The organism is Streptomyces sp. NPDC031497, assembly GCF_055580905.1.
In genome coordinates this window covers 453,417-510,431 of record NZ_JBVIKO010000003.1, presented here as the reverse complement: position 1 = coordinate 510,431, position 57,015 = coordinate 453,417, and the positions used below count along the sequence as shown (strand labels likewise).

The 57,015-nt window shown below is 71.4% G+C and carries 50 protein-coding genes and 1 pseudogene (1 of these 51 cut by a window edge); 37 read left to right on the top strand and 14 right to left on the bottom strand.

Going from position 1 to position 57,015, the window contains the following annotated elements; all coding sequences use genetic code 11:
- From ACZ5K7_RS08290 to ACZ5K7_RS08255, 8 genes are all read left to right on the top strand, one after another.
- A protein-coding gene (locus ACZ5K7_RS08290; protein WP_468912013.1) for a dipeptide/oligopeptide/nickel ABC transporter permease/ATP-binding protein crosses the window boundary here: on the top strand, positions 1–284 show its 3' end. 1,735 nt of this gene lie to the left of the window's left edge; only the last 284 of its 2,019 coding nucleotides appear in the window; its start codon lies off the left edge, out of view; the stop codon is at positions 282–284.
- Positions 281–1,279, top strand: a complete 999-nt coding sequence (locus ACZ5K7_RS08285; protein WP_468911833.1) for an oligopeptide/dipeptide ABC transporter ATP-binding protein — start codon at positions 281–283, stop codon at positions 1,277–1,279. Before ACZ5K7_RS08290 ends, ACZ5K7_RS08285 begins: the two co-directional genes overlap by 4 nt.
- A gap of 80 nt (positions 1,280–1,359) precedes the next feature.
- A complete protein-coding gene (locus ACZ5K7_RS08280) occupies positions 1,360–2,271 on the top strand; it encodes a dihydrodipicolinate synthase family protein (protein WP_468912010.1) in 912 nt (303 codons plus the stop codon).
- A 105-nt stretch (positions 2,272–2,376) separates the two neighbouring features.
- Positions 2,377–2,601, top strand: a complete 225-nt coding sequence (locus ACZ5K7_RS08275) for a hypothetical protein (RefSeq protein ID WP_351692899.1) — start codon at positions 2,377–2,379, stop codon at positions 2,599–2,601.
- 49 nt (positions 2,602–2,650) lie between these two features.
- Complete coding sequence (locus ACZ5K7_RS08270) at positions 2,651–2,803, top strand: hypothetical protein (protein WP_468911830.1); 153 nt, start codon at positions 2,651–2,653, stop codon at positions 2,801–2,803.
- Positions 2,800–3,549 (top strand): DNA repair protein RecO, encoded by a 750-nt coding sequence (gene recO / locus ACZ5K7_RS08265; RefSeq protein ID WP_351691460.1) that lies wholly within the window; start codon positions 2,800–2,802, stop codon positions 3,547–3,549. The genes ACZ5K7_RS08270 and recO overlap by 4 nt, the downstream gene beginning before the upstream one ends.
- Positions 3,550–3,566: 17 nt before the next feature.
- Positions 3,567–4,406, top strand: a complete 840-nt coding sequence (locus ACZ5K7_RS08260; RefSeq protein WP_351691463.1) for an isoprenyl transferase — start codon at positions 3,567–3,569, stop codon at positions 4,404–4,406.
- A gap of 88 nt (positions 4,407–4,494) precedes the next feature.
- The gene (locus tag ACZ5K7_RS08255) at positions 4,495–5,847 is read left to right on the top strand and encodes a histidine-type phosphatase (RefSeq protein WP_468911826.1); all 1,353 of its coding nucleotides are present in this window, start codon (positions 4,495–4,497) and stop codon (positions 5,845–5,847) included.
- Between the two features lie 132 nt (positions 5,848–5,979).
- Here ACZ5K7_RS08255 and ACZ5K7_RS08250 read toward each other — a convergent pair whose 3' ends face one another.
- The 4 genes from ACZ5K7_RS08250 to ACZ5K7_RS08235 form a co-directional block, all read right to left on the bottom strand.
- Positions 5,980–6,399 (bottom strand): Fur family transcriptional regulator, encoded by a 420-nt coding sequence (locus ACZ5K7_RS08250; protein ID WP_351691469.1) that lies wholly within the window; start codon positions 6,397–6,399, stop codon positions 5,980–5,982.
- A 62-nt stretch (positions 6,400–6,461) separates the two neighbouring features.
- Positions 6,462–7,364 (bottom strand): metal ABC transporter permease, encoded by a 903-nt coding sequence (locus ACZ5K7_RS08245; RefSeq protein ID WP_351691472.1) that lies wholly within the window; start codon positions 7,362–7,364, stop codon positions 6,462–6,464.
- Positions 7,364–8,128, bottom strand: coding sequence for a metal ABC transporter ATP-binding protein (locus ACZ5K7_RS08240; protein WP_468911822.1), 765 nt, complete (start codon positions 8,126–8,128; stop codon positions 7,364–7,366). Before ACZ5K7_RS08240 ends, ACZ5K7_RS08245 begins: the two co-directional genes overlap by 1 nt.
- An 11-nt stretch (positions 8,129–8,139) precedes the next feature.
- Complete coding sequence (locus tag ACZ5K7_RS08235; RefSeq protein ID WP_468911820.1) at positions 8,140–9,096, bottom strand: metal ABC transporter substrate-binding protein; 957 nt, start codon at positions 9,094–9,096, stop codon at positions 8,140–8,142.
- Positions 9,097–9,281: 185 nt separating this feature from the next.
- On the opposite strand from ACZ5K7_RS08235, the gene ACZ5K7_RS08230 reads away from it, so the two are divergent.
- Positions 9,282–10,664 carry a glycine--tRNA ligase gene (locus ACZ5K7_RS08230; protein WP_351691481.1) on the top strand — a complete coding sequence of 461 codons (1,383 nt, stop codon included), beginning with the start codon at positions 9,282–9,284 and terminating at the stop codon, positions 10,662–10,664.
- 82 nt (positions 10,665–10,746) lie between these two features.
- Here ACZ5K7_RS08230 and ACZ5K7_RS08225 read toward each other — a convergent pair whose 3' ends face one another.
- Entirely contained in the window at positions 10,747–11,793 is a 1,047-nt protein-coding gene (locus ACZ5K7_RS08225) for a chitinase (RefSeq protein WP_351691484.1), read from the bottom strand.
- 169 nt (positions 11,794–11,962) lie between these two features.
- Between ACZ5K7_RS08225 and ACZ5K7_RS08220 the strand changes: the two genes are divergently transcribed.
- Positions 11,963–12,973 (top strand): aldo/keto reductase, encoded by a 1,011-nt coding sequence (locus ACZ5K7_RS08220; RefSeq protein ID WP_468911816.1) that lies wholly within the window; start codon positions 11,963–11,965, stop codon positions 12,971–12,973.
- Positions 12,974–12,999: 26 nt separating this feature from the next.
- Positions 13,000–13,608: a TetR/AcrR family transcriptional regulator gene (locus ACZ5K7_RS08215; protein WP_468911813.1), complete on the top strand. Its 609-nt coding sequence runs from the start codon at positions 13,000–13,002 to the stop codon at positions 13,606–13,608.
- On the opposite strand, the gene ACZ5K7_RS08210 is transcribed toward ACZ5K7_RS08215, so the two are convergent.
- The 3 genes from ACZ5K7_RS08210 to ACZ5K7_RS08200 form a co-directional block, all read right to left on the bottom strand.
- Positions 13,595–14,035, bottom strand: coding sequence for a hypothetical protein (locus ACZ5K7_RS08210; RefSeq protein WP_351691493.1), 441 nt, complete (start codon positions 14,033–14,035; stop codon positions 13,595–13,597). The genes ACZ5K7_RS08215 and ACZ5K7_RS08210 overlap by 14 nt on opposite strands.
- Before the next feature lie 187 nt (positions 14,036–14,222).
- Positions 14,223–15,371 carry a serine hydrolase domain-containing protein gene (locus tag ACZ5K7_RS08205; protein WP_468911810.1) on the bottom strand — a complete coding sequence of 383 codons (1,149 nt, stop codon included), beginning with the start codon at positions 15,369–15,371 and terminating at the stop codon, positions 14,223–14,225.
- Between the two features lie 55 nt (positions 15,372–15,426).
- Positions 15,427–15,645 carry a hypothetical protein gene (locus ACZ5K7_RS08200; protein ID WP_351731121.1) on the bottom strand — a complete coding sequence of 73 codons (219 nt, stop codon included), beginning with the start codon at positions 15,643–15,645 and terminating at the stop codon, positions 15,427–15,429.
- A gap of 290 nt (positions 15,646–15,935) precedes the next feature.
- Here ACZ5K7_RS08200 and ACZ5K7_RS08195 point away from each other — a divergent pair, with 290 nt between their 5' ends.
- Positions 15,936–18,197, top strand: a complete 2,262-nt coding sequence (locus ACZ5K7_RS08195; RefSeq protein WP_351691502.1) for a SpoIIE family protein phosphatase — start codon at positions 15,936–15,938, stop codon at positions 18,195–18,197.
- A gap of 7 nt (positions 18,198–18,204) precedes the next feature.
- On the opposite strand, the gene ACZ5K7_RS08190 is transcribed toward ACZ5K7_RS08195, so the two are convergent.
- A complete protein-coding gene (locus ACZ5K7_RS08190) occupies positions 18,205–19,632 on the bottom strand; it encodes an MFS transporter (protein ID WP_351691505.1) in 1,428 nt (475 codons plus the stop codon).
- Between the two features lie 101 nt (positions 19,633–19,733).
- Here ACZ5K7_RS08190 and ACZ5K7_RS08185 point away from each other — a divergent pair, with 101 nt between their 5' ends.
- Together ACZ5K7_RS08185 and ACZ5K7_RS08180 are read left to right on the top strand one after the other, a co-directional pair.
- Positions 19,734–20,639 carry a helix-turn-helix transcriptional regulator gene (locus ACZ5K7_RS08185; protein WP_468911802.1) on the top strand — a complete coding sequence of 302 codons (906 nt, stop codon included), beginning with the start codon at positions 19,734–19,736 and terminating at the stop codon, positions 20,637–20,639.
- A gap of 118 nt (positions 20,640–20,757) precedes the next feature.
- Entirely contained in the window at positions 20,758–21,108 is a 351-nt protein-coding gene (locus ACZ5K7_RS08180; protein WP_468911799.1) for an SCO4225 family membrane protein, read from the top strand.
- Here ACZ5K7_RS08180 and ACZ5K7_RS08175 read toward each other — a convergent pair.
- A complete protein-coding gene (locus tag ACZ5K7_RS08175) occupies positions 21,092–21,976 on the bottom strand; it encodes a LysR family transcriptional regulator (RefSeq protein WP_468911796.1) in 885 nt (294 codons plus the stop codon). The two genes, ACZ5K7_RS08180 and ACZ5K7_RS08175, sit on opposite strands and share 17 nt — an antisense overlap.
- A gap of 363 nt (positions 21,977–22,339) precedes the next feature.
- On the opposite strand from ACZ5K7_RS08175, the gene ACZ5K7_RS08170 reads away from it, so the two are divergent.
- The 20 genes and pseudogenes from ACZ5K7_RS08170 to ACZ5K7_RS08075 form a co-directional block, all read left to right on the top strand.
- Complete coding sequence (locus tag ACZ5K7_RS08170; protein WP_468911793.1) at positions 22,340–23,035, top strand: alpha/beta hydrolase; 696 nt, start codon at positions 22,340–22,342, stop codon at positions 23,033–23,035.
- 8 nt (positions 23,036–23,043) lie between these two features.
- Positions 23,044–23,985, top strand: a complete 942-nt coding sequence (locus tag ACZ5K7_RS08165; protein ID WP_468911790.1) for a sulfurtransferase — start codon at positions 23,044–23,046, stop codon at positions 23,983–23,985.
- Complete coding sequence (locus tag ACZ5K7_RS08160; protein WP_351691523.1) at positions 23,982–24,848, top strand: ABC transporter permease; 867 nt, start codon at positions 23,982–23,984, stop codon at positions 24,846–24,848. The genes ACZ5K7_RS08165 and ACZ5K7_RS08160 overlap by 4 nt, the downstream gene beginning before the upstream one ends.
- 5 nt (positions 24,849–24,853) lie before the next feature.
- Positions 24,854–25,570, top strand: a complete 717-nt coding sequence (locus ACZ5K7_RS08155) for an ABC transporter ATP-binding protein (RefSeq protein ID WP_468911788.1) — start codon at positions 24,854–24,856, stop codon at positions 25,568–25,570.
- Entirely contained in the window at positions 25,567–26,535 is a 969-nt protein-coding gene (locus ACZ5K7_RS08150) for an ABC transporter substrate-binding protein (protein ID WP_468911785.1), read from the top strand. Before ACZ5K7_RS08155 ends, ACZ5K7_RS08150 begins: the two co-directional genes overlap by 4 nt.
- 23 nt (positions 26,536–26,558) lie before the next feature.
- Positions 26,559–27,659, top strand: a complete 1,101-nt coding sequence (locus tag ACZ5K7_RS08145) for an LLM class flavin-dependent oxidoreductase (protein ID WP_468911782.1) — start codon at positions 26,559–26,561, stop codon at positions 27,657–27,659.
- 31 nt (positions 27,660–27,690) lie between these two features.
- Entirely contained in the window at positions 27,691–28,692 is a 1,002-nt protein-coding gene (locus ACZ5K7_RS08140; protein WP_468911779.1) for an ABC transporter substrate-binding protein, read from the top strand.
- On the top strand, positions 28,689–29,798 hold the full coding sequence (locus ACZ5K7_RS08135; RefSeq protein WP_468911776.1) for an acyl-CoA dehydrogenase family protein: 1,110 nt from the start codon (positions 28,689–28,691) through the stop codon (positions 29,796–29,798). Before ACZ5K7_RS08140 ends, ACZ5K7_RS08135 begins: the two co-directional genes overlap by 4 nt.
- Positions 29,795–31,183 (top strand): FAD-binding oxidoreductase, encoded by a 1,389-nt coding sequence (locus ACZ5K7_RS08130; protein ID WP_468911773.1) that lies wholly within the window; start codon positions 29,795–29,797, stop codon positions 31,181–31,183. The genes ACZ5K7_RS08135 and ACZ5K7_RS08130 overlap by 4 nt, the downstream gene beginning before the upstream one ends.
- 361 nt (positions 31,184–31,544) lie before the next feature.
- Positions 31,545–33,770: an MMPL family transporter gene (locus ACZ5K7_RS08125; RefSeq protein ID WP_468911770.1), complete on the top strand. Its 2,226-nt coding sequence runs from the start codon at positions 31,545–31,547 to the stop codon at positions 33,768–33,770.
- Positions 33,767–34,468, top strand: coding sequence for a response regulator transcription factor (locus ACZ5K7_RS08120; protein WP_468911767.1), 702 nt, complete (start codon positions 33,767–33,769; stop codon positions 34,466–34,468). The genes ACZ5K7_RS08125 and ACZ5K7_RS08120 overlap by 4 nt, the downstream gene beginning before the upstream one ends.
- On the top strand, positions 34,465–35,892 hold the full coding sequence (locus tag ACZ5K7_RS08115; protein ID WP_468911764.1) for a sensor histidine kinase: 1,428 nt from the start codon (positions 34,465–34,467) through the stop codon (positions 35,890–35,892). The genes ACZ5K7_RS08120 and ACZ5K7_RS08115 overlap by 4 nt, the downstream gene beginning before the upstream one ends.
- A 106-nt stretch (positions 35,893–35,998) precedes the next feature.
- A complete protein-coding gene (locus tag ACZ5K7_RS08110) occupies positions 35,999–36,715 on the top strand; it encodes a GntR family transcriptional regulator (protein ID WP_351691555.1) in 717 nt (238 codons plus the stop codon).
- A 93-nt stretch (positions 36,716–36,808) separates the two neighbouring features.
- Positions 36,809–38,125, top strand: coding sequence for an MFS transporter (locus tag ACZ5K7_RS08105; protein WP_468911760.1), 1,317 nt, complete (start codon positions 36,809–36,811; stop codon positions 38,123–38,125).
- Between the two features lie 26 nt (positions 38,126–38,151).
- The gene (locus tag ACZ5K7_RS08100; protein WP_468911757.1) at positions 38,152–39,513 is read left to right on the top strand and encodes an acyclic terpene utilization AtuA family protein; all 1,362 of its coding nucleotides are present in this window, start codon (positions 38,152–38,154) and stop codon (positions 39,511–39,513) included.
- Positions 39,514–39,515: 2 nt separating this feature from the next.
- The gene (locus tag ACZ5K7_RS08095; RefSeq protein WP_351691564.1) at positions 39,516–39,833 is read left to right on the top strand and encodes a DUF4387 domain-containing protein; all 318 of its coding nucleotides are present in this window, start codon (positions 39,516–39,518) and stop codon (positions 39,831–39,833) included.
- 307 nt (positions 39,834–40,140) lie between these two features.
- A complete protein-coding gene (locus tag ACZ5K7_RS08090) occupies positions 40,141–40,656 on the top strand; it encodes a MarR family winged helix-turn-helix transcriptional regulator (protein ID WP_468911753.1) in 516 nt (171 codons plus the stop codon).
- Positions 40,657–40,724: 68 nt separating this feature from the next.
- A complete protein-coding gene (locus ACZ5K7_RS08085; protein ID WP_468911750.1) occupies positions 40,725–41,390 on the top strand; it encodes an SDR family NAD(P)-dependent oxidoreductase in 666 nt (221 codons plus the stop codon).
- A gap of 87 nt (positions 41,391–41,477) precedes the next feature.
- Positions 41,478–42,299 (top strand): SDR family NAD(P)-dependent oxidoreductase, encoded by an 822-nt coding sequence (locus ACZ5K7_RS08080; RefSeq protein ID WP_468911747.1) that lies wholly within the window; start codon positions 41,478–41,480, stop codon positions 42,297–42,299.
- A 189-nt stretch (positions 42,300–42,488) separates the two neighbouring features.
- Positions 42,489–42,722: pseudogene (locus ACZ5K7_RS08075) on the top strand (integrase core domain-containing protein); the annotation flags it as partial.
- On the opposite strand, the gene ACZ5K7_RS08070 reads toward ACZ5K7_RS08075, so the two are convergent.
- Positions 42,719–44,170: an MFS transporter gene (locus ACZ5K7_RS08070; protein WP_351691576.1), complete on the bottom strand. Its 1,452-nt coding sequence runs from the start codon at positions 44,168–44,170 to the stop codon at positions 42,719–42,721. The pseudogene ACZ5K7_RS08075 and the gene ACZ5K7_RS08070 overlap by 4 nt on opposite strands.
- Positions 44,171–44,301: 131 nt before the next feature.
- On the opposite strand from ACZ5K7_RS08070, the gene dusB reads away from it, so the two are divergent.
- A complete protein-coding gene (gene dusB, locus ACZ5K7_RS08065; protein WP_468911743.1) occupies positions 44,302–45,444 on the top strand; it encodes a tRNA dihydrouridine synthase DusB in 1,143 nt (380 codons plus the stop codon).
- Between the two features lie 106 nt (positions 45,445–45,550).
- Here the strand turns inward: dusB and ACZ5K7_RS08060 are convergent, their stop codons facing one another.
- The 3 genes from ACZ5K7_RS08060 to ACZ5K7_RS08050 all read right to left on the bottom strand — a co-directional run bounded on the left by ACZ5K7_RS08060 (position 45,551) and on the right by ACZ5K7_RS08050 (position 51,620).
- Entirely contained in the window at positions 45,551–47,122 is a 1,572-nt protein-coding gene (locus ACZ5K7_RS08060; protein ID WP_351692845.1) for a sulfatase-like hydrolase/transferase, read from the bottom strand.
- 1,041 nt (positions 47,123–48,163) lie between these two features.
- On the bottom strand, positions 48,164–50,101 hold the full coding sequence (locus ACZ5K7_RS08055) for an amylo-alpha-1,6-glucosidase (protein ID WP_351691582.1): 1,938 nt from the start codon (positions 50,099–50,101) through the stop codon (positions 48,164–48,166).
- A 64-nt stretch (positions 50,102–50,165) separates the two neighbouring features.
- The gene (locus ACZ5K7_RS08050) at positions 50,166–51,620 is read right to left on the bottom strand and encodes an amylo-alpha-1,6-glucosidase (protein ID WP_468911739.1); all 1,455 of its coding nucleotides are present in this window, start codon (positions 51,618–51,620) and stop codon (positions 50,166–50,168) included.
- A 120-nt stretch (positions 51,621–51,740) separates the two neighbouring features.
- On the opposite strand from ACZ5K7_RS08050, the gene ACZ5K7_RS08045 reads away from it, so the two are divergent.
- Positions 51,741–52,964: an ROK family transcriptional regulator gene (locus ACZ5K7_RS08045; protein WP_351691588.1), complete on the top strand. Its 1,224-nt coding sequence runs from the start codon at positions 51,741–51,743 to the stop codon at positions 52,962–52,964.
- Between the two features lie 627 nt (positions 52,965–53,591).
- Positions 53,592–56,312 carry a pyruvate, phosphate dikinase gene (gene ppdK / locus ACZ5K7_RS08040; protein WP_468911735.1) on the top strand — a complete coding sequence of 907 codons (2,721 nt, stop codon included), beginning with the start codon at positions 53,592–53,594 and terminating at the stop codon, positions 56,310–56,312.
- Positions 56,313–57,015 lie beyond the last annotated feature (703 nt).

The following is a 57,015-nucleotide window of genomic DNA, read 5'->3' as shown; positions in this document are numbered from 1 at the left end:
CCGGCGTCACCGCGGAACTGGTCGCCGCCCCCACCCACCACTACACCCGCGGCCTGCTCGGCAGCGTGCTGTCACTGGAGTCCGGGGCCGAGCGGCTGACCCAGATCAGGGGCGTGGTGCCGTCCCCCGCCGACTTCCCGGCCGGCTGCCGCTTCGCGGACCGCTGCCCGGTGGCGAGCGAGGTCTGCCGTACGACGGCACCGGACCTCGTCGGCTCCCGCGTCCACACCGCGGCCTGCCACCACCCCGCCGTCGACCTGGCGAGCACCGAGGCGGTGACATGAGCGCGGTGGAGCTGTCCGGCGTCCACGTGGTCCACCGGGCTCGCGGCGGGGGCGTGTTCGGCCGGGACCGGGTGTACGCGCTGACCGGCGCCGACCTCACCGTGGCGCCCGGCGAGACGGTCGGCGTGGTCGGCGAGTCGGGGTGCGGGAAGTCGACGCTGGCGAAGGTGCTGGTCGGCATCCAGCGGCCGACCGCCGGCACGGTCTCCTTCCACGGCCGCGACCTGTGGGCGATGCCGGGCGCCGAACGCCGGTCGACCGTCGGCGCCGGCACCGGAATGATCTTCCAGGACCCGTCGACGGCCCTCAACCGCCGGCTGCCGGTACGCCGTATCCTCCGCGACCCGCTGGACGTCCACGAGCGCGGTACCCGGGCCGAACGGGAGGAGCGGGTACGGGAGCTGATGGGCCTGGTCGGTCTGCCACGGGCCCTTGCCGAGGCCCTGCCCGGCCAGCTCTCCGGCGGCCAGCGGCAGCGGGTGGCGATCGCCCGGGCGCTGGCCCTGGACCCCGACCTGGTGGTGGCCGACGAACCGACCAGCGCCCTGGACGTCTCGGTCCGCGCCCAGATCCTCAACCTCCTCCTCGACCTGCGGGAGCGGCTCGGCCTCGCCATGGTCTTCGTCTCCCACGACATCCAGACGGTACGGCGGATGAGCGACCGGGTGATCACCATGTACCTGGGCCGGATCGTCGAGGAGACCCCGGCCGCCGAGGTCACCGGGCACGCCCGGCACCCGTACACCAGGGCCCTGTTCTCGGCCACCCCCGGCCTGCTCCGCCCGATCGACCCCATCCCGCTCACCGGTCCGGTGCCCTCGGCCACCCGCCCGCCGTCCGGGTGCCCGTTCCGCACCCGCTGCTGGAAGGCGGACGACGAGTGTGCCGTCCGCATGCCTGACTTCACGGCCGCGTCACGCACCGCTCACCGCTACCGCTGTCACCATCCACTGGAGGAGGACCAGCCGAGCCACCGCCTGCCCAGGGAGACCTGATGACCCTGCCCACCCCCCACACCCGTGAGCCGAAGGGACGCGCTCCGGCTTCCAGCGCCCCGGAGGGGAACGGTCAGAAGATGGTGTCCGGTGTCGTACCGCCCGTCTGCACCCCCCTGACACCGGACCGCGAGGTGGACGTCCCGTCCCTGCGCAGGCTCGTCGACCATCTGGTGGCGGCCGGGGTGGACGGCCTGTTCGTCCTCGGTTCGACGTCGGAGGTGGCGTATCTGACGGACCGGCAGCGCAGGCTGGTCACCGAGACCGTGGTGACGCACGCGGCCGGGCGGCTCCCGGTGCTGGCGGGCGTGATCGACATGACGACACCCCGGGTCCTGGACCACGTCGAGTCCGTCACCTCCGCCGGCGCGGACGCGGTCGTCGTCACCGCGCCCTTCTACACCCGCACCCACCCCGCGGAGATCGCCCGCCACTTCCGTCTGGTCGCCGGCCGCTCGCCCGTCCCGGTGATCGCCTACGACATCCCGGTCGCCGTCCACACCAAGCTCCCCGCCGGCCTGGTCCTGGAGCTGGCTGCGGACGGGGTGCTGGCCGGGCTGAAGGACTCCAGCGGCGACCTGGCGGGCTTCCGCGAGGTCGTCACCGGCAGCCGGAACCTGCCCCGCTTCAGCGCGCTGACGGGCTCCGAGCTGACCGTCGACTCGGCCCTCGCGCTGGGTGCCGACGGGGCGGTACCGGGTCTCGCCAACGTCGACCCGGACGGCTATGTCCGTCTCCACCGGCTCTGCCGGGCCGGTGACTGGGAGCGGGCGCGGGCGGAACAGGAGCGGCTGTGCGGGCTCTTCCGGATGACCGGCGTCGGGGACCCGGCCCGGATGGGCGGCAGTTCGGCGGCGCTGGGAGCGTTCAAGACGGCGCTGCACCTGCGGGGGGTGATCGGCTGCCCGGCCACGGCCGAACCGCAGGTACCGCTGTCGGAGGCGGAGACCGAGTGCGTGGGGAAGTTCCTGGCGGGAGCGGGGCTGCTGTAGCCGCCCGCGCCGGCGTCCGGGACAGACTCCGGCCGAGTCTAGGCACGCAGCGCCACCTCAGTGATGCGAAGCGTGAAATTCCCGGTGGCGGGGGAGCCAGGTGAGGTGAACGCGAAGAACCTCCCCGTCGGCTCCTGCGCCGTCGACACCCGTACCGGACGGCTGGGCATCGTCATGGGGCACGAGGGCCCCTATGTGCAGCTGAGGCCGTACGGGGGAGGGCGCGAGTGGGACGCCCACCCGGACGCCGTACGGACCGCGACCCAGGCCGAACGGCTCAGCGCGGCCACCGCCCACGCCAACGCCCGCAGCCGCGGCGAGGTGCCTTGAAGGTTCCGGTCCGGACCGGTCCCGTGCCACGGCAGGGCAGAATGGGCGCATGAGCCTGTTCCGCGACGACGGCATCGTGCTGCGCACCCAGAAGCCGGGTGAGGCGGACCGGATCACGCTGCGGCCGTGCGGGGGCCACGGCATCCGACCGCGGCCGCGCCGCGGGCCGCGCCCCCAGCCGGCCGGGGCAGGTGCGCGATGAGTCTCTTCCGCGACGACGGCATCGTCCTTCGGACCCAGAAGCTCGGCGAGGCGGACCGCATCATCACCTTGCTCACCCGCGGCCACGGCCGGGTGCGGGCCGTCGCTCGCGGGGTGCGGCGGACCAAGTCGAAGTTCGGGGCGCGGCTGGAGCCGTTCTCCCATGTCGACGTGCAGTTCTTCGCGCGGGGGAGTGAGCTGATCGGGCGCGGGCTGCCGCTGTGCACCCAGAGCGAGACCATCGCGCCGTACGGCGGCGGGATCGTCACCGACTACGCCCGGTACACCGCCGGGACGGCCATGCTGGAGACCGCCGAGCGGTTCACGGACCACGAGGGCGAACCGGCCGTGCAGCAGTACCTGCTGCTGGTGGGGGCGCTCAGGACCCTCGCCCGCGGCGAGCACGCACCTCACCTCGTCCTCGACGCCTTCCTGCTGCGCTCCCTCGCCGTCAACGGTTACGCGCCCAGCTTCGACTCCTGCGCCAAGTGCGGGATGCCCGGCCCGAACCGTTTCTTCTCGGTCGCCTCCGGCGGCAGCGTCTGCGTCGACTGCCGGGTGCCCGGCAGCGTCGTACCCTCGCCCCAGACCCTGGTTCTCCTCGGCGCCCTGCTTACGGGAGACTGGGAGACCGCGGACGCGGCCGAGGCGCGGCACGTCCGGGAGGGCGGCGGGCTGGTGTCCGCCTATCTGCACTGGCACCTGGAGCGGGGGCTGCGCTCGCTCAGGTACGTAGAGAAGAGCTAGAGGGAGACGAGAAGCACATGGTCGTACGCGGGATCCTGGGGAGCCGGCGCCGCGAGTACAGGACGCCCGAGCCGCATCCGTCCGGTGCCCGCCCGCCGAAGCTCCCGGGCGAACTGGTCCCGAACCATGTCGCCATCGTCATGGACGGCAACGGCCGCTGGGCGAAGGAGCGCGGGCTGCCGCGCACCGAGGGGCACAAGGTCGGCGCCGAGCGCGTCCTCGACGTGCTCCAGGGGTCCATCGAGATCGGCGTCCGGAACATCTCCCTCTACGCCTTCTCCACCGAGAACTGGAAGCGCTCGCCCGAAGAGGTCCGCTTCCTGATGAACTTCAACCGCGACTTCATCCGCAAGACCCGCGACCAGCTCGACGAACTCGGCATCCGGGTGCGCTGGGCGGGCCGGATGCCCCGGCTGTGGAAGTCGGTCGCCAAGGAGCTCCAGGTCGCCCAGGAGCAGACCAAGGGCAACGACCTGCTCACCCTGTACTTCTGCATGAACTACGGCGGCCGCGCCGAGATCGCCGACGCCGTGCAGGCCATCGCCGAGGAGGTCAAGGCGGGTCGCCTCGACCCGTCGAAGGTCTCCGAGAAGACCATCCAGAAACACATGTACTACGGGGACATGCCGGACGTGGACGTGTTCCTGCGCCCCAGTGGCGAGCAGCGCACCTCCAACTTCCTGCTCTGGCAGAGCGCCTACGCCGAGATGGTCTTCCAGGACGTCCTGTGGCCTGACTTCGACCGCCGTGACCTGTGGCGCGCCTGCCTCGAATTCGCCTCCCGGGACCGCCGGTTCGGCGGCGCCATCCCCAACGAGGAACTGCTGGCCATGGAGGGCAACCACCCCGGCGACTGACGGCCACCCGCCGTTCACGCGAGCCGTCCAGGATGCGGGAGATCATGCCTGGCCACCTCCCGGTCTCCCGCCTCTGGAACGGTCCCTCATGAAGCGTGTCACCCCTGTCCTCGCCCTGGGCGCCCTGCTCCTCACCGCACTGCCCGCGCACGCCGCGGACAACGGGCTCACCCACCGCGACAGTTACGGCACCAAGGCCGTGTACTCCCCGGGCCAGAACCCGCGCACCTATCAGCAGGCGCCCGCCGGGTACACCGCCGTGTTCACCGAGAACGTCTCCCGGCACGGGTCCCGCTCCGCCACCGACGGCGAGGACGGCGACATCATCCTCGCGCTCTGGAACCAGGCCGAGGCGGACGGCCAACTCACCAAGCTCGGCAGGGAGTTCGGCCCGGACGTGCAGGCCCTCGAAGCGGCCATGAGCGCCGTCGGGTACGGCAACCTCAGCGGCCGCGGCAAGGACGAACTCCGCGCCACCGCCGTCCGCCTGGAGAAGCGCCTGCCCTCCCTCTTCTCGTCCATCGCCAGGAACGGCGAGAAGATCGACGTCGTCAGCTCGGGCCAGGGCCGCGCGGTCGACAGCGGTACGGTCTTCTCCACCGCCCTCACCGACGCCGACCCGGCGCTCAAGGCCTCGCTCGGCACCGCCCGGGTCGACAAGGACCTGCTCTACTTCCACAAGTCCGCCGGCGGCGCCGACTACCAGAAGTGGCTGGCGAACGACGAGCGGCTGGCCTCGACCCTGGAGACGGTCACCGACCAGCCGGCCTCGCACAAGGCGGCCGCCCGGGTGCTGGGCAGGATCTTCAAGCCGGCGTTCGTGCGGCGCGTCGTCGACGGCGAGTTCTCGACCACCGCCTCCGACATCACCGCCGCCCAGGCCGTCTACAACCTCTACGCCATCGCGCCCGCCATGAGCGAGGAGAGCCCGGAGGGCAAGGGCTGGGACTTCGACCGCTACATCGCCCCGCGCGACGCGGCCTGGTTCGGCTACCTCGGTGACGCCGAGGACTTCTACGAGAAGGGCCCGAGCTTCTCGGACAGCGACATCACCTACAAGATGGCGGGCGTCCTCCTCGACGACCTCTTCAAGCAGGTCGAGGCGAAGCGGGACGGCACCAGCACGCTGGGCGCCGAGCTCCGCTTCACCCACGCCGAGGAGATCATCCCGCTGGCCGCGCTGATGGGGCTGCCGGGCAGCGAGAAGGCCGCGACGCCGGGCCGGACGTACACCTACGCCGACAACCCCTGGCGCGGTGCCGAGGTGGCCTCCCTGGCCTCCAACATCCAGTGGGACGTCTTCCGGAAGGGCGACGACTACCTGGTGCGGATGCTCTACAACGAGAAGGAGATCGCCTTCAAGGCGGGCTGCCACCCGATCAAGAAGAACAGCAAGTTCTACGACCTGAACGAACTGGAGCGCTGCTTCGGGAGGGGCTGACCGGCACGCCTGCCCGCAGCTGTGTGGCTGACGCGACCGCAGCGCCCCGGAAGGGGCGCGGGGCTGTATCGATGTGCGGCTCCGCCGCGTGGGCGCGAGCAACCCCCATCGGGCCGCGCCCGGGCAACCGGCTCACCCCGCGGCGCACCCCGCGCAGTCCGCACACGTACCGAAGATCTCCACGGTGTGCGCCACGTTCACGTACCCGTGCTCCGCCGCGATCGCCTCCGCCCACTTCTCCACCGCAGGGCCCTCCACCTCCACCGCCTTGCCGCACACGCGGCAGACCAGGTGGTGGTGGTGCTCGCCGGTGGAGCAGCGGCGGTACACCGACTCGCCGTCGGACGTGCGCAGGACGTCCACCTCGCCGGCGTCGGCGAGGTTCTGGAGCGTGCGGTAGACCGTGGTGAGGCCCACCGAGTCGCCCTTGTGCTTGAGCATGTCGTGCAGTTCCTGCGCGCTGCGGAACTCCTCGACCTCGTCCAGGGCCGCCGCCACGGCTGCCCGCTGACGGGTCGAGCGGCCCTTCACGGGCGGTCCAGCGGTCGTCACCGGTTGCCTCCTCACAAACACTGCTTCTGCCGGGCCATTGTGCCAGCCCGGACTGTGCGCGGTCAGACGCCGACCTCGTCGGCGGCCTGCCGGCCGGCCGGAATCGCGCACTCCGCCGGATCCCCGGCGGGCCGTCGCGCGGCGGCCGCGCGGGCGCGTCGCCGGGCCAGCGGTGCGGCCAGCAGGCTCAGCACGATGAACGCGGCGATCGTCAGCAGCACGATCGTCGCGCCCGGCGGAACGTACTGGTAATACGACGTGATCGTGCCCCCGATCGTCACCGTCACACCGATCGCGACGGCGATCGCGAACGTGGCCGCGAAGCTCCGGCTGAGCTGCTGGGCGGCGGCCACCGGGACCACCATCAGCGCTGACACCAGCAGCAGGCCCACCACCCGCATCGCGACCGTCACCGTGACCGCGGCCGTGACCGCCGTCAGCAGGTTCAGCGCCCGCACCGGCAGGCCCGTCACCCGGGCGAACTCCTCGTCCTGGCTCACCGCGAACAGCTGCCGGCGCAGACCGAGGGTGACCAGCAGGACGAACGCGGCCAGCACGCAGATCGCGGTCACGTCCGACTCCGACACCGTCGACAGCGAGCCGAAGAGGTACGACATCAGGTTGGCGTTGGAGCCGCCCGGCGCGAGGTTGATCAGCATGACGCCGCCGGCCATCCCGCCGTAGAAGAGCATCGCGAGGGCGATGTCGCCGCGGGTCCTGCCGTACCAGCGGATCAGCTCCATCAGGATCGCGCCGAGGACGGAGACGGCCGTGGCCATCCACACCGGGGAGGTCGAGAGCAGGAAGCCGAGGCCGACGCCGGTCATGGCCACGTGGCCGATGCCGTCGCCCATCAGGGCCTGGCGGCGCTGGACCAGGTAGATGCCGATGGCGGGGGCGGTGAGGCCGACCAGGACGGCGGCGAGCAGGGCCCGCTGCATGAAGGCGTAGTTCAGGAAGTCCATCAGCTCAGCAGTCCCGTGCGGATCGGCGCGTGCTCGTGGGGGTGTACGTGGTCGTGACCGGGGAGGGCGTGCTGGCCGACCGCGCGCGGCGGCGGGCCGTCGTGCAGGACACAGCCGTCGCGGAGCACGACCGCGCGGTCGATCAGCGGCTCCAGCGGGCCCAGTTCGTGCAGGACCAGCAGGACCGTGGTGCCCTGCTCGACCTGCTCGCGCAGGGTCCGCGCGAGGATCTCCTGGCTGGCCAGGTCGACGCCCGCCATCGGCTCGTCCATGATCAGCAGTTCGGGCCGGGCGACCAGGGCGCGGGCGATCAGCACCCGCTGGTGCTGGCCGCCGGAGAGCGCCTCGACGTTGTCCTTGGCCCGGTCCGCCATCCCGACCAGGCCGAGCGCGTCCCGTACCGCCTGGTGGTCGGCCTTGCGGAAGAGGCCGAAGCGGGTGCGGGAGAGGAGGCCGGCGGAGACGACCTCGGTGACGGTGGCGGGGACACCGCCCGCGGCGGTGGTGCGCTGCGGCACGTAGCCGACCCGGGACCAGTCGCGGAAGGTGCGGCGCGGGGTGCCGAACAGGGTGATCTCGCCGCCGTCGGCCGGTACCTGGCCGATGATCGTGCGGATCGCGGTCGACTTGCCGGAGCCGTTCGCGCCGAGCAGCGCGACGACCTCACCGCGGTGCACGGTGAGGTCGATGCCCCGCAGCACGGGGCGTGAGCCCAGCTCGGCGGTGACACCGCGCAGGGATATGACGGGCTCGCCGGTGGTCATCTCGTCTCCGCTCACTTGGTGCCCAGGGCCGTCTGGAGGGCCTTGAGGTTGGCTTCCTGGACGGCGAAGTAGTCCTTGCCGCGGGACTTGCCGGTGATGCCCTCGATCGGGTCGAGGACGTCCGTCCTCAGTCCGGCGTCGGCGGCGATGGTCTTGGCGGTCTTGTCGCTGACGAGCGTCTCGTAGAACACGGTGCTGACGCCGTCGGCCTTGGCCATGGTCTCCAGGTCCTTCACGCGTGCCGCGCTCGGCTCCGACTCCGGGTCGAGGCCGTTGATGGCCTCCTCGGTCAGGCCGTAGCGCTCGGCGAGGTAGCCGAAGGCCGCGTGGGTGGTGATGAAGACCTTGGACTTGGTGTTCGCCAGACCGTTCTTGAACCGGGTGTCGAGCGCGTCCAGCTTCTTGACCAGGGCCGCGGTGTTCTTCCGGTAGTCGGCCGCGTGGTCCGGGTCGGCCTTCTCGAAGGCCTTGCCCACCCCCTCGGCGACCTGGGCGTAGCGCACCGGGTCCAGCCAGATGTGCGGGTCGAGGCCGGACAGCTCCTCGTTCTTCGAGGTGTCGTGGGAGGCCGCGTGGCCGCCGGCCTCGTTACCGTGCTGCTCCAGCGTGGTCAGGGAGGCCGCGTCGATCTTCGTCTTCACCGAGGACTGGGCGACGGCGTCGTCGACGGAGGGCTGGAGGTTCTTCAGGTAGAGGACCGCGTCGGACTTCTCGATCCCGATGATCTGCTTGGGGCTGATCTCCAGGTCGTGCGGTTCCTGGCCGGGTGATGTGAGACTGGTGACGTGGACGTGGTTCCCGCCGATCCGGTCGGCGAGGAAGGCCATCGGGTAGAAGGACGCGACGACGTCGAACCTGCCGGTCTGGGCCGCCGTGGCGTCGCCGCCGCACGCGGAGAGGGTCGCTATGCCGAGTGCGGTGACGGTGGTCGCGGCGGCCGTGGGTATGAGGCGTCGTCGTACGTTCATGAGACTCATTTTCAACAAATATGGAAACCGTTGTCAACAAGCAGCGGTAAGGCCTCGGTAAGCCCTGGGTGGTCTGTCCGTCATGGGGGACCGATTTGGTCGAGGGGGATCCCCCGCCGGTAACCTGAAGCATTCGCTCTGAAGCATCTCGCTTCGTCGCCCGTCGTCGTAATGAAGAGAGCACCGTGGCCGCCGACAAGATCGACACCATCGTCAGCCTGAGCAAGCGCCGTGGCTTCGTATTCCCCTGCAGTGAGATCTACGGCGGCCAGAAGGCCGCCTGGGACTACGGGCCGCTCGGTGTCGAGCTCAAGGAGAACCTGAAGCGCCAGTGGTGGCGCTACATGGTGACGTCGCGCGAGGACGTGGTCGGTCTCGACTCGTCCGTCATCCTGGCCCCCGAGGTCTGGGTGGCCTCCGGTCACGTCGCCACCTTCACGGACCCGCTGACCGAGTGCACCGCCTGCCACAAGCGGTTCCGCGCCGACCACCTGGAGGAGGCCTACGAGGCCAAGCACAACCGCCTCCCGGAGAACGGTCTGGCGGACGTGAACTGCCCGAACTGCGGCAACAAGGGCCAGTTCACCGAGCCCAAGCAGTTCTCGGGTCTGCTCTCCACGCACCTCGGCCCGACCCAGGACAGCGGCTCGGTCGCCTACCTGCGCCCGGAGACCGCGCAGGGCATCTTCACCAACTTCGCCCAGGTGCAGACCACCTCGCGCCGCAAGCCGCCGTTCGGCATCGCGCAGATGGGCAAGTCCTTCCGCAACGAGATCACGCCCGGCAACTTCATCTTCCGCACCCGCGAGTTCGAGCAGATGGAGATGGAGTTCTTCGTCAAGCCGGGCGAGGACGAGAAGTGGCAGGAGTACTGGATGGAGCAGCGCTGGAACTGGTACACCGGCCTGGGCCTGCGCGAGGAGAACATGCGGTGGTACGAGCACCCGAAGGAGAAGCTCTCCCACTACTCCAAGCGCACCGCTGACATCGAGTACCGCTTCCAGTTCGGCGGCAACGAGTGGGGCGAGCTGGAAGGTGTCGCCAACCGCACCGACTACGACCTGAACGCCCACTCCAAGGCCTCCGGCCAGGACCTCTCCTACTTCGACCAGGAGGCCGGGGAGCGCTGGACGCCGTACGTCATCGAGCCGGCGGCCGGTGTCGGCCGCGCGATGCTCGCGTTCCTCCTGGACGCGTACGTCGAGGACGAGGCGCCGAACGCCAAGGGCAAGCTGGAGAAGCGCACGGTGCTGCGCCTGGACCACCGCCTGGCGCCGGTGAAGGTCGCGGTGCTGCCGCTGTCCCGCAACCCCGAGCTGTCCCCGAAGGCCAAGGGGCTGGCCGCCGCCCTGCGGCAGAACTGGAACATCGAGTTCGACGACGCCGGTGCGATCGGCCGCCGCTACCGTCGCCAGGACGAGATCGGTACGCCGTACTGCGTGACCGTCGACTTCGACACGCTCGAGGACAACGCGGTCACGGTCCGCGAGCGTGACTCGATGAAGCAGGAGCGGATCTCGCTGGACCAGATCGAGGGGTACCTCGCCGGGCGCCTGCTGGGCTGCTAGGTCCGGGGTCCCGCCGCTTTTCGCCCACCCTCCAGCCGACTCGTCGGCTGGAGGGTGGGCGTTTTGGGTTCGGTGGCTCTGCTCAGCGGTGCTGCAGCGCCTTGACGTTGTCGCCGAAGGTCCAGTTCTTCGAGCCGTCCCAGTTGAGCGACCAGGTCATCAGGCCCTTGAGGGACGTGCCGTAGTGGTTCCAGGCCTGTGCGACCAGGGTCGGTGACATGTAGCCGCCGCCCGCGCCGGACTGTGCGGGCAGCCCCGGCACCTGCTTGTCGTACGGCACCTTGATCGTCGTTCCCTGCACGACCAGGCCCTTGTTGAGGCAGTCGGTCTGGGCGGTGAAGCCGGCCACCGTGCCCGCCGAGTAGGAGTCGCCGGAGCAGCCGTACATGCTGCCGTTGTAGTACTGCATGTTGAGCCACCACAGCCGGCCGTTGTCGGCGTACTTCTTGACGATCGGCAGGTAGGCGCCCCAGATCGAGCCGTAGGTGATGCTGCCGCCGGTGACGTACGCCGTCTCCGGGGCCATCGTCAGGCCGAAGCCCGCCGGCATCTGGGCGAGGACGCCGTCGATGATGCGGACCAGGTTCGCCTGCGAGGTGGAGAGCTGGGTGATCGACCCGCTGCCCACCAGGCCGGTCTCGATGTCGATGTCGATGCCGTCGAAGTTGTACTTCTTCAGGATCGGCACGATCGTCGCGACGAACCTGTCGGCCACGGTGGACGAGCTGAGATCGATGCCGGCCGCCGCGCCGCCGATCGACAGCAGGATGGTCTGGCCGGCGGCCTTCGCCGCGCACATTTCGGCGGGCGTCGCCACCTTCACGCCCGCGTCCATGCCGTCCTCCCACAGGGCCGTTCCGTCGGAACGGATCACCGGGAAGGCCGCGTTGACGACGTTGTAGCCGTGGGCGGCGATCCGGGAGTCGGTGATCGGGGTCCAGCCGAACGGCGGGTGGACGCCGTTGGCGGAGCCGTCCCAGTTCTCCCAGTAACCCTGTAGGACCTTCCCGGCGGGCCGCGACTTCACCGCGCAGGTGTCGGCGGCGGAGGCGGGCGCGGCGGCGGGGAGCTGGGTGAGTGCGGCGGTCGCCAGCGCGGCGGCGAGCAGGCTGAGGGCGCGGCGGAGCATACGGATCCTCCCGGTGGGGGTGCGGCGAGGTGTCGTAGCCATGACAGTGCTCGTGGTCCAGACCTCTCGTCAATAGGTCTGGACCAGAAACGGGGGCGTCGCGGCGTCCGGTGGCGGGTATGGAATGACAGATATTGAAATCTGTCAGCTGTCATGTCAGGGTGGAGTCATGACGATGCACACGCGCTCCCTCGGAACCACCGGCCCCTGCACCTCGGCCCTCGGCCTCGGCTGCATGGGCATGTCCGCCCTCTACGGCGAGGCCGACCGCGCCGAGTCGATCGCCACCGTCCACGCGGCCCTCGACGCCGGCGTGACGCTCCTCGACACCGGCGACTTCTACGCCATGGGCCACAACGAGATGCTGGTCGGCGAGGCCCTGCGCACCGCCCCCGCCGCCCTCCGTGAAAATGCCCTGACCAGCGTCAAGTTCGGCGCCCTGCGCGACCCGGCGGGCGGCTGGAACGCCTACGACGGCCGCCCGCAGGCCGTGAAGAACTTCGCGGCCTACTCCCTCCAGCGCCTCGGCGTCGAGCACATCGACGTCTACCGGATCGCCCGCGTCGACCCGGACGTGCCGATCGAGGAGACGGTCGGCGCGATCGCCGAACTGGTCGAGCAGGGATACGTCCGGCACATCGGCCTCAGCGAGGCCTCCGTGGCCAACATCCGCCGGGCCGCCGCCACCGCGCCCATCTCCGACCTGCAGATCGAGTACGCGATCATCACCCGCGACATCGAGCGGGAGATCCTGCCCACCACCCGTGAGCTGGGCATCGGCATCACCGCGTACGGCGTGCTCTCCCGGGGCCTGATCTCCGGCCACTTCACCCCCGACCGGCAGCTGGGCGCGGGCGATTTCCGGGCCTACTCGCCCCGCTTCCAGGGCGAGAACCTCCGGCACAACCTCGACCTCGTCGAGGCGCTGCGTAAGATCGCCGACGAGAAGGGCGTGACCGTCGCGCAGATCGCCATCGCCTGGGTGCTCTCCCGGGGCGAGGACATCGTGCCGCTCGTCGGCGCCCGCACCCGCGAGCGGCTCGCCGAGTCGCTGGGCGCGCTGGACGTCACGCTGGACGCGGCCGACCTGGCGGCGATCGAGGAGGCGGTACCGGCGGACGCGGCGGCCGGCACCCGCTACCCGGCCGCGCAGATGAGCCATCTCGGCACCGAGCACTGATCGCGGCGCCGGGTACCGTCTAGGCCATGGCAGCGACGTCCCCGACCCCGACCCCGACCCCGGCCCTGACCGCCGAGCGCATCCTTCAGGCGACCGAGGAGGTGCTGCGCCGGCACGGCCCGGCCAAGGCCACCGTGGTGGACGTGGCCCGCGCGCTCGGCGTCAGCCACGGCAGTGTCTACCGGCACTTCCGGACCAAGGCGGCGCTGCGCGAGGCGGTGACCAAGCGGTGGCTGGACCGCACCTCGGAACAGCTGTCCGGCATCGCGGCCGCGGACCGCGCTCCGCGGGAGCGGCTGCGCGACTGGCTGTGGGCGCTCTTCGACGCCAAGCGCCGCAAGGCGGGCGACGACCCGGAGCTGTTCGCGACCTACATGGTGCTGGTCGACGAGAACGGCCCGGCGGTCACCGAGCACCTCGACGACCTGACCGGACAGCTCGCCGGGATCCTCCGGGACGGGGCCGGCACGGGAGTCTTCACCGTGTCCGACCCCGCCGCGGCGGCCCGGGTCGTCTTCCAGGCCACCGGCCGCTTCCACGACCCGGGCTACGCCCGCGAGTGGGTGCGGCCGGAGGCCGAGGCGGACTTCGCCTCGATGGTGGACCTGCTGCTGCGCGGCCTCAGCTCACCTTGACCGTCACGGTCGGGGAGTAGACCTTCTTGCCGACCGCGGAGACCCGCAGGTGCTCGGTGCCCGGGTTGCTGAGCTTCGCGGTCAGCGAGTAGGAGCTGCCGTTCTTGACCTTCGCGGTCGCCTTGAGCGGGATCCACTTGCCGCCCTTCTGGTGCTGGAGCACCAGCGGCCAGCCGACCTTCAGGCCGGAGGTGCGGCCGCTGAGGGTCACGGAGTCACCGGGCTTGACCGAGGTCGTGTTCGCCTTGACCGAGATCGAGGCCATGGTGGTCGGGCTCGGCTTCGGCTTCGGACTGGCGCTCATGGTGGGCGACGGGGTCGGCTTGGCCTCGGTGGCGAAAGCCCCGGCGGAACCGGCCGACAGCAGGGCCACGGAGAGCGCACCGGCGGCGAGGGCTCGGGAGATCTGGCGCTGGGTGGTGTGCATGGAAGTACTCCTGTCGAGGGACGGGGGGACCTCTCAAGGCTTGGCCGGGTCGCGCCGGGCGGCGACCCGGGCGCTCTCGGAAGCGGTGCGCACCACCCTCGGATTCGGTAAAGACCGCAGGTGGCAACGGGTGCTCTGACCTTGTGATTCCTGTCCGGAAGCTCACCCGAACGGCGTAACGCGCGAGCTAGGCGGTGACCCGCCAGAAGTCCCGCATCAACGGGGTCGGCGTCGGACCCGTCATGGCCGTCTGTGTCAACAGGACCGTGACCGTGCCGGTGGCCGGGACGAGGTGCGCGGTGGTGCCGGTGCCGCCCACCCAGCCGTAGCGGCCGGGAACGTTCCAGGGGTCGGCCGGGGTGACGTCGACCTGGCCGCCGTAGCCCCAGCCCTGGCCCTCCAGGAAGAGGGTGGCGCGCTCCCGCTGGGCCGCCGTCAGATGGTTGGTGGTCATCCGGCTGACCGAGGTGGCGGACAGGAGCCGGCGGCCGTCCGGGGCGACGCCCGCGTTCAGCAGCAGCCGGGCGAACGCCAGCCAGTCGTCGGCCGTGGAGACCAGGCCCCCGCCGCCCGAGGGGAAGCGCGGCACGCGGTTGAAGTCGCCGTCCGGGGTGTCCGTCAGGCGCAGCGTGCCGTCCTCGGCGGGGGCGTAGGACGAGGTGAAGCGGTCCCGCTTCGACGCCGGCACCTCGAACGCCGTGTCCCGCATGCCCAGCGGCTCGAAGATCCGCTCCGCCAGGAAGTCCGGGAAGGTACGGCCCGACACCCGGGCGACCAGGATGCCCTGCAGGGCGGACGAGGTGCCGTACAGCCAGGCCTCGCCCGGCTGGTGCAGCATCGGCACCTGGGCGAGCAGGCCCAGCCAGGTGTCCGGGTCCGGCCAGTCCTGGAAGGGGCGGCTGTGATCCTGCACCGCGAACAGGGCCTGCGCGGCGGGCAGCGCGAAGTCGTCGGGAAGGCCCCAGCCGGCGCGGAAGCTGAGCAGGTCCTCCACGGTGACCGGGCGGTCGGCCGGCACGACGTCGTCGACGGGGCTCGCGGGCGTCCGGACCACCACCGGCTTGGCCAGCTCGGGGAGCCACTCGGCCACCGGGTCGCCGAGCCCGATCAGCCCCTCGTCGACCAGCATCAGCACCGCCGCCGCGGTGACCGGCTTGGTGATCGACGCGATCCGGAAGATCGACTCCCGGGTCATCGGCGCGGACCCCTCGGCATCCACGTCCCCGACGGTCACGACCTCCACGTCGGCACCCCGGGCGACCAGCCCGACGGCCCCGGGAATCGTTCCGCCGTCGACATGGCGGCGCAGGGCGGCATGGAGCGGGGACTCGGTCATCGGTCGTCCTTCCGTCGGGTGCGGTCGGGTGTACGACTCCCGCACCGGCGGAAACTCATCGGGAGGGCTGGGCTCCCGCGGGGTCCACGGTGGCCTGGTGGGCCTCGGCCAGATGCTCCTCCGCCTTCAGCCAGGGCAGGAACTGCGCGCTCTGCCGCCAGCCGCAGGTGTCACACCTGATCGTGCGCTGGATGCCGGTGCGCTCCACCCGCACCGTGTGTTCCCGCCCGTGCTGGTCCCACCGGCTGACCTTGCTCGAGTCGATCTGTGACATGACGCCTCCGAGTCGGTGCCCGATCTGCCGTTCGGCACGTGTCGACGCAAGGAGTGTGCAGCACGATCAACATCAACGGGGATTTCTTCACAGCTAGTTGGCCAAGCCGTGTCCGGCCGGCCGGGTTCCCGCCGCTGGACAGGACGTTCCCGGTGTACATCCGGGCTGCCGGACCAACCCTCCGACCACGAGCCCGACTTGGTGTACCGGCGGAAACCCTGGACACGGCATTGACCAAGGCTCAAGATGAGAGCGACCTTAGCTGAAGCGGCCACCGGCACGGAGAGGCGATGCTGCCGGATCCTCAACGTTTCCTGGCCGTCTCCGGCCGCCGGATCGCTCGCGCCGAGGGCGCGGCCCAGGTCGTCAGGGAGCTGTGCCTGTCGACCGTCCCGGACCTGGCGGACGGGGTGTTCGTCTACCTCGCCGAGCAACGGCGGGACCCGGACGGCCCGTTGCGCCTGCGCCTGGACGGACTGCCGGCCGAACTCGGCGGCCTGATGGGCGGCACACCGCCGGCCGTCGCCCCGGTGCCGTCCGACGGCGTGCTGGCCGGATTCCTGCGGTGCGGCAGAGCACACGGCAGGGGTCCGGACGACGTCGAGGAGGCCCTCCGCGAGCTGCTGGGGACCGCTTCCCGTCTCCCGCAGGGGAACAGGGTCCTGCTCGCCCCGCTGCGCGCGCCCGACGCCGTCGTGGGCGTGGCGGTGTTCCTGCGGCGCATGGACCGGGAGGACTTCGTGGTGGACGACATCGCCCTGGCCGACGCGCTGGCGGCACAGGCCGCGCTCGGCGTGAACGAGGACACCGGCGCCCCGCAGGCCCGGCCCGCCGCCCTGCCCAAGGCCCCGGACGAGGACCGGCTGCGCTACGTCGGCGCCGCCACCCGCCGGATCGCCCGCGGCTTCGACACCGACGAGATCGTGCTCGGCCTGTGCCGGGCCGCCGTACCGACGTACTCGGACGCGGCCCTCGTCTATCTGCGCGACCCGCTGCCGGTCGGCGACGAACGCCCCAACGGCCCCGCCGTGCTGCGGCTGCGCCGCACCGACCGGATCAAGGGCCCCGGCGCGGAAGGCCTGGTCTGGCCGGCGGAGACCGTGGACGACGAGCAGGACGACCTGGACGCGGCCGACTGGAGCGAGGTGGTGCCCGGCGGCGCGCTCGCCGAGGTGCTGCGCGGGGTCCGGCCGGTGTTCGCCGACGACCCGGCCACCCGGGCCGCGCTGAGTGAACTCGTCGGCGAGGACAGCGCGTTGAACGGCTGGGCCGGTACGCACGCGATCCTCGCCCCGCTGCGCGGCCGCCGCCGGGTCACCGGCGCGGTGGTCTTCCTGCGCCGCCCGGAACGCCCGGCGTTCGAGCCCGCCGACCTCCTGGTCGCCGCCCAGCTGGCCACCCACACCGCGCTCGGCGTCGACAAGGCGGTGCTGTACAGCCGCGAGGCCTTCATCGCCGACCGGCTGCAGCGCGCGATGCTGCCGCACTCCCTGCCCCGGCCCACCGGCGTCCGGCTGGCCGTCCGCTACCTCCCCGCCGCCGAGACCGCGCGCGTCGGCGGCGACTGGTACGACGCGATCCCGCTGCCCGGCAGCCGGGTGGCCCTCGTCGTCGGCGACGTCATGGGGCACTCCATGACCTCGGCCGCCGTCATGGGCCAGCTGCGCACCACCGCGCTCACCCTGGCCGGCCTCGACCTGCCCCCGCAGGAGGTGCTCCACCACCTCGACGAGCAGGCCCAACGGCTCGGCACCGACCGCATGGCGACCTGCCTGTACGTCGTCTACGACCCGGTCTCGCACCGCATCACCGTCGCCAACGCCGGGCATCCGCCGCCGATCCTGCTGCACCCCGGCGGCAAGACGGAGGTCCTCGCGGTGCCGCCCGGCGCCCCGATCGGCGTCGGCGGCATCGACTTCGAGGCGGTCGAGCTGGACGCGCCCGCCGGGGCGACCCTGCTCCTGTACACCGACGGCCTGGTCGAGTCCCGGCTGCGTGACGTGTGGACCGGCATCGAGCAGCTGCGCGAACGGCTCGCCGCCACCGCCCAGTTGACCGGCCCCGACCGGCCGCCCCCGCTGGAGGCGCTGTGCGACGAGGTCCTCGACATGCTCGGGCCGGGCGACCGGGACGACGACATCGCGCTGCTCGCCGCCCGCTTCGACGGCATCGCGCCGAGCGACGTGGCCTACTGGACCTTCGAACCGGAGGTCGGCAGCCCCGGCCGGGCCCGCCGGCTGACCCGGCAGGCCCTGGCCGGCTGGGGCCTGGAGGAACTCACCGACACCGCCGAGCTGCTGGTCAGCGAGATCGTCACCAACGCCGTACGGCACGCCTCCCGCCCGATCAGCCTGCGGCTGCTGCGCACCGACGTGCTGCGCTGCGAGGTCGGCGACGACGTGCCGCAACTGCCCAGGCTGCGCCGGGCGTCGCCCGAGGAGGAGCACGGCCGGGGCCTGTTCCTGGTGAACCGGCTGGCCCGGCGCTGGGGCACCACCCGGCTGGGGACCGGCAAGAACGTGTGGTTCGAACTGGGCGGTCCCGCGGGCTGAGGTCCGCTCAGCCCACCGTCCGCGGCAGCCGCAGACTGAGCAGTCCGGTCAGCACCACCAGGCCCAGCTGCACCAGCAGCGTGATGACCAGGGCGTCCCGGGTGCCGTGGTGCGGGACCAGGGAGAGGAACAGGGTGCCCAGCGTGGCCACGCCCAGGGCCAGGGCGGACTGCTGGGTGGTGACCATCACCCCGCTGCCGACGCCGGCCCGCGCGGCCGGCACCTCCGACATCACCAGCCGCAGCACGTTGGGGAGCTGGAGCGCCTGACCGGCACCGGCGACCGCGACCCCGGGGAGCAGCCCGGTGAAGTCCAGGTGCGGCCAGTCCCGCCAGGCGGCCAGCGTGATGAGGACGATGCCGATCCCCTGGAGCACCGAGCCGGCCGTCACCACCCGGCTGCCGTACCGGGCGATCAGCCGCGGCCCGGCCAGCGACACGAACAGGAAGGCGACGGCCATCGGCGCGAGCGCCAGCCCCGCCGGGACCGGGTCCATCCGCTCCCCGCTCTGCAGGCCCACGGCGATCACGAACATGAACCCGCTGAAGCCGATGGAGAACGGCACCATCATCACCAGACCGCGGCGCAGCGAGGCGAGTTCGAACAGGCTCGGCGGGACCAGCGGGGTACGGCCGGCCCGGTCGGCGCGGCGCTCCACGGCGTAGAAGGCGGACGCCACCCCCGGGAACGCGGCCAGCGACAGCCAGGTCCACAGCGGCCAGCCCGCCGCCCGGCCCTCGGTGAGCGGGGCGAGCAGGGTCAGCAGGGAGAGGGCGAGCAGTACGGTGCCGGGTCCGTCGACGGGCTCGGGCTTCTGCGAGCGCGTCTCCGGCACGAACCGGGCGCCGAGGACCAGCCCGACGACCACGACCGGCACGTTGACGAGGAACACGGCGCGCCAGCCGGTGCCCGCGATGTCGGCGGCGACCAGCACCCCGCCGAGTATCTGCCCGGCGACCATCGAGAGACCGGCGGTGGCGCCGTACAGGCTCATGGCCTTGGCGCGGCGGCCGCCGCTGGTGGCGGCCTGGATGGTGGCGAGGACCTGCGGGAGCATCGCGGCGGCCGCGGCGCCCTGGGCGACCCGGGCGGCCACCAGCGACCAGGCGCCGGGCGCGAGTCCGCAGGCCAGCGAGGTCAGCCCGAAGGCGGCCATGCCGGCGAGGAAGAGCCGGCGGCGCCCGAACAGGTCGCCCAGCCGGCCGCCGAGCACGAGCAGCACGGCGTAGGCGACGCCGTACCCGGCGACGACGAGTTCCAGGACCGCCTCGCCGGCGTGCAGATCGGTTCCGATGGTGGGCAGGGCGACATTGACGATGAAGAAGTCGACGAGGGGCAGCGCCGCGGCCAGCAGGACGGTGAACAGTCCGGGGCCGCCGAGCGCGGGTGCCGCGGACGGGGACCGCACGGCCGGAGTGGTGACGGTTTCGGTCATGGCCATGAGCCTGCTGCGTCGCGCAGACTGGTACCAGAGTCTTCTTATCCTGGTAGAAGAAGTACCTGGAAACAGGATGCGGTCCGAGGCAGGCTGGAGGCATGACGACCATGGCGCACGAGACGGCGGCCCCTGCGGTCCCGGTGGCCCCGGTGGTACGGAGCGCGGGCATCCGGCGCAGCGAACTGGCCGCGTTCCTGCGCAGCCGCCGCGACCGGATCACCCCGGAGCAGGTGGGCCTGCCGCACGGCACCCGCCGCCGCACGCCCGGCCTGCGCCGCGAGGAGGTCGCACAGCTCTCCGCGGTCGGCGTCACCTGGTACACCTGGCTCGAACAGGCCCGGGACATCCAGGTCTCCGTGCAGGTCCTGGACGCCCTGGCCCGCGCCCTCCTGCTCGACGCGAGCGAGCGCAGCCACCTCTTCCAGCTGGCCGGCGCCGTCGACCCGACCCCGGCCGCGAGCTGCACGGGCGTCACCCCGGCCATGCGGGAGATGCTGCGCGCCCTGGAGCCCTTCCCGGCCTGCATCCAGAACAGCCGGTACGACATCCTCGCCTACAACCGCACCTACGCCCGTCTGATGGGCGACCTGGAAGCGGTCCCGCCCGAGGACCGCAACTGCATGATCCTCGTCTACACCCACCCCGAGTGGCGCCGCTCGATCGTGCACCTGGAGGAGACCCGCCGTCTGATGGCCGCGAAACTCCGTGCCTCGATGGCCGGTCATCTCGGCGAGCCCGCCTGGAAGATGCTGGTCAAGCGACTGACGGCGGAGTCCGCGGAGTTCCGCGCGAACTGGGAGCGCTACGAGGTGGTGGACCCGCGCACCCGGACCAAGCAGTTCCTCAACCCGTACGTCGGCTTTCTCTCCCTGGACCACACGGATCTGTGGCTGACCCGCGAGACCGGGGCGCGCATGGTGACCTACACGCCGACGGACGAGGAGTCCCGGGAACGGCTGGAGAAGCTGTACGCGCTGGCGTCGGCCGTGACGGCGAACTCCTGACCGGATTACGGGAATTCGTTCGGTCAACTGAGTACGGATACTCAGGACCGGGGGACCGTCCTGCCCCGACCATGCAGGAGGGGAGAGGAAACGACGACTGGCCCCGGGGGAGACGACGATGGAATCCGGCCCTGCCCGCACCCTTGTCCGACTGGTCCGTCTGATGTGTGCCAACCGCCTTTCGGCGGCCTACCTCTGCCTGGTCGCCGTGGTCATCGCCAAGGCCGCCGTCGGCTCCCTCCCGGGGGCGGACCCCGGTACGGACTACGCCTGGCTGTGGGCGCCCGTGGTCACCTTTCCCGCGTTCCCGCTCGTCTCGGCGATCGGCGGGACGGCCTGGGACGCGGACGCGCCGAACCGGTTCTTCGTCGGCATGATCGTCGTGTCGGCGCTGCTCCAGGCCCTGGCCCTGGGCGCCCTGCGCGAGGCCGTCCTCGCCCGCCACCGCCGCGCTATCCACTCCCCGTGACGCCCGGGGCCGCGTCCGGCCCGCCGAGCAGTTCCCGCGCGGCGGCGAACGCGGCCCGTACGGTCGTGGGGTCGGCGCCGGGGCGGGCGAGGGCGCTCATCGGGATGGGGGTGACGGCGGGCAGTCCGCCGTACCGGGTCAGGCCGTCCGGGGCCGCGCCGACCGCGGCGATGAGAGCGACGCCCTGGCCGGTGCGGGCGATGTCGAGGACGCCCGCGAGATAGCCGGCGTCGCCGACGACCGTGGCGGGGACACCGTGTGCGGCGAGGGTGGCGATGGCCCGGTGGCGGATGGCGCAGGGCTCCTCGATGGCGACCAGCGGGACGGGGGAGGGGGCGTCGGGCCGCTGCCAGCCGGGGGTGGCGTGCCAGGAGAGCGGGAGTCCGCCGACGGGCGTGCCCTCGGTGGCGGCGGCCTCGGTGACGTACACCGCCACGTCGACACTGCCCCGCTCGACCGCCTCCACCAGCCGCGCGGAGCGGTCGATGCGGTAGCGGACCCGGCAGCCGGGCCGCACCTCCTGGACGGCGGCGGTCAGGCGCGGCAGGAACTGGTCGGCCGCGTGCTCGGTGGAGCCGATGGTGACCGTGTCGCCGTCCGTGTCCAGCAGCACGCGCACGGCCTCGTCGTGGACGGCGAGGATCCGCCGGGCCTGTTCGAGCAGCAGGCGCCCCTCGGGCGTGAAACGGGTGCCGCGCCCCTCGCGTTCGACCACGGGGTGCCCCAGCGTCTTCTCCAGCCTGCGCACATGCTGGCTCACCGCCGACTGGCTGAGGGCGAGCGCGCGGGCGGCGCGGTGGAAGCCGCCGCAGTCGGCCACCGCGGTCAGGCTGCGCAGGGCCACGATGTCAAGGACGGGGCGGGACATACCGGTGACGGTAGCTGTTCAGCCAACCGATCGCGATCCCTGATCGGTTTCGATGCGGAATCATCGTTGGACGCGTTCGGTCACCGCCGGTCATGATGGACGCATGTACGCGACCGCCACGGCTGCCCTTCTGACGCAGCGCCGAGTCATCGACTTCGGCGTGGCGTGCAGCGCCCGCTGTCGCTGAATCACCCGCGCGTACGCGCGTCCTCCCGCCGCCCCCACCAGGCCTGCCGCGTGGCTGACACGTGCCGGTGACGGCCGCCCCTCCTCCCCCTCTTCCCCTCTCCTCCCCTTCTTTTCCCTTCTCTTGCCTTCTCTTGCCTGCTCTTCCCCCTGCTCCGGAACGGGAGTTGCCCCCTCATGCCCTTCTCCTGGGACGAACCCGAAGGCCTCGCCGCACGCGGCACGCTGATCGTGCTGGCCGGCCGAGGCGAACACGGCGGTGTGTACGAGCGGTTCGGCCGCCGGCTCGCCTTCGACGCCTACCGCGTCCGCGCCCTCGGCGACCCGGTCGCTGATCCGACGGTCCTCGACCAGGCCGCCAAACTCCTCGCGGACGAGTCACTGCCCGGCCCCAAGGTGCTGGTCGGCTCGGACACCGGCGCCCGGTACGCCGTACAGCTGGCCGCCGAACCGGCCCCCGGCGTCGACGCCCTGATCCTGGCCGGACTGCCCACCGGGCCCTGGGCGGCGGGCGGTTGGGAGACGGAGGCCGAGGCGCGCACCGGCTGCCCCACCCACCAGGGCCGGCTGACCGGCGATCCCGCCTTCCGGCGCGGCGCCCTCGACGAGACCCCCGACCTCCCCGACCTGCCGTGGGACCGGGTACGGGTGCCGGTGCTGGCCCTGCACGGCAAGGACGACGTGGTCAGCCCCCTGACGGCGGCCCGCGCGGCCTACGCCGGTTCCCCGGCGCACCTGGTGGAGTTCACGGACGGCCGCCACGACATCCTCAACGACGCCCTGCACCGCACGGCCGCCGCCACCGTCGTGCTGTTCCTGGAACGGCTGCGGCTCTCACCCGAGCTGCCCCTGATCGCGCAGGGCCTCGCGTGAGCCGCCGGGTGACGACCACCGTCGCCGAACTGCGCGAGCTGCTCGACTCCGGCCCGGCGCCCACCGTCCTCGACGTCCGCTGGGCGCTGGGCGACCCGCACGGCCGCGACCACTACGCCGACGGCCACATCCCGGGCGCGGTGTACGTCGACCTCGACACCGAGCTGGCCGCGCCGCCTTCGCCGCAGGGCGGCCGGCATCCGCTGCCCGACCTCGCCGGGTTGCAGGCGGCGGCACGGCGCTGGGGTGTCCGGCGGGGCCGGCCCGTCGTGGTCCACGACGACCTGGGCAACACGGCGGCCGCACGGGCCTGGTGGCTGCTGCGGTACGCGGGGATCACCGACGTCACGCTCCTCGACGGGGCCCTGGGCGCCTGGCGGGCGGCCGGACTGCCGCTGGAGACCGGGATCCCCGCCGCTCCGGCGCCCGGCGACATCGTGCTCCGGGCCGGTGCGCTGCCCGTGACGGACGCCGACGGCGCCGCCGAACTCGCCGCCACCGGGCTGCTGCTGGACGCGCGTGCCGGTGAGCGGTACCGGGGCGAGGTGGAACCGGTGGACCCCAGGGCGGGCCACATCCCGGGGGCGGTGTCCGCGCCGACCGGCGAGAACCTCGCGGCCGACGGCACCTTCCGGCCGGCCGGCGCGCTGCGCGAGCGGTTCGAGAAGGCGGGCGCGGGGGCGGCCACGCGGATCGGCGTGTACTGCGGCTCCGGGGTCACCGCCGCCCACCAGATCGCCGCACTGGAGATCGCCGGGTTCGAGGCGGTCCTGTTCCCCGGCTCCTGGTCGGCATGGTCCACGGATCCCGACCGCCCGACCGCGACGGGACCACTACCGGCCGGATCCCTGCCGGCCGGATCTCTGCCGGTCGAGTCTCTGGCGTCCGGATCTCTGCCGGTCGAACCGCTGCCGGCCGGATCGCCCGCCGCTGTGAGGGGTTCCTCATGACGACCGAGTCGCTGGAGGCCGCCGTGCCCGCGCCGCAGGTCGCGCCCACGGCCGGGCGGGTCACGATCCGCGGCACCGTCCGGCAGGGCCGTCGGCCGACCGTGCCCCGGTCCGTGCGGCGCGCCGCCGGACCGGTCGGCCTGGTCCTGCTCTGGTTCCTGGCCTCGGCCACCGGCATCCTCCCGGAGTCCGTGCTCGCCTCACCGGTCGACGTGATCAAGCAGGCCGTCGACCTGACCAAGGACGGCGAACTGCCCCGCGCCATCGCTGCCTCGGGCCGCCGGGCCGCCATCGGCTTCCTCATCGGCGCCACGGTCGCCCTCGTCCTCTCCCTCCTGGCCGGGCTGTTCCGGCTCGGCGAGGACGTCATCGACTCCTCGATGGGGATGTTCCGGGCGATCCCCTGGGTGGGTCTGATCCCGCTGTTCATCGTCTGGTTCGGCATCGAGGAGACCCCGAAGATCGCCCTGGTCGCACTCGGCGTCACCTACCCCCTGTACTTCAACATCTACGGCGGCATCCGCTCCACCGACGCCCAACTCGTCGAGGCCGCCCGCATGATGGGCCTCGGCCGGCTCGGCCTCATCACGTACGTGATCCTGCCGAGCGCGCTGCCCGGCGCCCTCGTGGGGCTCCGGTACGCCCTGTCGACGGCCTGGCTGGCGCTGGTCTTCGCCGAGCAGATCAACGCGGACGCGGGCCTCGGCTATCTGATGAGCAACGCCCAGCAGTACTTCCGCACGGACGTGATCGTGCTGTGCCTCGTCGTCTACGCCCTGCTCGGGCTGGTCTGCGACTTCGCCGTACGGATCCTGTCGCGCCGGCTGCTGACCTGGCGGGCCAACTTCGAGGGCGAGGCGTGAGCGTCATGGCCAACAGCGTGGAGATACGCGGACTTTCCCGGTCCTTCGACGGCAACACCGTCCTGCACGATCTCGATCTCGACCTCCGGGAGGGCGAGTTCGTGGCCCTGCTCGGGCACAGCGGGTGCGGCAAGTCGACGCTGCTGCGGATCCTCGCCGGGCTCGACGACGAGATCGGCGGCGAGGTGACCGTGCCCGCGCGGCGCAGTGCCGCGTTCCAGTCGCCACGGCTGCTGCCCTGGCTGAAGGTGTGGCGCAACGTCGTCCTCGGCCTGCCGGGCCGCCCCGACCGGGCGCTCGCCGCGAAGGCGCTGGACGAGGTGGGCATCGCCGACCGCGCCGGGGTGTGGCCGAAGACCCTCTCCGGCGGCCAGGCCCAGCGCGTCTCGCTGGCCCGCGCCCTGGTCAGGGAGCCCGAACTGCTGCTGCTGGACGAGCCGTTCGGCGCCCTGGACGCCCTCACCCGGGGCAAGGTCCAGCAGCTCGTCGCCGAACTCTGGCAGTCGCACGGCTGCGCGGTCCTGCTGGTCACCCACGACGTGGAGGAGGCCCTGCTGCTCGCCGACCGGGTGCTGGTCATGGACGACGGCCGTATCGCCCACGAACTCACCGTCGACCTGCCCCGCCCCCGCGACCTGACCACCCCCGAGTTCGTGACCCTGCGCGCCCGCCTGCTGACCTGGCTCGGCGTGACCCGCACCCTGGAAGGAACCCCGTCGTGATCCGCAGAATCGCCGCCGCCGCCCTGAGCATGACCGCCCTGCTGGCGCTGAGCGCCTGCGGCGCCGACTCCTCGGCGGACACCTTCGCCGGCCGGCAGGTCACCCTCACCATCGGCGACCAGGCCAAGACCCTCCAGACGATCATCGCCGCCTCCGACGCCCTCAAGGGTGCCAAGTACAAGGTGAAGTGGGCCGAGTTCGAGGGCGCGGCCCCGCTCTACCAGGCCGTGCAGGCGAACGCCGCCGACACCGGCTACTCCGCCGACCTGCCCGCCCTGCAGGCGCTCAGCGGCGGGGTGAAGATCAAGAACATCGCCGCCCTCAAGAACGACGGCACGCACGTCGGCATCGTCGTCCGCAAGGACTCCGGCATCGACAGCGTCAAGGATCTCAAGGGCCAGAAGGTGGTCGTCTCCTCGGCCAGGGGCAGCGTCTCGGAGTACCTGCTGGCCAACGTGCTGAAGCAGAACGGGCTCAGCTACAAGGACGTCCAGGTGCAGTACCTGCTGCCGACCGACGCGCAGGCCGCCTTCGCCTCCGGGAAGGTGAAGATCTGGGCGACCTTCGGCGTCTACCAGGCCGTCGGCCTGGAACAGGGCGGCAGGCTGCTCGTCGACGGCGCGGACGGCCGGGTCAGCGGCATCGGCTTCGTCAACGCCTCCGAGAAGGCCCTCGCGGACCCGTCCAAGAAGGCCGCGCTGTCGGACTTCCTCAAGCGGCTCGGCACGGCCCTGAAGTGGACCAGCACCCACCAGGACGCGTACGCGAAGGCCATCGAGCAGCGCAACGGCGCCGACGCGACCGTCGCCAGGACCCTCGCCTCCGCCGCGTACAGCCAGGTGCTGCCGGTCACCTCCGACGTGAACACGACCGTGCAGGGCGTCGCCGACCTCATGAACGGCATCGGCGTCCTCGACCCGAACGTCGACGTGGCGAAGTCCGCCGACACCTCTCTCCTCAAGTGACTTTTACGACACAGGAGTCCACCATGCCCGTCGAGTTCATCAGCGCCGTCCACACCGACGCCGGAGCCTCCGGCCCCGCCGCCGCCGGCCGTACCGGCCTCGACGTCGACCACCTGCGCAGGTACGCCCGCGCCCTGGACGACGGAGGCTTCGACCACACCCTGGTCGCCTACCACTCGGCCTCCCCGGACGCCTTCCAGGTCGCCCAGTTCGTCGCCACCCACACCGAACGCGTCCGCCCGATCCTCGCCCACCGCCCCGGCGTGATCTTCCCGACCCACGCGGCCCGCGCCCTGGCCACCCTCGACCGGATCAGCGACGGCCGCCTCACGCTCCACATCATCTCCGGCGGCAGTGACGAGGAGCAGCACCGCGAGGGCGACTACCTCGACAAGGCGCAGCGGTACGAGCGTTCGGACGAGTACATCCAGATCCTCCGGAAGGTCTGGCAGGCCGACGGCCCGGTCTCGCACCACGGCAAGTACTTCACCTTCGAGGGCTACCACTCGGACGTGAAGCCGGTGCACGGCCTGGTCCCGATCTCCGTCGGCGGCTCCTCCCAGGACGCCTACCGGGTCGGCGGACAGCAGGGCGACATCTTCGGCCTGTGGGGCGAGCCGCTGAAGGAGACGGCCGAGCAGATCGCCGCCGTCAACGCGGTCGCCGACGCGGCCGGCCGCCCGCACCCCCGGATCTGGGTGTCGTTCCGCCCGATCATCGCGCCCACCGAGGAACTCGCCTGGGAGAAGGCCCACCGCACCCTCGGCGTCCTCAAGGACCAGGCCCGCACCACCGAACAGCTCCGCCACTACCGCACCACAGGCCGTCCGGCGAACGTCGGCTCCCAGCGGCTGCTGGACATCGCCGAGCGCGGCGAGGTCCACGACCGCTGCCTGTGGACCGCCCCCGCGGTCGCCACCAACGCGGCCGGCGCCTCCACCGCCCTCGTCGGCACCCCCGAGACGGTCGCCCAGGCCCTCCTCGACTACGTCGACATCGGCTGCGACCTGCTGTCGATCCGCGGCTACGACCCGCTCAACGACGCCATCGACTACGCCCGGTACATCCTCCCCCTGGTCCGCCAGGAACTGGCCCACCGCGCCGCGACCGCCCACGCCGCCTGACACCCCACCTGCGAGCACCCATGGAGACCCCGTGTTGTTGCACCGCGCCCTGCGCGCGCCCGCCGCCCTGCTCACCGCCCTCCTGCTGCCCTTCGCCGCGGCCTGCGGCGGCAACGCGCAGGCCGACTCCGAGAACGACGTCACCCTCCGCGTCGGCGCCACCGGCTGGAAGGTCGAGGAGGCGGTACTGAAGTTCGCCCACCTCGACGACACCCCCTACAAGGTGAAGTGGAGCGTGTTCCAAGGCGGTGACCAGCAACTCCAGGCCGTCCGCGCCGGAGCCCTGGACCTCGCCGCCTCCAGCGAGATCCCGCCGGTCTTCTCGGCCGCCGACGGCAGACCGAACTTCAAGGTCGTGGCCGTCCAGCGCGGCTCGACCCTCAACCAGGAGGTCGTCGTCCCCAAGGACTCTAAGGTGACCGACATCGCAGGCCTGAAGGGCAGGAAGGTCGGCTACGTCAAGAACACCACCGCGCACTACTTCCTCTACGAGCTGCTGAAGCAGGCGGGCCTGAAATGGTCCGACATCGACGCCAAGCCCCTCCTCCCCAACGACGGCCTGGCCGCCCTCAACGGCGGCAGCATCGACGCCTTCGCCTCCTACGGCACCTCGATCATCACCGCCCACCAGCAGGGCGCCACGACCGTCGGCTCCGGCGCGGACATCCTGTCCGGCAACTTCCTCTGGTCGGCCCGCGACAGCGTGCTGGGCAGCTCCGCGCAGAAGGCCGCGGCGGCCGACCTGATCGCCCGGATCAGCAAGGCGTACGCCTACGTCCGCGACGGCCGCGAGGCCGACTTCGCGAAGGTCGTCGCCCAGAACACCCACCAGCCCATCGCCCAGGCCGAACAGGACCTGGCCGCCCAGCAGAAGCAGCGCCCCACCCGGGCCCGCACCGTCGACGACACGGCGGTCGCCTCCCAGCAGAAGGTGGCCGACGCCTTCACGGAGCTGGGCGCCCTCTCCACGCACCTGGACGTGAAGTCCTTCTGGACCACTGCCCTCAACACCGACCTGAGGAAGGCCCTGTGACCGTCGACCGCATAGCCGAACTGGCGGCCGAGCACGACCGTTCCGGCGCGTTTCCCTCCTCGTCCCTCCAGCTGGTCCACGAGGCGGGCTGGCTGACCGCGACGATCGGCCGGCAGTACGGCGGCCAGGGCGCCGGCGTCGAGCAGACGGCACGCATCCTGCACACCATCGGCCGGGGCGACCCGTCCGTCGCCCTGATCACCGCGATGACCCTCGCCACCCACGCCCGGCAGGCGGCCCGCCCGCACTGGCCGGAAGAGCTGTACGCGCGCGTGCTGAAGGAGTCCGGGGAACGGCCCGTTCTCCTCAACCACGCGCGCGTGGAGCCCGAACTCGGCTCGCCCGCGCGGGGCGGCCTGCCGGCCACCCTCGCCCGCCGTACCCCGGACGGCTGGTCGATCAGCGGCACCAAGAGGTTCGTGACCGGCGCGGAGGGCCTGGACTGGTTCCTGGTGTGGGCGACGACCGACGAACCGGAGCCGAGGGTGGGCACCTTCCTGGTGCCGGGCGACTCACCCGGTATCGGGATCACCGGCCGCTGGGACCAGTTGGGGCTGCGGGCGAGCGGCAGCCACGACGTGACGTTCCGGGGCGTCGAGGTGCCGTACGAGCACGTCATCGGCATCGGCCCGCACGGCCCCGCCGCCGAGCAGGACAACCGCGCGGGCGCGTCCCTGCACCTGCCGCTGGCGGCGCTGTACCTGGGCGTGGCCCGGGCGGCGCAGGCCTTCTTCCACACGTTCGCGCGGACGCGGGTGCCCGCCAACCTCGGGCACCCGGTGGCCCGTACGGAACGCTTCCGCAGGGCCGCCGGCGAGATCGAGGTCCTGCTCACGGCCGCCGAACAGCTGGTGTTCGACGGGGCCGCCCGGGTCGACGCGGCCGATCCGGCGTACACCCCCGAACAGGCCCTCGGCGCCCGCGTGCTGGCCGACCGGCACGCGGTACGTGCGGTCGAACTGGCCGTACGCCTGCTCGGCAACCCCGGCCTGGCCCGGGGCAACCCCCTGGAGCGGCACTTCCGCGACATCCAGTGCGCGCCGGTGCACGCGCCCCAGGAGGACATCTCCCTCCTGGCGATCGGAACGAAGGCCCTGAACCCGTGACCGTCGCAGACCCCACCTCGACCACCACCACCGCCCCCGCCCGGCTGCTCGGCCTGCTCGCCCGCGACCTGCCGCCCGACCGGCTGGCCACCGACCCCCGCACCCTGGCCGCGCACACGACCGACCGCTCCGGCACCCGCCCCGAGGGGCTGCCGCTGGCCGTCGTACGCGCCCGGCGCACCGAGGACGTGACGGTGACCCTCCGGCACGCGCACGCCCTGCGGGTGCCGGTGGTGGCCCGGGGCGCGGGCACCGGCCTGTCCGGCGGGGCGACGGCCGGCGAGGGTTCCCTGGTCCTGGACCTGTCCGGGATGAACCGCATCCTCGAACTGTCCCCGCAGGACCAGCTCGCGGTCGTCGAACCGGGCGTGATCACGGCGGAGCTGGACCGCGCGGCGGGCGCGCACGGACTGCGCTACGCGCCCGACCCGGCGAGCGCGGCACTGTCGACGATCGGCGGGAACATCGCCACCAACGCGGGCGGGCTGCGCTGCGCCAAGTACGGCGTGACCCGGGACAGCGTGCTGGGCCTGGAGGCGGTCCTCGCGGACGGCACGGTGATCGCCACCGGTCGCCGTACCGTCAAGGGCGTCACCGGATACGACCTCACCGCGCTGCTGACCGGCTCGGAGGGCACCCTCGCGGTGATCACCTCGGCGACGCTCCGGCTGCGTCCGCTGCCCGCCGCCACGGCGACACTGGCCGCGTACTTCGCCACCTTCGAGGCGGCGGCACAGGCGTCGTACGCGATCGCCCGGGCGGGGGTGGTCCCGGCCCTCGCGGAACTGGTCGACGGACCGGTGCTGGAAGCCGTCGACCCGGCCCTGCGCGAGCGCGGGGCCGCCCTGCTGATCGTGCAGTGCGACGGCGTCGGGGCGGCCGCCGAGGCGCGAGCGGTGGCGGACCTGCTCGTGCCGCTGGCCACGAGCGTGCGGACGACCGACGACCCGGCCGAGGCGGACGCGTTGCTCGCCGCCCGCCGCCAGGCACTCCCCGCGCTGGAGCGCCTCGGCCGTCCCCTCATCGAGGACATCGCGGTACCCCGCTCCCGGCTCGCCGAGGCGGCCCGTGAGATCCGCGCGATCTCGGCCCGCCACCAGGTGCCCGTCTTCACCATCGCCCACGCGGCGGACGGCAACCTGCACCCGATCATCGTGGTCGACCCGGCCCTGGACCGGCTGCCGGACGCGGCCTGGGAGGCGGCCGGCGAGATCTTCGCGCTGGCCCTGCGCCTGGGCGGCACCCTCACCGGCGAACACGGGGTCGGCGTCCTCAAGAGACAGTGGGTCGCCGACGAACTCGGCCCGGCCGCACACGCGTTGCAACGCCGCCTGAAGCAGGCCTTCGACCCGCACGGGATCCTCAACCCGGGCAAGGCCCTGTGAACCGCCCGGGGCGTGCGCCGTCCGTCAGGTCGGGCGGAGGGCCCGGCGGGCGCGGCTGACCAGGTTCTGGGCGTCGGTGCCGAACACGGCCGTCGAGGCGGTCGACGTACTGCGCGGAGCGCTGACGGCGGCGGGGATCGCCCTGCCGTCCCTGAAGCCGGAAACCGCCTCCCCTCCCCGCGACACCGTCGCAGATCACGGTCTGCCCAACACGGCTGCCGCAACGGCGGGCGAGAACGCGAAGCGATCGGCGAAGCCGGAACCGTCAAGGAATCGTCAGGTTGTGCCAGGCAGAACCGTCAAGCGGCAGAGCTTTGCTGAGGGCTTCGCTGACGCCTCTCGACGGAAATGGACCGTGATCATGGCTGTACTGCTGCACCGATGGGGGGTGTTCGCGGTACGCCGTCGCCGTACGGTCTTGGCCGTATGGCTGCTCGTCGTCGCTGCGACTGCCGCTCTGGGAGTCGGTTTCGCGGGGAGCTTCGACTCCAAGTCGGACATCCCCGGATCGGCCGCCCAGAGCGCCCTGACCAGGATGGACCGGCATTTCGGGTCGTCCGACCACCAGAGCGCGGAGATCGTCTTCGAGGCGCCGACGGGCACCTCGTTCAAAGACCCGGCCAAGGTCACCGCGCTGAAGCAGTCGCTGACCGCTGCCGCCACCGTGCCCGGTGTCACGTCGGTCAGTGACCCGCTGCGCGGCCAAGCCGTGTCGCCGGACGGGCGGACGGCTGTCGCCCAGGTCCAGTTCTCCACGGCCAAGGACCAGGATGTTCCCCAGGCCGACCTCGATGCCCTCAGGGACACGGCGGCCGGCAGCCGCGCCGCAGGCATCGACGTGGTCTTCGGCGGCGACGCCTACAAGCAGTCCAAGCCCCCGGTGGGGCCGACGGAGGGGATCGGCGTACTCGTCTCGCTCGCCGTTCTGGCGATCACCTTCGGTTCCCTGCTGTCCGCCGGAATGCCGCTGGTCACCTCTCTGCTCGCGGTCGTGGCGAGCATGACGGGGCTGATGGGCCTGTCCTCGGTCCTGAGCGTCTCGGACAACGCCCCGACGCTCGCCGTCATGCTGGGCCTCGCGGTAGGCATCGACTACGCCCTGTTCATCGTCTCGCGCCACCGCGCCGAGCTGGCACAGGGCCGCAGCGTGAAGGATGCCGCGGCCCGTGCGACCGCGACCGCCGGGAGCGCGGTGGCGTTCGCCGGTCTGACCGTGGTCGTCGCGCTGGCCGGTCTGACGGTGGCGGGGGTTCCGGTGCTCACCTCGATGGGCCTGAGCGCCGCGGCGGCGGTGACCGTCGCGGTCGCCATGTCACTGGGGCTGCTGCCCGCGCTCCTGGCAGTCGCCGGGGAGAGGCTGCGCCCGAAGCCGGGTTCACGGGCCGTACGCCGGATGCGCAGCTCGCAGGATCCCGCCGCCAGGCCCTCGATGGGGGCGCGCTGGGTCGGGGCAGTCGTGCGCCGTCCGTGGCGGGCGGTCGTCACCGTCACCCTGGCGCTGGCCGCGCTCGCCGTGCCCGCCACCCAGCTCCAGCTCGCCCTGAGCGACGACGGCAGCGAACCGGCGTCGACCGCTGTGCGCCAGGTCTACGACAAGATCGGTGCCGCTTTCGGCCCCGGCGCCAACGGCCCCCTCGTGGTGCTGGTCACCGATGCGCCGTCCGGCACTCTCAAGGCCACCGGCCAGAAGGTCGCCAAGGACCTGGCCACCGTCAAGGGCATCGCGCGCATCACCCCCGTCGACTACTCCGGCGACGGCGCCGCCGCGCGTGTCCAGGTCATTCCCGACACCGGGCCGCGTGATCCCGCGACCAGCGACCTGGTCACCCGGCTGCAGGACCGGGTCACCCCGCTTGCGGCACAGAGCGGCAGCCACATCGCCGTCACCGGCCAGACCGCCGTCAGCATCGAGGTCTCCGACAAGCTCAGTGCCTCCCTGCTGCCGTTCGCCCTCGTCGTGGTAGGACTCTCGCTCCTGCTGTTGATGGCCGCGTTCCGTTCCGTCGCCATCCCTGTCAAGGCCACCGTCGGCTTCCTGCTGTCGGTCGGCGCGTCCTTCGGCGCGATCGTCGCCGTCTTCCAGTGGGGCTGGCTCGCCGGAGCGCTCGGTGTGCCCTCCACCGGGCCGATCGCCAGCTTCGTGCCCATCATCGTGATGGCCGTGCTGTTCGGCCTGGCCATGGACTACGAGGTCTTCATGGTCTCGGCCATGCGCGAGGAGTACGTGAAGACGAGGCGAGCCCACGCTTCGATCATCGGCGGGGCCCGGCACGCCTCCCGGGTGGTCACCGCCGCGGCGCTGATCATGGTGGCCGTGTTCGCGAGTTTCCTGCTGGGCCACGATCCAGCGATCATGCCGATTGCGCTGGCCTTGGCGGTCGGTGTCCTCGTCGACGCGTTCGCGGTCCGGATGACGCTGGTGCCGGCCGTCATGTCGCTGCTGGGCCACCGCGCGTGGTGGCTGCCGCGCCGCCTGGACAAGTGGCTGCCCGACCTGGATGTGGAAGGGGCACACCTGGACGAGAATGAACCGGTATCCGCCCCCGTGGTCTATCCCCTCAGCCCCCGGCAGGACGTCTCTTCATGAACTCCCCGGACACGGTCCTCGTCGTCGAGGACGACGCCGGCATCCGCGACCTGATGGCCTCGGCTCTCAGCTTCGCGGGCTTCGACGTCCAGCTCGCCGAGAACGTGCCCCAGGCTCTCACGCATCTCGCGCAACGCACCCCGGACGTCATGGTTCTGGACGTGGGCCTGCCCGGAGGGGACGGCTTCGAGGTGCTGCAGCTGATCCGCTCGCGCGGTGTCACTGTGCCGGTACTGTTCCTGACCGCCAGGGATGCCATCGAGGACCGTGTCCGGGGATTCAGGCTCGGCGGTGACGACTACGTCACCAAGCCCTTCAGCGTCGTCGAAGTCGCCGCTCGTCTGCAGGCCCTGATCCGCCGCTCACGCGGCAGCGCGGGTGCCGCGGCGGATGACGGCATCCTGCGCTACGCCGACCTCGAACTCGACGACAAACGCCACACCGTCCACCGCGGCGGTGACACGGTCGACCTGTCACCCACCGAGTTCCGGCTCCTGCGCTACCTGCTCTCGCATCCCGACCATGTCATGACCCGCTCGCAGATTCTGGAGGCGGTCTGGCAGTACGACTTCGGCGGTGACTCCGTCGTGGTGGAACGCTTCGTGTCCAACCTGCGCCGCAAACTCGACCACGGCCGCGAACCCCTCATCCACACCGTCCGCGGCATCGGTTACAGCCTGCGGCGGCACGCCTCATGAAAGGACCGTGCCTCTCGTCGCTCAGACCCCGCCGGCTCGCCACCATCCGCGGGCGGATCCTCATCGGCGTCCTCGTCCTGCTGGCCGCCGGCCTCATCGGCAACTCCGTCGCCGGCGCCGTGACCCTGCGCCACTACCTGGATCACCGGGCAGAGGCATCCCTGCGGGCATCCGGCGACCGCGTCCACCGGCTACTCGCCGCCGGCCCCCAGACGGTCAACGGAACCCAGCTGTCCGCTCTGATCTCGCCCATCCTCGGCATGACCGTCATCGGACCCGACGGCACGGTCGCCGACCAGGCGGGGGACGGCGTACCCGGGGCGATCAACGGCCTGACCGCCGGCCGGCTCGACCAGGTCGTCACCATCAAGGACGACCCCTCGGTGCCCGACCTGATCGCACTGCGCATCCCCACCAGCGGCCTGACCGTGAGGACATCCGAAGGGGAGGTCACCGCCTCCGCGGTCATCCTCACCGTGCGCACCGACATCGACCGGGCCACCGTCACCGACTTCGTCTCCAGCCAGGCCACCATCGTCGGCGTCACCCTCGCCCTGGCCGTCGCCACCGGGCTGCTGATCCTCAAGTTCGGCCTGCGGCCGCTGGGCCGTATGGCCGATGCCGCCGACGCCATCGCCTCCGGCGCCCGCGAGGAACGCCTGCCCACCTACGGGGACCGCAGCGAGACCGACCGCCTGGCCACCGCCGTCAACGCCGCCTTCGACGCCCAGGCGCGCGCGGAGGACAACATCCGTGCCTTCGCCGCCGACGCCTCCCACGAACTGCGCACCCCCCTTGCGACCGTCTCCGGCTGGCTCGACCTCTACCACCAGGGCGGCCTCACCACCCCTGCCGAGCTCGACCGGGCCCTGGAACGGGTCGACGGCGAGGTCGGCCGTATGCGCCTGCTCGTCGAGGAACTCTCCCTGCTCGCCCGCCTGGACGCCGGACGCCCCCTGGAAGCACAGCGCGTCGATCTGCGGCGCCTGGCCACCGACGTGGTCGAGGACGCCGGCGTCGTCGCCCCGGACCGCACCATCCACCTGCACGCCGACGCGCCCGTCCACGTACGCGGAGACGCCCCACGGCTCCAGCAGGTCCTCAACAACCTCGTCGGCAACGCCGTCCAGCACACCCCGGCCGGCACCCCGATCGACGTCTTCCTCGAGTCGTCCGGCGGCGAGGCCGTCATCCGGGTGGCCGACCAGGGGCCCGGGATCGCACCGAAGGACCTCTCCCGCGTGTTCGACCGGTTCTGGCGGGCCGAGGCCGGCCGCGGCCGGGCCCGCGGCGGCTCCGGACTCGGCCTGGCCATCGTCCAGGCGGTCGTCCACGCCCACCACGGCACCGTGCGCATCGCCTCGCACACCGGCTCAGGGACCACCGTCACCGTCACGCTCCCCGCCCTGCCGCCACCACGTTGATCGCACGGACCGCGTGGTGGTCAGGGACGCGTCGTGGCAACCTCCCCATAAGGAATCAGCAATGAACCCATTGACTGTTTGCTATAGCAGGAGTCAGTCTGGCGGCATGACCAAGGACACCCTCGGCCCCATGGAGACGACCTCGCTGGCCGACCAGGCCTACCGGCGGCTGCGCGACGCGATCCGCGGGGGCGCCCTGCGGCCGGGCGAGAAGATCACCGAGCGGGACCTCGCGGCTCGTCTGGGAGTGAGCCCCACCCCGATCCGGGAGGCGCTGCGCCAGCTGGTGCACGAGAAGGTCGTCGAGCGCGTCGGCCCGCGCGCGCTGCGGATCGCCGACCACTCCGCCGCCGCCCGCAGCGAGATCGTCGAGGCCGAGGTCCGCCTGTCCGCCCTGATGGCCAGGCTCGCGGCCCGCAACGCCACGGCCGCCCAGCTGACCGAACTCGTCGGTCTCCTGGACCGCGCCGACCACCTGGTCGCCGGGATCGAGCGGACACTGGCCGACCAGGGGGTCGACGCTCCGGTGGCCGACCAGGTCACCGCCGTGTTCCGGCTGCTGCGCGAATTCCACCACCGGGTCGAGGCGTGCGTGGCCAATCCGGTGCTGGAGGGCCTGCTGGCCCAGGCCCGCGCATTCAGCGACGAGGAACGCCTCGACCTGACCGTGAAGCTGGCCCCCGGTCGGGCCGACAGCTTCCGCAGTCGTTACCGAGAGCACCGCGCTCTGCTGGACGCCCTTCTGGAGCGCGACGAGGACCGTGCCGAACAGCTGGCCGCCGCCCACCACCGCGCCGCACTCGTCCAGCTGTCCACCACCTGACCCCTTTCCTTCAGCTGCCTGCCCGCCGGCCCCTCGGGAGGTCGTCGGCGAGCCGACCGCCATGTTGCTATAGCATATGGCACAGGAGCCGCCATGCTGCACGACGAACCACCCCAGCCCCCCGCCTCGGCATCTGCACCGGCCGCGCTCGAGGCCGCCCTCGCGGCCGGACGTCCGGCGCGCATGAACGGGACCGCCGTCCTGTGGGTCGCCCTCGCGATCTTCGCCCAGGAGTCGGTGTGGAACTTCTACGACGCGCAAGTCCCCGCCCAACTGCGCAACTTCGTGTCCTCCGCCGCCGTGATCGGCCTGACCATGGGCCTGGACACCGGGCTCGGCGTCATCGTCCAGCCCTGGATGGGCCTGATCTCCGACCGGCTGGCCCGGCGCCCCACCGGACGCTGGCCCATCGTGGTGGCCGGGGCGTGCGTGGCGGCCGTGCCCTTCGCACTGATCCCGTGGGCCACCAGCCTGCCGATGCTGATGCTCTGCATCTTCGCGTTCGGCCTGACCGCCAACTCCTTCAAGGGCGTCACCGAGACGCTGGTGTCCGACTACGTCGCGCCCGGGCAGCGCGGCAAGGCCCAGGGGTTCATCAAGGCCGGCGTCAGCCTCACCATCATCGTCTCGGCCCTCATCAGCCTGCTGGTGGTGGACCACAGCCTCAAGGCCGCCTTCGCCATCCCACCGTTCCTGATGATCGTCATGGTGGTCCTGTCCTACCGTTTCCTGGGCCGTCGACACCCCGCTGCGCTGCGCCGCGAGGACACCGCCGCCGAGCAGGCCGACCCGTTCTCCTCGCCGTGGGCGGTCCTCAAGGACCTGGTACGGGAACCGAGCCGGGTCCGGCTGCTGCTCATGGCCGGCATCTTCTGCTTCGCCGGCATGTGGGCTGCGCTGCGCTCGCTGACCACCCCGTACGGCACCGAGGTCCTGGGCATGTCCCGGGGCGCGGCCGGCGGCATCGCCCTGCCCGGCGCCATCGCGTTCCTCATCTGCGTCGTGCCGTTGGCCTACCTCTCGCACCGGCTCGGCGAGCTCCGCATGATCCGCTACGGCATCGCCCTGTTCGTGGCGGGCCTGCTCGTCGGCTTCGCCGCTCCCACCCCGGCCTTCACCGCCGTCTCCGTGGCCATCGCCTCGATCGGTTATGCCGTCTTCTCCGTCAACGGCCTGGTCGCCCTGTGGAGCCTGGCGCCCAGCAACCGTGTCCTGGGTGCCTACACCGGCCTGTACACGGTGGCCTCCGCCTCCGGCATGGCGCTGGGCCCCGCCCTCCTCGGCGTCATGGTCGACCTCACCGGCTGGCGCTACATGCTCCTGAACGCCGCCGCTTTCGGCGCCGTCACCTTCGCCGTCTTCACCCTCGTGGCCCGCCGCGCCTCCCGCACGGCCCCCGCCCCCTCCTGACCCCACCCCACCCGAAGGAAGCCCGCATGGACCTGCGCATCCTCGCCCCGACCGGAGCCCTCGGAGCCGGCTTCGACACCACCGCCCTCGATCGCGGTGTGGCCGCCGGCCCGCACGTGATCGCCTGCGACGCCGGTTCCACCGACTCCGGCCCCGCCGCCCTCGGTTCCGGCACCCCCAAACTCTCCGCCCAGGCCGTCACCCGCGACCTGCGGCTGCTCCTCCGGGCCCGCGAAATACTCCAAGTACCGCTGATCATCGGCTCCTGCGGCACCAGCGGACGCGACGACGGCGTCGACCTGGTCGCCGACCTGGCCCGTACCATCGCCGCCGAGGAGAACCTGCACTTCAAGCTCGGCCTCATCTACAGCGACCAACCGGCAGAGCGCCTCCAGCATCTGTACGACCAGGGCCGCATCCGACCGCTCGCCCACGCCCCCCTCATCGAGCGGGAGTTGTTCGAGCGCAGCCACACCGTCGCGATGATGGGCGTCGAACCCATTCAGCAAGCCCTGCGCGACGGCTGCGACGTCATCCTGGCCGGACGGGCCAGCGACACCGCCCTGTTCGCGGCCCTGCCCCACATGCACGGTGCCGACCCCGGTCTCACCTGGCACATGGCCAAGACCGTCGAATGCGGTGCCGCCTGCGCGATCCCGCCCGACGCCAACGGTCTCCTGGTGACCCTGCGCGACGATCACTTCGACGTGACGACCCTCGCCGAAGGCAGCCGACTCACCCCGCGCTCGGTCGCCGCACACACGCTGTACGAGAACGCCGACCCGTTCCGCATCGCCGAGCCCTCCGGCACCCTCGACACCACCCACGCCACCTACGAAGCCGTCGACGAGCGGACCGTGCGCGTCAGCGGGGCCCGCTACCTCGAGGCCGACGGCTACACCAACAAGCTCGAAGGCGCCGAACTCGTCGGCTATCAGACCGTCATCGTCGGCGGCGTCCGCGACAAGGTCGTCATCGAGCGTCTCCCCGAGCTCCTGCCGATGGCGAAGAAGTACTTCGACACCAAGATCCTCGACGTGTTCGACGGCCGGGTCGACCCGGACACCGTCGACATCGAATACCGCCTCTACGGCACCGGAACGGTCCTGGCCGGCACCGAACCCAGCCCCCTGCAGCCGCAGGAACTCGGCGTATTGATCACCGTCACCGCACCCGACCAGGACACCGCCCACGCCATCTCCACGTTCGTCGCCCACGCCTCCTCGCACCTGCCCATCCCCGAGTACGACGGCCTGGTGTCCACCCTCGCCTACCCCTACTCGCCGCCGGAGACGGACCGAGGCCCGCTCTATCGCTTCACCCTCAACCACGTCGCCACCGGCGTCACGCCCACCGAACTGTTCCGCACCACCACCGAAGAGGTCTGACCATGGCCACGCTGCTCGACTACTGCTCCCTCGTGCGCTCCAAGAACGCCGGGCCCTTCACCCTCACCTTCGACTTCATGTGCCACGACCAGCACACCTACGAGGCGCTCACCGACACCGGGATCCTCAACCCCACCCTGTTCGCCGGGCTCTTCAACGCCGACGAGGACGAGATCCTGGTGGTGAACCATCCTCTCGCCCTCGCGGTCAAGGTCTCTCTGCCGCGCCCCTGCGTCCAGGGGGACCTGCACGACAGCGACTGCTACGCCGGCCAGCAGTACGCCCCGCTGATGCAACTTCAACTGCCCGAACTTTCCTGAGCCGGTATGTCGCCCGGCGTACGCCCCGGCCGGCCAGGATCAGAGCGGGAGAGTTCCGCGCTCCGCCGACCGGGTGAATTCCGCGCCACCGTGCGCGGCGGGCCGATGGCAGGTGCTCTCTTCTGAAGCGGAGCGCGGAGTCGTTGCCTGCTGTGCGGGACCGGCAAGGGGGATCCACAAGAAGGCGTTCATCGATACATCACTCCACTCAGTAACTTCAAGGTTGTAGCAACCATAGCGCTCCAATACTTCAAGCTAAGAGTAAATAGCTTAGCTATTTACTCCATGCTTGGAGTATGGTGAGGGTATGGAAGAGGAACCGGAGACCACCGATCCGCGCTGGCTCGACGCCGACCAGCAGCAGCAGTGGTACGCATTCGCCTATGTGCTGACCCAGCTGCCGGCCGCCCTGGAGGCGCGGATGCAGCGGGATGCGGGCATCGCACAGTTCGACTACGTGGTGATGTCCTCGCTGTCGATGGCGCCGGACCGCACCCTGCGGATGAGTGAGCTGGCCCAGTACGCCGGAAGCACGCTCTCCAGGCTGTCCAACGTGGTGATCCGGCTGGAGAAGCGCGGCTGGATGCGGCGCCACCCCGACCCCGCGGACGGTCGCGCCACCCTGGCCACCCTCACCGACGACGGCATGGACAAGGTTGTCGCCGCCGCCCCCGGCCATGTCGATGCGGTGCGTCAGCTGATCTTCGACCCACTGACCAAAGCGCAGCAGCGTCAGCTCGGTGCCATTTCCCAGCGCATGCTCGCCGCCCTTCAAGCGCCGTTGCCTACCGACTGGCCCGACACCACCTCCGACCAGCACTGACCCCGGGCATACCCCCGTTTTCACCCGGCCGACCGGCCGGGACGACGCCGCCCCCATGGAGTTTTCGCATGCCCACCATCGCCATCGTCGGAGCCGGACCGGGCCTGGGCCTGTCCATCGCCAAGGTCTTCGGAGGCCACGGCTTCGACATCGCCCTGATCTCCCGCACCAAGGACAAGCTCGACGCCCTGGTCGCCGACCTCGCTGAAGAAGGGATCACGGCGGAAGCCTTTCCCGCCGATGCGGGCGATCCCGCCCACCTCACCCAGGCGCTCCAAGCGGCGATCGCACGGTTCGGACGGATCGACGTCCTGGAGTTCTCCCCGCACGCGGGCCTGTCGATGACCACACCCAGGCAGGTGACCGTCGAGACCCTGCGCCCGCAGATCGACAGCCTCCTCTACGGTGCGGTCGCCGCCGTCCAGACGGTGCTGCCGGGGATGCTCGAAGCCAAGTCCGGCACCCTGCTCTTCACCACCGGCGGCGGCGCGATCGACCCGTACCCGATGCTCGCCACGATCAACATCGCCCAGGCGGGCCAGCGGAACTACGCGATCAACCTGCACAACACCCTCGCCGGCGAGGGCATCTACGCGGCCAACGTGGCCATCAACCTCATGATCGCCGCCGAAGCCCCGGAAGGCGTCCCCCACCGCGCGCCCGACGAGATCGCCCTCGACTACTGGAACCTGCACACCAGCCGCACCCAGGCCGAGCACACCATCGGCACCTGACCCCCGCACCCCGACAACAGGCGTCTCACGGCCACGCGTTCACCGACCCGGCGGCCGCCCACCCTCGCCCACATTCCCCGGAGCATCATGAAGACCATCCTCATAGCCGGCGGCAACAGCGGCATCGGCCTCCAGGCCGCCCGCGACCTCCTCGGCCACGGCCACCGGCTCGTTCTGCTGGGCCGTGACCCGCGCAAGGGCGAGGCCGCCCTCGCCTCCTTCGGCGCCGCCGCCGACCGGGCATCCTTCATCGCCGGCGACCTCTCCACCCACGACGGCGTCCGCGACGCCGCGAGCCACCTCCTCGCCCAGCACGACCGCATCGACGCCCTCGTCCACACCACCGGCGTGTTCACCTTCGAGGAGAGCCGCACGGCCGACGGCCTCCACCCGTTCTTCGCGATCAACTACCTCAGCCGCTACCAGCTCACACAGCTTCTGCTGCCCGCCCTGCGCCAGGCCGAGCAGCCGGCCGTGCTCATGATGACGGCCGCGATCCCGCCGACCAACGAGATGGACTTCGCCCGGTTCCCCGAGTTCGCACCCTTCTCCCTCGGCCGCGACCGCAAGGCGGTCCAGCTCGCCAACCACCACTACGCCGCCCACCTCACCCGCGCCGAACCCGGCCTCGCCGCCGGCGTCATCAACGCGGGCTCCGCCAAGACCGACATCATGCGCATCGCCCCCTGGTACATGCGGGCCGCCATGAAGGTCCTCGGCCCGCTCGCCCTCGACTCCGTCGAGACCTCCGCGCGCAACGTCGTCGAAGCCGTCCGCCACGACGACTGGCACGGCACCCCTGTCTACTGGGGCAAACCGGGCCGCTTCGAGCAGCGCACCCCCATCGTCCTGGACGCCACGACGACCCGGCACCTCATGGGCACCTCCCACAAGCTCACTGGCGCCTGACGCCGCACCCCCAAGCCCGCACCCGCACGCCCACGGTTCTCAACAGGCCGATCTGCGTGCGGGTTTCGCTGTTTTGCCGTCCGAATTCTCACGAGCCCGCGCGGCTTCCTGCGCAGAACGAGAAAAGCCCATGCCTCACCGCAACGCACCAAGAAGCTCGGCAACATCCAAACACTGCTCGCCGCAGGAATCACTCACAAGCGCACCCGCCGCCACCGTCCCCAAACCAACGGCAAGGTAGAACGCTTCAACCGAACCCTGCTCGATGAATGGGCATATGCCCGGCCCTATCGCAGCGAGCAGGAACGACGCGACGCCTTCGATATATGGCTACATCACTACAACCATCATCGCGGTCACACCGCATGGAAGGGCCAGCCGCCCGCCAGTCGTGTCCCTGACCTCACGGGGCAGCACACCTAGACCCGCTCCGCCGACCCCACGGCCTCGCGGATCTCCGGTGCCGCCAGTCGCTGCGCGGCCCGCTCGGCCGTGGCGCGGGCCCAGCGGCCGTTCGTCAGGGCGCCCAGCAGCAGGACGGCGAGGCCGCAGCCCGCGAGGATCCACCAGCCCGGCCGGGCGGCGCCCACGAAGGTGCCGGCGTACGACGTCGAGCCGATCCCGGACGCCAGTACCGCGCCGATCACCGCGACGCCCAGGGTCTGGCCCAGCTGCCTGCTGGTGGAGGCGACCGCGGCCGCGACGCCCGCCTGGGACCTCGGCATGCCGGAGACCGCCGTGTTGGTGATCGGCGCGTTCACGAAGCCGAAGCCGATGCCGAAGAGGACGTAGCCGAGGAAGAGGGTGGTGTCGGAAGTCTCCGCCTCGAACGCCGCGAACAGCACCGCGCTCGCGGTCATCGCGACACCGGCGATCACCAGCGGCAGGCGCGGACCCCGGCTGCCGACCAGACGGCCCGCCAGCGGGGCGCACAGGAACATCGGGACCGCCATCGGCAGCATCCACAGGCCCGCGTGCAGAGCGTCCAGACCGCGCACGTTCTGCAGGTAGAGCGTGGACAGGAACAGGAAGCCGCCGAGCGAGGCGAACGCGCTGATCGCGATCACGGTCGCGCCGCTGAACGGCGCCGAACGGAAGAACCGCAGGTCGATCAGGGGTTCGTCACGCCTGGGCTCGTACCAGAGCAGGCCGGCCAGGGCGACGAGGGCCACCGCGGCGAACGGCAGGACCGTGCCCGCACCGGCCGTCGGGGCCTCGATGATCGAGTACGTGAGCGCGCCGAACAGCGCGATGACCAGCACCTGGCCGACCGGGTCGGGCCGGCGGGCCTTCGGCGCCCGGGACTCCGGCACGAACCGCAGCGTCAGCAGGAGCGCGGCGAGGCCGACCGGGAGGTTGACCCAGAAGATCGCGCGCCAGCCGACCGACTCCACCAGCAGGCCGCCGACCAGCGGTCCGGCGGCCATGGATATGCCGACCACCGCGCCCCAGACCCCGATCGCCCGGGCCCGCTCACGCGGGTCGGTGAAGGTGTTGGTGATGATCGACATGGCCACGGGGTTGAGCATCGAGCCGCCCACCGCCTGGACCATCCGGAACGCGATCAGCGAATCGAGGTTCGGGGCCAGGGAGCAGAGCAGCGAGCCGATCGAGAAGACGACCAGGCCCGTCATGAAGACCTTCTTGCGGCCGACCCGGTCGCCGGTCGACCCCGCGAGCATCAGCAGCGAGGCCAGGACCAGGGTGTAGGCGTCGATGGTCCACTGCAGACCGGCCGTCGAGGCGTGCAGTTCGCGCTGCATGGACGGCAGGCCGACATTGAGGGCGGTCGTGTCGAGACTCACGATCAGCAGGCTCATGCAGCAGATCGCGAGCACGAGCATGCGTCGGCGGGGGCTCAGCTCGGGCATGCGCTCCATCGTACGCCCATGTCGATAGTGCGTCTAACTAATGAGTGCTACATGATCGTGACGGAGGGTGTGGAAGGGGCGGTTGTCCACAGGCCGGCCGAGCACCGCGGGCCATACGGGACAATGGGGGAATGCCCGAGCCCACGACCCCGCTCCAGATCGGCCCGCACACCGTCCGGCCGCCGGTCGTCCTGGCCCCCATGGCCGGGATCACCAACGCGCCCTTCCGCACCCTGTGCCGAGAGTTCAGTGGGGGCAAGGGGCTGTTCGTCAGCGAGATGATCACGACCCGGGCGCTGGTCGAGCGCAACGAGAAGACCATGCAGCTGATCCGCTTCGACGCGACCGAGAAGCCGCGTTCGATCCAGCTGTACGGCGTCGACCCGGCCACCGTCGGCAAGGCCGTCCGCATGATCGCGGAGGAGGGCCTGGCCGACCACATCGACCTGAACTTCGGCTGCCCGGTCCCGAAGGTCACCCGCAAGGGCGGCGGCTCGGCCCTCCCCTACAAGCGCAACCTGCTGCGCGCGATCCTGCGCGAGGCGGTGAGCGGCGCCGGCGACCTCCCGGTCACCATGAAGATGCGCAAGGGCATCGACGACGACCACATCACCTACCTCGACGCCGGCCGTATCGCCGTCGAGGAGGGTGTCACCTCGATCGCGCTGCACGGCCGCACCGCCGCCCAGCACTACGGCGGCACCGCCGACTGGGAGGCCATCGCCCGCCTCAAGGAGCACGTCCCGGAGATCCCGGTCCTCGGCAACGGCGACATCTGGTCGGCCGAGGACGCGCTGCGGATGGTGCGGGAGACGGGCTGCGACGGAGTCGTGGTCGGGCGCGGCTGCCTGGGCCGGCCGTGGCTGTTCGCGGACCTGGTCGCCGCGTTCGAGGGCCGTCACGACGACATCGCGCGCCCGTCCCTGCGCCAGGTCGCCGAGGTCATGGTCCGGCACGCCACGCTGCTCGGCGAGTGGCTCGGCGACGAGGCCAAGGGAGTCGTCGACTTCCGCAAGCACGTCGCCTGGTATCTCAAGGGCTTCGCGGTCGGCAGCGAGATGCGCAAGCGCCTCGCCATCACGTCGTCCCTGGCGGAACTCCGCGCCGGCCTGGACGAGCTGGACCTCGACCAGCCCTGGCCCACGGGCGCCGACGGGCCCCGCGGCCGTACGTCCGGCAACAACCGGGTGGTGCTGCCGGACGGCTGGCTGAAGGACCCCTACGACTGCGCGGGCATCACAGAGGACGCCGAACTGGACACGTCCGGCGGCTGAGTGCCCTGCAAGGGGCGCGGGGCTGTGTCGACCTGCGGCTCCGCCGCGTGGGTGCGACCAGCCCCCAGCGGCCCGCGGTGAACGAACCGCGCAACCGGCGGAGCGCTCAGTTCGTCTTCGGGTGCGGCGTGGAGCCGTAGGCCGTCAGGAACCTGTCGCGGAAGGAGCTCATCTTCCACACCGGGGCGTTGTGCGCCGGGCGCAGACCGTCGGTCCAGTTCCAGGAGCTGATCGCGTCCAGCATCTTCGGGTCCTTGGCGACGATCGAGATCGGCACGTCACGGCTGGCGTGGTTGCCGCTGACCCGGGCGATCGGCTGGTGGTCGCCGAGGAAGACGAGCACCGTGTTGTCGTTGCCGTACCGCTCCAGCCACTGGGTGAGCGCGGTCACCGAGTACTCGATCGACTTGCCGTACTCCTGGCGGGACCTGGTGGTGTCGGCGATCACGTCGGAGGCCTTGTTGCCGGCCTTCTGGATGGCGTCGAAGACCGAACCGTCGCCCAGCTGGTCCCACGGCACCATCTTCGGGATCGGCGCCCACGGCTGGTGGCTGGAGGTCAGGATCAGGAACGACATCCGTGACTTGCCGTCGGCCGGCTGCTTGCTGTGCACCCGGTCCTGGAACTGCTGGAGCGCGTACTGGTCGGGCATCGTCGACCAGCTGAACTTGGGTCCCTTGTACCCGAGCTGGAAGGCGTTGTAGACCTTGTCGAGGCCGTAGTAGCTCTGTTCCGGCCAGCCCTTCTGGATGCCGGGCATCACGCCGACCGTGTCGAAGTCACCGGTCTTCTGGAACGCCTTGGTGATGCTGAGGTGATCGCTGGCCATGACGGTCCGGTAGCGCTGCTGGTTGCTCACCCACAGCCCCGACATGGTCGTGGAGTGCCCGAGCCAGCTGCTGCCGCCGTAGGTCGCCGAGGTCAGCCAGCCGCTCTTCGCGGCGTAACCGGCCTTGGTGAGTGACTCGGTCTGGGCGTCGAGCGTCTTGTCGACACCGGGCGCCATGATCGGGTCCTCGATGGCGCTCCGGCCGTAGCTCTCGATGAACGTGAAGATCACGTCCTTGCCGCGCAGATCCGGCACCAGCTGGTCGGCCGGGGTGTTCCCGAAGGCGTCCACCTTGGCGACCTTCTGGAACTCCGCCTCGTCGTGCAGGGTGTCCCGCACCTGGCGGGCCTTGATCTCGAGCGCGGTCGCGGTGCGGTCGGAGGCGAGCGGCACACCGCCGGCGATCTGGAGGCCGAAGGAGGAGCAGGTGATCCAGACGACACCCGCGATCAGCGTGCCCCGGGTGGCCCGTCCCGGATGCCGGGCCAGCAGGTTGCTCAGCCGTACCGTCGCCAGGGCGAGCAGCACGAACAGCAGCAGCACGAGGACGACGGCACCGACGCTGACCGCGACGGTGGCCGTCTTGCCCAGGGTGTCCTCCAGGTACGACTCCGCGTCGCTGAGCAGGCTCCAGTCCAGGATGGCGTTGAAGCTCCGGCCGAGGTATTCGTTGAACCCCATGTCGAGGAAGTTGATCAGGGTCAGCGCACCGAGCACGACGCCGAACACCGCGGCCAGCACGATCCGGGGCCGCCGGGGCAGCGCCAGCGCGACGGCGGCCGCGATGATCCCCTCGGACGGTATCCGCACGAACTTCGCCGGCCCGAGCCCGACGACGGTGTTCGGCATCACCAGCGCGGCGATCACCAGCGCGGCGCACAGCACGCTGACACCGACGGACAGCGCGGAGGCAGCGCCGGGATGAGCCTCCCGCCAGCCCCGAACCCGCCCGCTCCAGGGGGCCCAGCCGCGACGGCGGGGGGTGGCGGGGGCGGGAGCGTCCGGGGCGGACCCGGCGGCGGGTTCGCTACCGCCTTCGGCGCTGGGCGCGGCCTCCGGTCCGGCGGCGGGTGCGGCTTCCGGGTCGGTGGACGCGGCTCCGGAGCTGACGGCGGACGCCGATTCCGGCCCGGCGGTGGGTGCGGCTCCCGGGTCGGTGGCGGGTGCGGCTTCGGAGTTCGCGGTGGACGCCGATTCCGGCCCGGCGGTGGGTGCGGCCTCCGGCCCGGTGTCGGATGCGGCTTCCGGGTCGACTGTGGATGCGGCGCCGGCGCCGGGAGCGGAGTCGGACTCGGGAGTGGACTGGGCGTCGGTGGATTCGGCGGCGGGTGCCGGCCGCTCGGCTGCGGCGCCGGGCGCCCGTTCCGGTTCGGGTGCGGAAGCCGGTTCGGGCTCGGGTCCGGCGGCGGAATCCGGTTCGGAATCCGGTTCGGATTCCGGGGGGCCGGCGTCCGGGGCTGCGCTCTGCACGGCTGTCTCCTCGACCGTCTCCTCGGGCTCCGCGGGCGCCGTCTCCGCAGCCGCGTCCGCGGGAGGCTCGGGGGTCTCGGGAGCTGCTTTCCGCTCGGACGGCAGGGCCTCGGACTCCTCCGGTGCGCCCTCGCGTTCGGACGGCCCGGAGGGCGTGTCCGATGACTGGCGAATGCTCGTGTGCTGAGGCAACCCGGAGGTCCTTCCGTGCGAGACCCGTGAAACGGAATCGGCGGGCCAACGCCGAGGAGATCCGGGCCCGCCGCCTTCCCGTACGGCTCACACAAGCCCCCTGTTCAGGTCTTTCGGCAAACAAGGGGCAAATACAACGCTCCGATCGGGGAGCGGGACTGTGCCGATATGCGGCTCCGCCGCGCGCACGCGGACAACCCCACCCGCCCGCGGCGAACCCTCAGTCCCTCACGCACCGCCCACGGCGGTGAGCAGCGCCAGCGGAGCCGCCGCCGACCGGGACTCCCGCACACACGCATGCGGATACGGAACCGGCTCCGGATGCGTGTCCCTCCCGTACCCGGCCAGCACCTCCGGCAGCCGGTGCCCGCCGGCCGTCGCCGCGTCCACCAGCCCGTGTGCCACGGCCCGCGCCTCGTCGTGCAACCCGTACCGCGCCAGCCCCAACGCGATCAGCGCGTTGTCGTGCGGCCACACCGATCCCCGGTGGTACGACAACGGGTGGTACGCCGCCTGCCCCGCGGCCAGCGTCCGTACCCCCCACCCCGAGAAGAAGTCCGGCTCCAGCAGCCGCCGTCCGACCTCCTCCCCGTACTCCTTGTCGAGCAGCCCGGACCACAGCAGATGCCCGGCGTCCGAGGCGAGCGCGTCGACCTGCCGGCCCTCACCGTCCAGCGCCAGCGCGGGGAAGGCGGACCTGTGCATCCAGAAGTCGCGCTGGAACCGGTCCCGCAGATCGGCGGCGGCCTGTTCGAGCAGCGCCGCGTAGGTCTCGTCGGCCCACACCGTCCGTGCCACCCACGCCGTCCGGCGCAGCGCGTCGTAGGCGTATCCCTGCGCGCCCGCCGCCATCACGGTGCCCACCGGCCGGCTGCCGTCGGCGGAACAGATCGCGCCGGGGGAGTCCTTCCAGTTCTGGTTGGCGAGCCCGCCCTTGTCGGCGCGGTAGACGAGATAGCCGCGTGAGGTCAGCCCGCCGTGGTCGAGCATCCAGCCGACGGCCGCGCGGGCGTTGCGTTCCAGGCGCCGGGCCATGCCGGTGTCCCCGGTCTGTTCCACGTACGCGCCCAGCAGGATCAGGAAGAGCGGGGTGGCGTCGACGGAGCCGTAGTAACGGCCGTACGGAACCTGTCCGAAGTGGGCCAGCTCCCCGTGCCGTACCTCGTGGACGATCTTCCCGGGCTGGGCCACGGAGCGTGCGCCGGCCTCGGTGGCCTGGGTGGCGGCGAGGGCCGGGAGGGTGGCGGCGGCCAGCCGGGGCCGGTAGGGGAGGGCGAAGAGAGAGGTGATGAGGGCGTCGCGGCCGAGCAGGGTGAGGAACCAGGGGGCGCCCGCGGCGGGGACCTTGAGTTCCTCGCCGTCCGGGCCGGTGGCCGGCACCTGGAGCGCGGCGAGGTCGGAGAGGCCCCGGGCGCAGGCCGCCGCCAGCTCCGGCCAGCCGGTCGGGAAGGCCACGCCCTCCACGAACTCCCCTTCCAGGGCGAGGAGTTGCTCGTTCAGTGCGGCCGGGTCGCGGGGCACGCGCAGGGCCCGCCGGTCGCCGTGCGGGCGCCCGATGACCCGTACCACCAGCTCGGCCGAGCCGTGCGGGGCGAGTTCCAGCGTCCACACCAGGCGCCGGGCGCCGGTCCCGGTCTCCTCGACGCCGTCCGGCGCCGGCTCGGCGGTGATCGTCGTACAGGACCGCCACTCGCCCCGGCGGTAGCCGAACTCCACTCCGTCGTCGAGGACCTGGCGGGAGCGTACGGCGCCGGACTTGGTGTAGGTGCGGTGGTCGGCGCGGAGTTCGAACTGGTCGGTGAAGTCGGCGTCGGCGGTGATCGCGAGGCGGATCGTGGTCGGCACCGGACGGTTGCTGGTGACCCGCAGGGACTCGGCGAACGAGCCGTCACCGACGGCCTGTTCACGGAAGAGGGTGTGCGCGGGCGGTTCCTGGCGGCCGCCGCGCGGGACCAGCACGCACCGGGTGCCGTCCCCGCCGGAGACCGGGGTGAGCACCTCGGGCAGCGCCCCGTCGACCGTCAGCTGCCAGCGGCTGAGGTGCCGGGCGTCCCGTACGAATAACCCGTCCGGGGAACCGCCGCCCCGCACGCCGCTGATGTCTCCGCGGTCGTCCACGGCGGCGAACGTCGCGCCGTGCACGAGCAGATGATGCCGGTCCGTCATCCCCGGTCCCCTCCTCTGTTCCCCAGGTCGAACGTGCGGTGTCCGTCGAAGACACCCCGTTTTGTCAGCTCTTGTCCATACTTTGACGCTCTTCACGCTCTTGGCGCTTCTGAAGCTTTCGGTGTTCGTCGTGCGGTGCGTGCCGCCGGTGGTGCAGATCGAGCGCCAGCGCCGCCGTCCAGCTGAACCCGGTCGCGCCGCACGCCTCGCCCGTGTACGGGTCGACGTACTCGGCGAACCCGGTCGCACCGGCCGTCCGTACGACCGCCTCGCCGAGCGCGTCCGCCCGCTCCCGCTCGCCGTGCTCGCGCAGCCCCCGCTCCAGCAGCCAGCCGGTGTTGGCCCAGGCCGGACCGCGCCAGTACCGGTGCGGGTCGAAGGCCGCGCCGAGCAGGTCGTAACTGGGCACCAGATGGGTGCCGGTGCCGAAGTGCGGGCCGCTGAGCGTCCGGACGAGCGCGGCGGCGATCTCGCGCGGCAACTCCGGGAGGATCAGCGGGATCAGGCCCGAGACCCCGCGTTCGGGGATCAGTCCGCCACCGCCTCGCAGGTCCCGGCAGAGGAAGATCTCCCGCTCCGGATCCCACAGCCGGTCCACCAGCGCCGCCGTCAGCCGCTCCGCGCGCGCGTGCCGTGCCGTCCCCGTGGCCCCCAACTCCTGGGCGATCCGCGCGAGGGCGTGCTCGGAGGCGATGAGCAGCGCGTTGAACGCCGGGTCCTCGACGGCGAACTCCCGCCGCCGGTCGGCGTATTCGGCGTCCCGGTACTCCGTCGCCAGCCGCACGTACCGCCCGTAGTCCAGGTCCGTCGGCCGGTCCTCGGCGGCGCCGTGGTCCAGGTCGGAGCGGTGGAAGGAGCGCGCCGGAGCGGGCGCGACGCGGGCCAGCGGGGCGTCCCAGCAGGGGCTGTTGTCCATACCCTGTTCCCAGGGGTGCACGACGGACGCGAGACCGCCGCCGCCGAGGTCCCGCCGGTGCAGCAGATAGCGGTGCCAGGCGGCGAGCCGGGGATAGGCGGTCGCCAGGAAGCCGCGCGCCCGCGACAGGCCGGGATCGGCGAGGTGCACCAGCCAGGCGGCCAGCGCGTGCACCGGCGGCTGCACGATCCCGGAGGTCTGTACGGTGCGGGGGGCGCCCGCGGCACGCCCCGCGGTCGAGGAACGCCAGAAGTCGGGGCTCGGGAAGTACGCGTCGAGGGGCACGGAGGGGTTGAACACGATGTGCGGGATCCGCCCGTCGGCCCACTGGGCGGCCAGCAGCGTCTCCAGCTCGGTCTGCGCGCGCAGCGGCGACAGGTGCCTGAGGCCGATCGCGACGAACGCCGAGTCCCAGGACCACTGGTGCGGGTACAGGCTCCGCGACGGCACGGTCGAACTGCCGGTCCAGTTGTCGGCGAGCACACGTGCGGCTCTGACGTGCAGGGACCCTGAGCCGGTGGTACCGGGGGCGCGCATGGAGGGTGGATCGTATGCGATCCCGGAACCGAGCGCATGGGCTGTGAGCTGGGCAGTGCGATCCACTCGGGGCTCCCCGAAGACGTCCGGCCGACCGGGTTTGGCTGTGGCTACCGTAGGGTTACGTCTATTTAACACGCAAAACTCAATATGTAATGCAAGCTTGAGAAACACAAGGGGGTGCGCATGACCGGACGTCCCGGCAGGACCGGCAAGGGCGGCGGACAGGCGAGCTCGGGCGAACTGCTGGAGCTGGTGCGCAGTGGGCGGGCCGTGACCCGCGGCGCCCTCCAGCAGGCCACCGGACTCTCCCGCGCGACCGTCGGCCTGCGCCTGGACCGGCTGTTCCGCGCGGGCTGGCTGCGCGAGGGCGCCGGCGGCCCCGTCGACTCCCCGCTGGGCGGCCGCCCCTCCATCACCCTCGAATTCGACGACGCGCACGCGGTGGTCCTCGCCGCCGACCTGGAGACCCGCCATGCCAGGGCCGCCGTCCTCTCCCTGACCGGCGAGATCCTCGCCGAACACTCCGGCACGCTGGTCATCCAGGACGGCCCGGACGCCGTACTCACCGAACTCGGCCGCTGGTTCGCCGAGTTGCTGGAGAAGGCCGGCCACCTGGCGGCGGAGGTGTGCGGGATCGGCCTCGCGGTACCGGGCCCGGTCGACACCGAGACCGGCCGGGTCGTGCAACCGCCGATCATGCCCGGCTGGGACGGCTACGACATACGCGGCCGCATGGCCAGGGCGTTCACCGAGCACACGGGCGCGCCGCCGGGGGTCCCGGTCCTGGTGGACAACGACGCGAACCTGATGGCGTACGGCGAGCAGCGCACCAGGCACCCGGACTGCTCGGCGTTCGTGCTGGTGAAGGTCTCGACGGGTATCGGTGCCGGGGTGGTGGTCGACGGCTCGATCTACCGGGGCATCGACGGCGGCGCCGGGGACATCGGCCATATCCGGGTGGGCGCCGAGGCGCAGTGCCGCTGCGGTTCGTACGGCTGCCTCGCCGCCGTCGCGAGCGGTGGCGCGGTGGCCCGGCGGCTGGCGGAGGCCGGGGTTCCGGCGGCCTCCGGCTCAGATGTGCGCGATCTGCTCGCCGCGGGCCATCCGGAGGCGGCGGCGCTGGCCAGGGAGGCCGGCCGCCGGGTCGGGGACGTACTGGCGACGGTCGTGACCCTGCTGAACCCGGGTGTGCTGATGATCGCCGGGGATCTGGCGGGTACGTCCTTCCTCACCGGCGTGCGGGAGTTGCTGTACCAGCGGGCGCTGCCCCGCTCCACCGCCCACCTGGACGTCGTGACCTCGCAGCTGGGGGACCGGGCCGGGGTGATCGGCGCCGGGGCGCTGGTCGTGGAGCACCTGTACGCGCCGGAGCGGGTGGAGGAGCGGTTGCTGGCCCTCGGCATGTGAGGCGCCTGCCGCCGGTGGGACGCGGCCTGGCTGTCACTCGTGGGACGGCCAGGCTGCCGCCGGTGGGGCGGTGTGGCTGTCACTCGCGTGACGGCGTGGCTGTCACTCGCGTGACGGTGTGGCTGTTGCCGGCGCTACGCCAGGGCTGTCACCGGCAGGAGGCAGGGCTGTCACCGACGCGACGACCTCGCTGTCACCGGTGAGATGACGCGGTTGTTTCCGTCCGCTTTCCGCGTCCATTCCATGTCCGCATGGTGAAATCCCGGCGTCTGTGGCAGCGTGATTCTCGCCACCCTTGATAAGGGTTGCGCTCAGATGAGCGGATCATGAGCGACTGCACTTCTCCAAGGGGTGGCACTGGGTGCCACCCCTTGATCGTTCATCGATCGAAATCAGACGTGCAGTCACTCCGCTCATCTGAGCGAAATAGTGCGGCCCTGAGCGGTCTTGCGTTCAAGAAGTGAAAACATCCGCCCGTCTCGGCTTGCCAAGCTTTGACTTTCGATCCGGTGGCGGACGGTTGGTTACGGGCGCATGACACGCGAGTAGACGTACCCAGGTGCCTTCGATCTGGGTATGTTCCTCGCCGTCAGGGCAGCCACCGCGTCCTTCAGGGAGTCGAGACCCGTGTCGGAAAACAAAGAACCCCACGTAGCGAAGTTCGTTTACGACTTCACCGAGGGAAACAAGGACCTCAAGGACCTCCTGGGTGGCAAGGGCGCGAACCTCGCCGAGATGACCAACCTCGGGCTCCCCGTTCCCCCTGGCTTCACGATCACGACGGAAGCCTGCAAGGTCTACCTCGACAGCGGCGAGGAACCGGCGGCACTGCGTGACGAGGTGAGTGCGCACCTCGACGCGCTGGAGCAGCGGATGGGCAAGAAGCTGGGCCAGGCCGACGACCCCCTCCTGGTCTCGGTCCGCTCCGGCGCGAAGTTCTCCATGCCCGGCATGATGGACACGGTCCTGAACATCGGCCTCTCCGACAAGTCCGTGCAGGGCCTGGCCAAGCAGGCCGGCGACGACCGGTTCGCGTGGGACTCCTACCGTCGGCTCGTCCAGATGTTCGGCAAGACGGTCCTCGGCGTCGACGGCGACCTCTTCGAGGAGGCCCTGGACGCGGCGAAGGACGCCAAGAAGGTCACCGTCGACACGGAGCTGGAGGCGGCCGACCTCAAGAAGCTCGTCACCAAGTTCAAGAAGATCGTCAAGACGGAGGCGGGCCGGGACTTCCCGCAGGACCCGCGCGAGCAGATGGACCTCGCGATCCGCGCGGTCTTCGACTCCTGGAACACCGACCGCGCCAAGCTCTACCGCCGCCAGGAGCGCATCCCCGGCGACCTCGGCACGGCCGTCAACGTCTGCTCGATGGTCTTCGGCAACCTCGGCCCGGACTCCGGCACCGGCGTCGCCTTCACCCGCGACCCCGCCTCGGGCCACCAGGGCGTCTACGGCGACTACCTCCAGAACGCCCAGGGCGAGGACGTGGTCGCGGGCATCCGCAACACGGTCCCCCTGGCCGAGCTGGAGAACATCGACAAGAAGTCGTACGACCAGCTGATGCAGATCATGGAGACGCTGGAGAACCACTACAAGGACCTCTGCGACATCGAGTTCACCATCGAGCGCGGTCAGCTGTGGATGCTCCAGACGCGCGTCGGCAAGCGCACCGCGGGCGCCGCCTTCCGCATCGCGACCCAGCTGGTCGACCAGGGCCTGATCGACGAGACGGAGGCCCTCCAGCGCGTCACCGGCGCCCAGCTGGCCCAGCTGATGTTCCCCCGCTTCGACGAGCAGGCGAAGGCACAGTCGGTCGGCCGCGGCATCGCCGCCTCGCCGGGCGCGGCGGTCGGCAAGGCGGTCTTCGACTCGTACACGGCGGTCAAGTGGTCCCGCTCGGGCGAGAAGGTCATCCTGGTCCGCCGCGAGACCAACCCCGACGACCTCGACGGCATGATCGCGGCGGAGGGAATCCTGACCTCCCGGGGCGGCAAGACCTCCCACGCGGCCGTGGTGGCCCGGGGCATGGGCAAGACGTGCGTGTGCGGTGCGGAGGAGCTGGAGGTCGACACCAAGCGCCGGCGGATGACGGTCCCCGGCGGTCATGTGGTCGAGGAGGGCGACGTCATCTCCATCGACGGCTCCTCGGGCAAGGTCTACCTGGGCGAGGTCCCGGTCGTGCCCTCCCCGGTCGTCGAGTACTTCGAGGGCCGGATGCACGCGGGCGCCCAGGACGCCGGCGAACTCGTCGAAGCGGTGCACCGCATCATGGCGTTCGCGGACCGCAAGCGCCGGCTGCGGGTGCGCGCCAACGCCGACAACGCCGAGGACGCCCTGCGGGCCCGCCGCTTCGGCGCCCAGGGCATCGGCCTGTGCCGTACCGAGCACATGTTCCTCGGCGACCGCCGTGAACTGGTGGAACGCCTGATCCTGGCCGACACGGAGGAAGACCGGGAGGAGTCCTTGCGGGCCCTCCTCCCCCTCCAGAAGAAGGACTTCGTCGAACTCTTCTCGGCGATGGACGGCCTCCCGGTCACGGTCCGCCTCCTCGACCCGCCGCTCCACGAGTTCCTCCCGGACATCACGGAACTCTCGGTCCGGGTGGCCCTCGCCGAGTCCCGCCAGGAGCCGCACGAGAACGAACTCCGGCTCCTCCAGGCGGTCCACCGCCTGCACGAGCAGAACCCGATGCTGGGCCTGCGCGGCGTGCGCCTGGGCCTGGTGATCCCCGGCCTGTTCACCATGCAGGTCCGCGCGATCGCCGAGGCCGCCGCGGAACGCAAGAACGCCAAGGGCGACCCGCGCGCCGAGATCATGATCCCCCTTGTCGGCACGGTCCAGGAGCTGGAGATCGTCCGCGAGGAGGCCGACCAGGTCATCGCCGAGGTGGAGGCGGCGACGGGCACCAGCCTCAAGCTCTCGATCGGCACGATGATCGAACTCCCGCGTGCCGCCCTGACGGCCGGCCAGATCGCGGAAGCGGCCGAGTTCTTCTCCTTCGGCACCAACGACCTCACCCAGACCGTGTGGGGCTTCAGCCGGGACGACGTCGAGGCGAGCTTCTTCACCGCGTACCTGGAGAAGGGCATCTTCGGCGTCTCCCCCTTCGAGACCATCGACCGGGACGGCGTCGGCTCCCTGGTGGCAGCGGCGGCGAAGGCCGGCCGCGCCACCCGCCCGGACCTGAAGCTGGGCGTCTGCGGCGAGCACGGCGGCGACCCCGAGTCCGTCCACTTCTTCCACGAGGTGGGTCTGGACTACGTCTCCTGCTCCCCGTTCCGCATCCCGGTGGCCCGCCTGGAGGCGGGCCGGGCGGCGACGCAGTCGACGGGCAGCGACCACCGCTGAGGCACCGCCGACCGGAGGCCGGTGAGATGACCGGCCTCCCCTGAACCCCGGGTCCGCCGTCCGTCCCCGACCCTCAAGACCGATGGACGGCGGCCCCGGCACGCAAGAGAGGGGCGGCACCCTGTGCGGGGGTGCCGCCCCTTCGTGCATGAGCTGCTGGGGTTGTCAAGCTACGGCACTGACCAGGTGAAACGGCGTTGGCTGGCGTTGGTTGCCGTTGAGCCCGCGTGACGCCGTTGTGCCCTCGTTGTGCCCTCCCGATGCTGTAAGCCGGCAGACTTACAGTCTTCCTGCCGCCTCCCCGCGTTCAGTCTTCTGACCAGTGCCTATGAGCGCGGGCTGCGCTCTCGCCGCTTCCGCCGTCCGTGCCACGTCCACACGTGGCACAGGTAGTGGGCTCACCGGCGACGCTACGCCGTTCCCTCCTTTCCTCGCTTGCCATCACCCGCGTGGCCTTGATCCGCGCACCAGCCCTCACCGCGAGGGTCAGTCCCCGGATCACCTTCCAAACAAGGACGATCTCGGAGGCATGCTCGATAGCCGTATGCACCAGTTCCACGGTCCCCTCCTCCCGCCAGCGGCTCGATCGCTGGCCGATGAGACCTTGGTAGGCGTTGGAGGCGATCTTCGAACAGTCGTTCCGGAGTTCGATCGAAGAATCATTGCGAGACCAGCGGTATCGCCCGAATAATGGAACTTCGAA

Excerpts from the sequence above, each read along its gene's own strand:
- ACZ5K7_RS08285 (WP_468911833.1), top strand. The coding sequence starts at position 281 with ATGAGCGCGGTGGAGCTGTCCGGCGTCCACGTGGTCCACCGGGCTCGC.
- ACZ5K7_RS08280 (WP_468912010.1), top strand. The coding sequence starts at position 1,360 with ATGGTGTCCGGTGTCGTACCGCCCGTCTGCACCCCCCTGACACCGGAC.
- ACZ5K7_RS08270 (WP_468911830.1), top strand. The coding sequence starts at position 2,651 with ATGAGCCTGTTCCGCGACGACGGCATCGTGCTGCGCACCCAGAAGCCG.
- recO (WP_351691460.1), top strand. The coding sequence starts at position 2,800 with ATGAGTCTCTTCCGCGACGACGGCATCGTCCTTCGGACCCAGAAGCTC.
- ACZ5K7_RS08260 (WP_351691463.1), top strand. The coding sequence starts at position 3,567 with ATGGTCGTACGCGGGATCCTGGGGAGCCGGCGCCGCGAGTACAGGACG.
- ACZ5K7_RS08255 (WP_468911826.1), top strand. The coding sequence starts at position 4,495 with ATGAAGCGTGTCACCCCTGTCCTCGCCCTGGGCGCCCTGCTCCTCACC.
- ACZ5K7_RS08245 (WP_351691472.1), bottom strand. The coding sequence starts at position 7,364 with ATGGACTTCCTGAACTACGCCTTCATGCAGCGGGCCCTGCTCGCCGCC.
- ACZ5K7_RS08240 (WP_468911822.1), bottom strand. The coding sequence starts at position 8,128 with ATGACCACCGGCGAGCCCGTCATATCCCTGCGCGGTGTCACCGCCGAG.
- ACZ5K7_RS08235 (WP_468911820.1), bottom strand. The coding sequence starts at position 9,096 with ATGAACGTACGACGACGCCTCATACCCACGGCCGCCGCGACCACCGTC.
- ACZ5K7_RS08225 (WP_351691484.1), bottom strand. The coding sequence starts at position 11,793 with ATGCTCCGCCGCGCCCTCAGCCTGCTCGCCGCCGCGCTGGCGACCGCC.
- ACZ5K7_RS08220 (WP_468911816.1), top strand. The coding sequence starts at position 11,963 with ATGACGATGCACACGCGCTCCCTCGGAACCACCGGCCCCTGCACCTCG.
- ACZ5K7_RS08215 (WP_468911813.1), top strand. The coding sequence starts at position 13,000 with ATGGCAGCGACGTCCCCGACCCCGACCCCGACCCCGGCCCTGACCGCC.
- ACZ5K7_RS08210 (WP_351691493.1), bottom strand. The coding sequence starts at position 14,035 with ATGCACACCACCCAGCGCCAGATCTCCCGAGCCCTCGCCGCCGGTGCG.
- ACZ5K7_RS08205 (WP_468911810.1), bottom strand. The coding sequence starts at position 15,371 with ATGACCGAGTCCCCGCTCCATGCCGCCCTGCGCCGCCATGTCGACGGC.
- ACZ5K7_RS08200 (WP_351731121.1), bottom strand. The coding sequence starts at position 15,645 with ATGTCACAGATCGACTCGAGCAAGGTCAGCCGGTGGGACCAGCACGGG.
- ACZ5K7_RS08195 (WP_351691502.1), top strand. The coding sequence starts at position 15,936 with ATGCTGCCGGATCCTCAACGTTTCCTGGCCGTCTCCGGCCGCCGGATC.
- ACZ5K7_RS08190 (WP_351691505.1), bottom strand. The coding sequence starts at position 19,632 with ATGACCGAAACCGTCACCACTCCGGCCGTGCGGTCCCCGTCCGCGGCA.
- ACZ5K7_RS08185 (WP_468911802.1), top strand. The coding sequence starts at position 19,734 with ATGACGACCATGGCGCACGAGACGGCGGCCCCTGCGGTCCCGGTGGCC.
- ACZ5K7_RS08180 (WP_468911799.1), top strand. The coding sequence starts at position 20,758 with ATGGAATCCGGCCCTGCCCGCACCCTTGTCCGACTGGTCCGTCTGATG.
- ACZ5K7_RS08175 (WP_468911796.1), bottom strand. The coding sequence starts at position 21,976 with ATGTCCCGCCCCGTCCTTGACATCGTGGCCCTGCGCAGCCTGACCGCG.
- ACZ5K7_RS08170 (WP_468911793.1), top strand. The coding sequence starts at position 22,340 with ATGCCCTTCTCCTGGGACGAACCCGAAGGCCTCGCCGCACGCGGCACG.
- ACZ5K7_RS08160 (WP_351691523.1), top strand. The coding sequence starts at position 23,982 with ATGACGACCGAGTCGCTGGAGGCCGCCGTGCCCGCGCCGCAGGTCGCG.
- ACZ5K7_RS08155 (WP_468911788.1), top strand. The coding sequence starts at position 24,854 with ATGGCCAACAGCGTGGAGATACGCGGACTTTCCCGGTCCTTCGACGGC.
- ACZ5K7_RS08145 (WP_468911782.1), top strand. The coding sequence starts at position 26,559 with ATGCCCGTCGAGTTCATCAGCGCCGTCCACACCGACGCCGGAGCCTCC.
- ACZ5K7_RS08125 (WP_468911770.1), top strand. The coding sequence starts at position 31,545 with ATGGCTGTACTGCTGCACCGATGGGGGGTGTTCGCGGTACGCCGTCGC.
- ACZ5K7_RS08120 (WP_468911767.1), top strand. The coding sequence starts at position 33,767 with ATGAACTCCCCGGACACGGTCCTCGTCGTCGAGGACGACGCCGGCATC.
- ACZ5K7_RS08115 (WP_468911764.1), top strand. The coding sequence starts at position 34,465 with ATGAAAGGACCGTGCCTCTCGTCGCTCAGACCCCGCCGGCTCGCCACC.
- ACZ5K7_RS08110 (WP_351691555.1), top strand. The coding sequence starts at position 35,999 with ATGACCAAGGACACCCTCGGCCCCATGGAGACGACCTCGCTGGCCGAC.
- ACZ5K7_RS08105 (WP_468911760.1), top strand. The coding sequence starts at position 36,809 with ATGCTGCACGACGAACCACCCCAGCCCCCCGCCTCGGCATCTGCACCG.
- ACZ5K7_RS08100 (WP_468911757.1), top strand. The coding sequence starts at position 38,152 with ATGGACCTGCGCATCCTCGCCCCGACCGGAGCCCTCGGAGCCGGCTTC.
- ACZ5K7_RS08095 (WP_351691564.1), top strand. The coding sequence starts at position 39,516 with ATGGCCACGCTGCTCGACTACTGCTCCCTCGTGCGCTCCAAGAACGCC.
- ACZ5K7_RS08090 (WP_468911753.1), top strand. The coding sequence starts at position 40,141 with ATGGAAGAGGAACCGGAGACCACCGATCCGCGCTGGCTCGACGCCGAC.
- ACZ5K7_RS08085 (WP_468911750.1), top strand. The coding sequence starts at position 40,725 with ATGCCCACCATCGCCATCGTCGGAGCCGGACCGGGCCTGGGCCTGTCC.
- ACZ5K7_RS08080 (WP_468911747.1), top strand. The coding sequence starts at position 41,478 with ATGAAGACCATCCTCATAGCCGGCGGCAACAGCGGCATCGGCCTCCAG.
- ACZ5K7_RS08070 (WP_351691576.1), bottom strand. The coding sequence starts at position 44,170 with ATGCCCGAGCTGAGCCCCCGCCGACGCATGCTCGTGCTCGCGATCTGC.
- dusB (WP_468911743.1), top strand. The coding sequence starts at position 44,302 with ATGCCCGAGCCCACGACCCCGCTCCAGATCGGCCCGCACACCGTCCGG.
- ACZ5K7_RS08060 (WP_351692845.1), bottom strand. The coding sequence starts at position 47,122 with ATGCCGAACACCGTCGTCGGGCTCGGGCCGGCGAAGTTCGTGCGGATA.
- ACZ5K7_RS08055 (WP_351691582.1), bottom strand. The coding sequence starts at position 50,101 with ATGACGGACCGGCATCATCTGCTCGTGCACGGCGCGACGTTCGCCGCC.
- ACZ5K7_RS08045 (WP_351691588.1), top strand. The coding sequence starts at position 51,741 with ATGACCGGACGTCCCGGCAGGACCGGCAAGGGCGGCGGACAGGCGAGC.